Origin of the sequence: Streptomyces scabichelini, assembly GCF_011045015.1 — a bacterium.
In the GTDB taxonomy this organism is placed as follows: Bacteria; Actinomycetota; Actinomycetes; order Streptomycetales; family Streptomycetaceae; genus Streptomyces; species Streptomyces scabichelini.
Genome location: NZ_JAAKZY010000027.1, coordinates 1 through 56,556 on the forward strand (window position 1 = coordinate 1; position 56,556 = coordinate 56,556).

At 70.9% G+C, this 56,556-nt stretch carries 53 protein-coding genes and 1 riboswitch (1 of these 54 only partly in view); of the genes, 34 read left to right on the plus strand and 19 right to left on the minus strand.

Annotated elements, in window-relative coordinates; all coding sequences use genetic code 11:
- Together G5C60_RS11240 and G5C60_RS11245 are read left to right on the plus strand one after the other, a co-directional pair.
- Positions 1-1,429 (plus strand): amino acid permease (locus G5C60_RS11240; RefSeq protein WP_165257630.1); only part of this gene is annotated, 1,429 nt, incomplete at its 5' end.
- A 10-nt stretch (positions 1,430-1,439) separates the two neighbouring features.
- Positions 1,440-1,892: an AsnC family transcriptional regulator gene (locus tag G5C60_RS11245; protein WP_165257632.1), complete on the plus strand. Its 453-nt coding sequence runs from the start codon at positions 1,440-1,442 to the stop codon at positions 1,890-1,892.
- Positions 1,893-2,014: 122 nt separating this feature from the next.
- On the opposite strand, the gene G5C60_RS11250 is transcribed toward G5C60_RS11245, so the two are convergent.
- On the minus strand, positions 2,015-2,755 hold the full coding sequence (locus G5C60_RS11250; protein WP_165257634.1) for a GntR family transcriptional regulator: 741 nt from the start codon (positions 2,753-2,755) through the stop codon (positions 2,015-2,017).
- A gap of 217 nt (positions 2,756-2,972) precedes the next feature.
- Here G5C60_RS11250 and G5C60_RS11255 point away from each other — a divergent pair, with 217 nt between their 5' ends.
- From G5C60_RS11255 to G5C60_RS11280, 6 genes are all read left to right on the plus strand, one after another.
- Complete coding sequence (locus tag G5C60_RS11255) at positions 2,973-4,127, plus strand: extracellular solute-binding protein (RefSeq protein ID WP_165257636.1); 1,155 nt, start codon at positions 2,973-2,975, stop codon at positions 4,125-4,127.
- Entirely contained in the window at positions 4,124-5,032 is a 909-nt protein-coding gene (locus tag G5C60_RS11260; protein ID WP_165257638.1) for an ABC transporter permease subunit, read from the plus strand. Before G5C60_RS11255 ends, G5C60_RS11260 begins: the two co-directional genes overlap by 4 nt.
- Positions 5,017-5,865 (plus strand): ABC transporter permease, encoded by an 849-nt coding sequence (locus tag G5C60_RS11265; protein WP_206439360.1) that lies wholly within the window; start codon positions 5,017-5,019, stop codon positions 5,863-5,865. Before G5C60_RS11260 ends, G5C60_RS11265 begins: the two co-directional genes overlap by 16 nt.
- Positions 5,866-5,868: 3 nt before the next feature.
- Positions 5,869-6,942 (plus strand): ABC transporter ATP-binding protein, encoded by a 1,074-nt coding sequence (locus tag G5C60_RS11270; protein ID WP_165257640.1) that lies wholly within the window; start codon positions 5,869-5,871, stop codon positions 6,940-6,942.
- Between the two features lie 67 nt (positions 6,943-7,009).
- Complete coding sequence (locus G5C60_RS11275; protein ID WP_165257642.1) at positions 7,010-8,506, plus strand: HAD-IA family hydrolase; 1,497 nt, start codon at positions 7,010-7,012, stop codon at positions 8,504-8,506.
- 114 nt (positions 8,507-8,620) lie between these two features.
- A complete protein-coding gene (locus tag G5C60_RS11280; RefSeq protein WP_165257645.1) occupies positions 8,621-9,829 on the plus strand; it encodes an MFS transporter in 1,209 nt (402 codons plus the stop codon).
- On the opposite strand, the gene G5C60_RS11285 is transcribed toward G5C60_RS11280, so the two are convergent.
- Entirely contained in the window at positions 9,795-10,361 is a 567-nt protein-coding gene (locus G5C60_RS11285) for a Repetin (protein ID WP_165257647.1), read from the minus strand. The two genes, G5C60_RS11280 and G5C60_RS11285, sit on opposite strands and share 35 nt — an antisense overlap.
- Positions 10,362-10,781: 420 nt before the next feature.
- Here G5C60_RS11285 and G5C60_RS11290 point away from each other — a divergent pair, with 420 nt between their 5' ends.
- Both G5C60_RS11290 and G5C60_RS11295 read left to right on the plus strand, forming a co-directional pair.
- Entirely contained in the window at positions 10,782-11,579 is a 798-nt protein-coding gene (locus tag G5C60_RS11290; protein WP_165257649.1) for a carbon-nitrogen hydrolase family protein, read from the plus strand.
- 57 nt (positions 11,580-11,636) lie between these two features.
- The gene (locus G5C60_RS11295; protein ID WP_165257651.1) at positions 11,637-13,343 is read left to right on the plus strand and encodes a flavin monoamine oxidase family protein; all 1,707 of its coding nucleotides are present in this window, start codon (positions 11,637-11,639) and stop codon (positions 13,341-13,343) included.
- Between the two features lie 80 nt (positions 13,344-13,423).
- Here G5C60_RS11295 and G5C60_RS11300 read toward each other — a convergent pair whose 3' ends face one another.
- The gene (locus G5C60_RS11300; protein ID WP_165257654.1) at positions 13,424-14,356 is read right to left on the minus strand and encodes an LLM class F420-dependent oxidoreductase; all 933 of its coding nucleotides are present in this window, start codon (positions 14,354-14,356) and stop codon (positions 13,424-13,426) included.
- A 98-nt stretch (positions 14,357-14,454) separates the two neighbouring features.
- Positions 14,455-15,141 carry a DUF5995 family protein gene (locus G5C60_RS11305; RefSeq protein ID WP_165257657.1) on the minus strand — a complete coding sequence of 229 codons (687 nt, stop codon included), beginning with the start codon at positions 15,139-15,141 and terminating at the stop codon, positions 14,455-14,457.
- 172 nt (positions 15,142-15,313) lie between these two features.
- On the opposite strand from G5C60_RS11305, the gene G5C60_RS11310 reads away from it, so the two are divergent.
- Entirely contained in the window at positions 15,314-16,450 is a 1,137-nt protein-coding gene (locus G5C60_RS11310; RefSeq protein ID WP_165257779.1) for a glycoside hydrolase family 6 protein, read from the plus strand.
- Here the strand turns inward: G5C60_RS11310 and G5C60_RS11315 are convergent.
- Complete coding sequence (locus G5C60_RS11315) at positions 16,432-17,664, minus strand: erythromycin esterase family protein (protein WP_165257660.1); 1,233 nt, start codon at positions 17,662-17,664, stop codon at positions 16,432-16,434. The genes G5C60_RS11310 and G5C60_RS11315 overlap by 19 nt on opposite strands.
- A 58-nt stretch (positions 17,665-17,722) precedes the next feature.
- On the opposite strand from G5C60_RS11315, the gene G5C60_RS11320 reads away from it, so the two are divergent.
- Positions 17,723-18,472 carry a TioE family transcriptional regulator gene (locus tag G5C60_RS11320; RefSeq protein ID WP_165257664.1) on the plus strand — a complete coding sequence of 250 codons (750 nt, stop codon included), beginning with the start codon at positions 17,723-17,725 and terminating at the stop codon, positions 18,470-18,472.
- Positions 18,473-18,703: 231 nt separating this feature from the next.
- On the plus strand, positions 18,704-19,969 hold the full coding sequence (locus G5C60_RS11325) for an alginate lyase family protein (protein WP_165257667.1): 1,266 nt from the start codon (positions 18,704-18,706) through the stop codon (positions 19,967-19,969).
- 61 nt (positions 19,970-20,030) lie between these two features.
- On the opposite strand, the gene G5C60_RS11330 is transcribed toward G5C60_RS11325, so the two are convergent.
- The gene (locus G5C60_RS11330; protein WP_165257669.1) at positions 20,031-21,275 is read right to left on the minus strand and encodes an MFS transporter; all 1,245 of its coding nucleotides are present in this window, start codon (positions 21,273-21,275) and stop codon (positions 20,031-20,033) included.
- A gap of 92 nt (positions 21,276-21,367) precedes the next feature.
- Between G5C60_RS11330 and G5C60_RS11335 the strand changes: the two genes are divergently transcribed.
- A complete protein-coding gene (locus tag G5C60_RS11335) occupies positions 21,368-22,558 on the plus strand; it encodes an ROK family transcriptional regulator (protein WP_165257671.1) in 1,191 nt (396 codons plus the stop codon).
- A gap of 102 nt (positions 22,559-22,660) precedes the next feature.
- Here the strand turns inward: G5C60_RS11335 and G5C60_RS11340 are convergent, their stop codons facing one another.
- From G5C60_RS11340 to G5C60_RS11350, 3 genes are all read right to left on the minus strand, one after another.
- The gene (locus tag G5C60_RS11340) at positions 22,661-23,059 is read right to left on the minus strand and encodes a hypothetical protein (RefSeq protein WP_338145777.1); all 399 of its coding nucleotides are present in this window, start codon (positions 23,057-23,059) and stop codon (positions 22,661-22,663) included.
- A complete protein-coding gene (locus G5C60_RS11345; RefSeq protein ID WP_165257673.1) occupies positions 23,056-23,820 on the minus strand; it encodes an SDR family oxidoreductase in 765 nt (254 codons plus the stop codon). The genes G5C60_RS11340 and G5C60_RS11345 overlap by 4 nt, the downstream gene beginning before the upstream one ends.
- 112 nt (positions 23,821-23,932) lie before the next feature.
- A complete protein-coding gene (locus G5C60_RS11350; protein WP_338145779.1) occupies positions 23,933-24,823 on the minus strand; it encodes an RNA polymerase sigma-70 factor in 891 nt (296 codons plus the stop codon).
- A gap of 293 nt (positions 24,824-25,116) precedes the next feature.
- Positions 25,117-25,247: riboswitch (FMN riboswitch) on the plus strand.
- 151 nt (positions 25,248-25,398) lie between these two features.
- Between G5C60_RS11350 and G5C60_RS11355 the strand changes: the two genes are divergently transcribed.
- The 9 genes from G5C60_RS11355 (at position 25,399) to G5C60_RS11395 (ending at position 32,848) form a co-directional block, all read left to right on the plus strand.
- The gene (locus G5C60_RS11355) at positions 25,399-26,001 is read left to right on the plus strand and encodes a riboflavin synthase (protein WP_165257676.1); all 603 of its coding nucleotides are present in this window, start codon (positions 25,399-25,401) and stop codon (positions 25,999-26,001) included.
- Positions 25,998-26,642, plus strand: a complete 645-nt coding sequence (locus G5C60_RS11360) for a nicotinamide mononucleotide transporter (protein ID WP_165257678.1) — start codon at positions 25,998-26,000, stop codon at positions 26,640-26,642. The genes G5C60_RS11355 and G5C60_RS11360 overlap by 4 nt, the downstream gene beginning before the upstream one ends.
- Positions 26,639-27,928 carry a bifunctional 3,4-dihydroxy-2-butanone-4-phosphate synthase/GTP cyclohydrolase II gene (locus G5C60_RS11365; RefSeq protein WP_165257681.1) on the plus strand — a complete coding sequence of 430 codons (1,290 nt, stop codon included), beginning with the start codon at positions 26,639-26,641 and terminating at the stop codon, positions 27,926-27,928. The genes G5C60_RS11360 and G5C60_RS11365 overlap by 4 nt, the downstream gene beginning before the upstream one ends.
- A gap of 55 nt (positions 27,929-27,983) precedes the next feature.
- On the plus strand, positions 27,984-28,469 hold the full coding sequence (gene ribH, locus G5C60_RS11370; RefSeq protein WP_165257683.1) for a 6,7-dimethyl-8-ribityllumazine synthase: 486 nt from the start codon (positions 27,984-27,986) through the stop codon (positions 28,467-28,469).
- Positions 28,470-28,503: 34 nt separating this feature from the next.
- Positions 28,504-28,776 carry a phosphoribosyl-ATP diphosphatase gene (locus G5C60_RS11375; protein ID WP_165257686.1) on the plus strand — a complete coding sequence of 91 codons (273 nt, stop codon included), beginning with the start codon at positions 28,504-28,506 and terminating at the stop codon, positions 28,774-28,776.
- A gap of 59 nt (positions 28,777-28,835) precedes the next feature.
- Positions 28,836-29,684, plus strand: coding sequence for an ATP phosphoribosyltransferase (gene hisG / locus G5C60_RS11380; RefSeq protein WP_165257689.1), 849 nt, complete (start codon positions 28,836-28,838; stop codon positions 29,682-29,684).
- Positions 29,685-29,704: 20 nt separating this feature from the next.
- A complete protein-coding gene (locus G5C60_RS11385; RefSeq protein WP_165257691.1) occupies positions 29,705-30,193 on the plus strand; it encodes a PH domain-containing protein in 489 nt (162 codons plus the stop codon).
- A gap of 226 nt (positions 30,194-30,419) precedes the next feature.
- Positions 30,420-31,748, plus strand: coding sequence for a hemolysin family protein (locus G5C60_RS11390; protein ID WP_165257693.1), 1,329 nt, complete (start codon positions 30,420-30,422; stop codon positions 31,746-31,748).
- A complete protein-coding gene (locus tag G5C60_RS11395; RefSeq protein WP_165257696.1) occupies positions 31,745-32,848 on the plus strand; it encodes a hemolysin family protein in 1,104 nt (367 codons plus the stop codon). Before G5C60_RS11390 ends, G5C60_RS11395 begins: the two co-directional genes overlap by 4 nt.
- 28 nt (positions 32,849-32,876) lie before the next feature.
- On the opposite strand, the gene G5C60_RS11400 is transcribed toward G5C60_RS11395, so the two are convergent.
- Together G5C60_RS11400 and G5C60_RS11405 are read right to left on the minus strand one after the other, a co-directional pair.
- Entirely contained in the window at positions 32,877-34,745 is a 1,869-nt protein-coding gene (locus G5C60_RS11400; RefSeq protein WP_165257699.1) for an AAA family ATPase, read from the minus strand.
- A 436-nt stretch (positions 34,746-35,181) separates the two neighbouring features.
- Positions 35,182-35,814 (minus strand): hypothetical protein, encoded by a 633-nt coding sequence (locus G5C60_RS11405; protein ID WP_165257701.1) that lies wholly within the window; start codon positions 35,812-35,814, stop codon positions 35,182-35,184.
- Positions 35,815-35,996: 182 nt separating this feature from the next.
- On the opposite strand from G5C60_RS11405, the gene G5C60_RS11410 reads away from it, so the two are divergent.
- Positions 35,997-37,373, plus strand: coding sequence for a peptidase C39 family protein (locus G5C60_RS11410; RefSeq protein WP_165257704.1), 1,377 nt, complete (start codon positions 35,997-35,999; stop codon positions 37,371-37,373).
- A gap of 134 nt (positions 37,374-37,507) precedes the next feature.
- Positions 37,508-38,164 (plus strand): TetR/AcrR family transcriptional regulator, encoded by a 657-nt coding sequence (locus tag G5C60_RS11415; RefSeq protein WP_165257706.1) that lies wholly within the window; start codon positions 37,508-37,510, stop codon positions 38,162-38,164.
- A 59-nt stretch (positions 38,165-38,223) separates the two neighbouring features.
- Here the strand turns inward: G5C60_RS11415 and G5C60_RS11420 are convergent, their stop codons facing one another.
- A complete protein-coding gene (locus G5C60_RS11420; protein ID WP_165257708.1) occupies positions 38,224-39,492 on the minus strand; it encodes a glycoside hydrolase family 18 protein in 1,269 nt (422 codons plus the stop codon).
- Between the two features lie 328 nt (positions 39,493-39,820).
- Here G5C60_RS11420 and G5C60_RS11425 point away from each other — a divergent pair, with 328 nt between their 5' ends.
- The gene (locus tag G5C60_RS11425; protein WP_165257710.1) at positions 39,821-40,993 is read left to right on the plus strand and encodes an acyl-CoA dehydrogenase family protein; all 1,173 of its coding nucleotides are present in this window, start codon (positions 39,821-39,823) and stop codon (positions 40,991-40,993) included.
- A gap of 501 nt (positions 40,994-41,494) precedes the next feature.
- Here the strand turns inward: G5C60_RS11425 and G5C60_RS11435 are convergent.
- Positions 41,495-41,932, minus strand: coding sequence for a hypothetical protein (locus G5C60_RS11435; protein WP_165257714.1), 438 nt, complete (start codon positions 41,930-41,932; stop codon positions 41,495-41,497).
- Positions 41,933-42,198: 266 nt separating this feature from the next.
- Here G5C60_RS11435 and G5C60_RS11440 point away from each other — a divergent pair, with 266 nt between their 5' ends.
- The 4 genes from G5C60_RS11440 (at position 42,199) to fxsA (ending at position 46,306) form a co-directional block, all read left to right on the plus strand.
- Positions 42,199-42,639, plus strand: a complete 441-nt coding sequence (locus G5C60_RS11440) for an Lrp/AsnC family transcriptional regulator (protein WP_165257716.1) — start codon at positions 42,199-42,201, stop codon at positions 42,637-42,639.
- A gap of 114 nt (positions 42,640-42,753) precedes the next feature.
- Entirely contained in the window at positions 42,754-44,397 is a 1,644-nt protein-coding gene (locus tag G5C60_RS11445) for an amidohydrolase (RefSeq protein WP_165257718.1), read from the plus strand.
- 513 nt (positions 44,398-44,910) lie between these two features.
- Positions 44,911-45,678, plus strand: coding sequence for a glycosyltransferase (locus tag G5C60_RS11450; RefSeq protein ID WP_165257720.1), 768 nt, complete (start codon positions 44,911-44,913; stop codon positions 45,676-45,678).
- Positions 45,679-45,724: 46 nt separating this feature from the next.
- Entirely contained in the window at positions 45,725-46,306 is a 582-nt protein-coding gene (gene fxsA, locus G5C60_RS11455) for an FxsA family membrane protein (RefSeq protein WP_165257722.1), read from the plus strand.
- Positions 46,307-46,608: 302 nt separating this feature from the next.
- Here fxsA and G5C60_RS11460 read toward each other — a convergent pair whose 3' ends face one another.
- From G5C60_RS11460 to yczE, 4 genes are all read right to left on the minus strand, one after another.
- Positions 46,609-46,983 (minus strand): RNA polymerase-binding protein RbpA, encoded by a 375-nt coding sequence (locus G5C60_RS11460; RefSeq protein WP_030677841.1) that lies wholly within the window; start codon positions 46,981-46,983, stop codon positions 46,609-46,611.
- Between the two features lie 265 nt (positions 46,984-47,248).
- A complete protein-coding gene (locus G5C60_RS11465) occupies positions 47,249-48,598 on the minus strand; it encodes an MFS transporter (RefSeq protein WP_165257724.1) in 1,350 nt (449 codons plus the stop codon).
- Between the two features lie 80 nt (positions 48,599-48,678).
- A complete protein-coding gene (locus tag G5C60_RS11470) occupies positions 48,679-49,446 on the minus strand; it encodes a glycerophosphodiester phosphodiesterase family protein (protein ID WP_165257726.1) in 768 nt (255 codons plus the stop codon).
- Positions 49,443-50,093, minus strand: coding sequence for a membrane protein YczE (gene yczE, locus G5C60_RS11475; protein WP_165257729.1), 651 nt, complete (start codon positions 50,091-50,093; stop codon positions 49,443-49,445). Before yczE ends, G5C60_RS11470 begins: the two co-directional genes overlap by 4 nt.
- Before the next feature lie 102 nt (positions 50,094-50,195).
- Here yczE and G5C60_RS11480 point away from each other — a divergent pair, with 102 nt between their 5' ends.
- Positions 50,196-51,695, plus strand: a complete 1,500-nt coding sequence (locus G5C60_RS11480) for an SCO1417 family PLP biosynthesis transcription factor (RefSeq protein WP_165257732.1) — start codon at positions 50,196-50,198, stop codon at positions 51,693-51,695.
- A gap of 75 nt (positions 51,696-51,770) precedes the next feature.
- Here G5C60_RS11480 and G5C60_RS11485 read toward each other — a convergent pair whose 3' ends face one another.
- Both G5C60_RS11485 and G5C60_RS11490 read right to left on the minus strand, forming a co-directional pair.
- Positions 51,771-53,405, minus strand: a complete 1,635-nt coding sequence (locus G5C60_RS11485) for a P-loop NTPase family protein (RefSeq protein WP_165257735.1) — start codon at positions 53,403-53,405, stop codon at positions 51,771-51,773.
- A gap of 37 nt (positions 53,406-53,442) precedes the next feature.
- Complete coding sequence (locus G5C60_RS11490; protein ID WP_165257737.1) at positions 53,443-53,637, minus strand: hypothetical protein; 195 nt, start codon at positions 53,635-53,637, stop codon at positions 53,443-53,445.
- 301 nt (positions 53,638-53,938) lie between these two features.
- On the opposite strand from G5C60_RS11490, the gene G5C60_RS11495 reads away from it, so the two are divergent.
- The 3 genes from G5C60_RS11495 to G5C60_RS11505 form a co-directional block, all read left to right on the plus strand.
- Positions 53,939-54,331, plus strand: a complete 393-nt coding sequence (locus G5C60_RS11495) for an ankyrin repeat domain-containing protein (RefSeq protein ID WP_165257739.1) — start codon at positions 53,939-53,941, stop codon at positions 54,329-54,331.
- 301 nt (positions 54,332-54,632) lie between these two features.
- The gene (locus tag G5C60_RS11500; protein ID WP_165257741.1) at positions 54,633-56,051 is read left to right on the plus strand and encodes a HEAT repeat domain-containing protein; all 1,419 of its coding nucleotides are present in this window, start codon (positions 54,633-54,635) and stop codon (positions 56,049-56,051) included.
- A gap of 230 nt (positions 56,052-56,281) precedes the next feature.
- Positions 56,282-56,556: the start of a glycosyltransferase family 4 protein gene (locus tag G5C60_RS11505; protein ID WP_165257743.1), read on the plus strand. 850 nt of this gene lie beyond the right edge of the window; the window shows 275 of its 1,125 coding nt (coding positions 1-275); the start codon lies at positions 56,282-56,284; the stop codon falls past the right edge of the window.

A 56,556-nucleotide genomic window follows, 5' to 3' on the forward strand; every position in this document is an offset into this window, starting at 1 on the left:
CCCCACCCCTCCGCCCCCTGGGACCGGCGCGCGTCTGATGCGCCGCAAGCCCGTGGAACGGCTGGTCGCGGAGGGTGGCCAGGGCGAGGGAGGCTCACTCCGGCGCTCCCTCGGGCTGTGGCAGCTCACCATGATCAGCATCGGTGCCACCCTCGGCACCGGGATCTTCGTCGTCCTCGGCGAGGCCGTCCCCAAGGCCGGACCGGCCGTCACCGTCTCCTTCGTGATCGCCGGTCTCACCGCGCTCTTCTCGGCCCTCTCGTACGCCGAGCTTGCGGGCACGATCCCGGTTTCCGGGTCCTCGTACTCGTATGCGTACGCAACGATGGGCGAGCTGATCGCCTGGGTCTGCGGCTGGTGTCTGGTCCTGGAGTACGGCGTCTCGGTGGCCGCCGTGGCGGTCGGCTGGGGCGAGTACCTCAACGAGCTGCTCGACGGCACCCTCGGCGTCACCATCCCGGACGCGCTCTCCGCGCCGCCCGGCGACGGCGGTGTCTTCAACCTGCCCGCACTGATCGTGGTGCTGCTCGCGATGGCGTTCCTGCTCGGCGGCGCCCGGGAGTCCGCACGTGCGAACACGGTCATGGTCGTCGTGAAGATCGCCGCACTGCTGCTGTTCTGCGCGATCGGCATCCAGGGCTTCCGCTCCGGCAACTACGAGAACTTCATGCCGCTCGGCATGGCCGGCGTCAGCGCCGCCGGGGCGACCCTCTTCTTCTCGTACATCGGCTTCGACGCCGCCTCCACCGCGGGCGAAGAGGCCAAGAACGCCCAGCGTGACCTGCCGCGCGCGATCATGCTCTCGCTCGTCATCGTGACGGCGCTGTACGTCCTGGTCGCGGCGGTCGCCGTGGGCGCGAAGCCCTGGGAGGGGTTCACCGACTCGGAGGCGGCACTCGCCGGGATCATGAAGGACGTCACCGGGCAGACCGCCTGGGGCACACTCCTCGCGGCCGGTGCCGTGATCGCCATCGCCAGCGTCGTCCTGACCGTGCTCTACGGCCAGACCCGCATCCTGTTCGCCATGTCCCGCGACGGCCTCGTACCGAAGGTGTTCTCGCGCGTCCACCCGAAGACCGGGACGCCGCGCGCCAACACGCTCATCGTGTCCCTGTTCTGCGGCGTGCTCGCCGCCGCTGTCCCGCTCGGGCAGCTCGCCGACGCCACCAGCATCGGCACGCTCTTCGCCTTCGCGCTGGTCAACGTCGCGGTCGTGGTGCTGCGGCGTACGCGTCCGGAGATGCCGCGTACGTTCCGGGTGCCGCTGTCGCCGGTGCTGCCCGCGCTCGGCTTCGGCTTCTGTGTCTGGATGATGGGCAGCCTCGACTCCGTCACCTGGGTCGTCTTCGGGGTCTGGATGGCTGTCGGGCTCGTGTTCTACTTCCTGTACGGCTACCGCCGTTCCCGTCTCGCACCTTCAGAGAAGTGATCCACCCGCAGTGCTGAACGATCTCGACGAACGCATCGTGCACGCCCTCGCCGAGGACGCCCGCCGCTCCTACGCCGACATCGGCCAGGAGGTCGGCCTGTCCGCGCCCGCCGTGAAGCGGCGCGTGGACCGGCTGCGCGCCACCGGGGCCATCACCGGTTTCACGGTCCGGGTGGACCCGGCCGCGCTCGGCTGGGAGACCGAGGGGTTCGTCGAGATCTACTGCCGCCGCAACACCTCGCCCGAGACCATTCAGCGCGGTCTCGAGCGCTATCAGGAGATCGTGGCCGCGTCGACCGTCACCGGTGAGGCGGACGCGGTTGTCCAGGTCTTCGCCTCCGACATGCGGCACTTCGAGCGGGTGCTCGAGCGGATAGCGGGGGAGCCGTTCGTGGAGCGGACCAAGTCCGTGCTGGTGCTTTCGCCGTTGCTGCGGCGGTTCTCGTCGGGGGCGCCGACGTAGCGCTCCGCTTGTAGGGCCGGTTCGAAGCTGTGGGGTCGTTGTGGCTGGTCGCGCAGTTCCCCGCGCCCCTTCGGGGCGCGCCCCCTGCGGGGCTGCGCCCGCGCCGGTTTCGATGAGTACGCTCAGTTCGCTGGCTTTCTTGCCAGCGCGTTGTTGCCTATCGAGTTGTGCACGCTGAAGCTCACGGCATCCGAGCGGTAGCGGTCGTCGGACCACTCCACCGGGCGCCCTTCGCGTGTCGTGGTGACGCGCCGGACCCGCAGCAGCGGGCTGGTGCGGCGCACGTCGAGGAGTTCGGCGTCCCGGGCGCCCGCCGCCACCGCGTCGATCACGTGCTCGCCGTACGCGAAGACCAGGCCCCTGTCCTCGTACAGCCGCTGGGTGACGGACGGGCAGTCCGGCTCGACGGCCTCGACGGCGGGGGCGATCCAGTCCGCGTACACCGTCCGCTCCAGCAGCACCGGTTCGCCGTCCAGGCCGCGCACCCGCAGGACGTGCAGCACGCGGGTGCCCGCCTTGAGCTGGAGGCGGATGCAGTCCTTCGTCGTGGCCGGCCGGTGCTCCTGGGACACCACGCGGCCGGTCGCCTCACGCCCCATCGCCCGTGCCCACTGCGCGAAACTGCGCAGCTCGGCGAAGCTCTGGCTGCGGCGGCTGGTGAGGACCACACGGCGGGCGCCCTGCCGTGAGCCGATGAGTCCCTCGGCGGTCAGAGCCGCCACCGCCTGCCGTACGGTGCCGCGCGAGACGCCGTACCGGGCCGCGAGGTCAGTCTCGGCGGGCAGCAGACTCCCCACCGTGTAGTCCTCACGGTCGATCGCCCGTCTGAGCTCCTCGGCGATCTCCTCGTGTCGCGCCGCCATGTTCTCCCTCTGCTCGCTCGGCTCGGTTGCTGTGTACAGCTTGACCAGCCTAAACGAGATGCGGCAATGCCGGCGTGCGGTGTGAATGTCCAGGGAAACACGGGTGACGATTTCGCCAGTGTTTACGTGCGCGACATGAAGAGCGGTCCTACTGAGGCCAACTTGTTCAGACAAGTGCTCCGCCCTGACCGTCCCTGCGCGTATCCCTGGAGAACCCGTGACCGTGTTCCTGCCGAGAACGGCCGTCCTCACAGGCGGCCTCGCCGTGGCCGCCGCACTCACCCTCAGTGCCTGCGGCGCGGCCCCCGACGACTCCACCACCGCCGACGGCAAGAGCGCCGCCACCGCGACCTCCGCCGAGGCCTTCGGCGGCATGGACGCGCTCGTCAGGGCCGCCAAGAAGGAGGGCACGCTGCACGCGATCGCGCTGCCCCGCGACTGGGCCAACTACGGTGCGCTGATCGACGGGTTCAAGAAGAAGTACGGCATCAAGATCGAGGTCGAGAACCCCGACGGCAGCAGCCAGGACGAGATCAACGCCGTCACCTCCCGCAAGGGCCAGGACCGCGCACCCGACGTCCTCGACCTCGGCAGCTCCTTCGCGGTGAGCGCCGCCCAGCAGGGGCTGCTCGCGCCGTACAAGGTGGCCGACTTCGCCGGCATCCCCGAGGGCCAGAAGGACGCGCAGGGCCGCTGGTACAACGACTACGGCGGCTACATCTCCATCGGCTGCGACGCGGGCCGCGTCAAGGAGTGCCCCACCACGTTCAAGGATCTGCTGAAGCCGCAGTACAAGGGCCAGGTCGCGCTCAACGGCAACCCCACCAAGTCCGGTTCGGCCTTCGGCGGCGTGTGGGCGGCCTCGCTGGCGAACGGCGGTTCGTTCGACGACATCCAGCCCGGCCTCGACTTCTTCGCCGAGCTGAAGAAGAACGGCAACTACACGCCCGTCGAGTCGACTCCGGCCACCGTCGAGAAGGGCGAGACGCCGATCAGCATCGACTGGGACTACCTGAACGCCGGGTACGCCGACGAGTTCAAGTCCAAGGGCCTCGACTGGAAGGTCGCGGTCCCGGAGGACGGCAAGTTCTCGCAGTACTACTCGCAGGCCGTCAACAAGGACGCCCCGCACCCCGCGGCCGCCCGCCTGTGGCAGGAGTACCTCTACAGCGCCGAGGGCCAGAACCTGTGGCTCAAGGGGTACGCCCGCCCGGCCCTGATGACCGCCATGGAGAAGGCCGGCACGCTCGACGAGACCGCCGCCGGCAAGCTGCCCGAGGTCTCCGGCACACCCCGGTTCCCGACCGAGGACCAGCAGAGCAAGGCCAAGGAAGTGCTGGGCCAGGGCTGGGGCAAGGCGGTCTCCGGGTGACCGCCACACTGACCCGGGACGCCGCGGACGCACGGGTGCCCGCCGCTTCCGTGAAGCGGCGGGTCCGCCCGGCCGGCTGGCTCGCCGTGCTCCCGCTGCTCGCCTTCGTGGCGATCGCCTTCGGGATCCCGGCGCTGGCCATGCTGAACGGCGCGTTCACCGTCAAGGACCAGGCCACCGGCGCCACTTCGTACAGTGCGGAGAACATGACCGCCTCCGTGCAGGGCGCCTACCTCACCGCCATGCTCGGCAGCGTCAAGCTGTCAGCGGTCTCCGCGGGCATCGCGGCCGTCCTCGGACTGCCGCTCGCCCAGGCCGTGGTGACCTCCCGCTTCCCCGCGCTGCGCGAGGCCGTGCTCACCGCGTCCGGCGTCCTCGCCAACTTCGGCGGCGTCCCGCTGGCCTTCGCGTTCGTCGCCACGCTCGGCAACTCCGGCGTGCTGACACGCCAGTTCGGACTCACCGACAAGGGCTGGGACCTCTACAGCTTCTGGGGACTGGTGATCGTCTACCTGTACTTCCTGATCCCGCTGATGGTCCTCACCATCACGCCCGCCCTCGACGGACTGCGCACGCAGTGGCGTGAGGCCGCGCAGAACAACGGCGCCAGCACCGTCCAGTACTGGCTGCATGTCGCGCTGCCCGTGCTCGCGCCCTCGCTGCTCGGCGGGCTCGTGCTCCTCTTCGGCAGCGCCTTCGCCGCGTACGCCACCGCCGCGGCCATGGTGGGCAGTTCGGTCCCGCTGGTCACCCTGCAGATCGCCGACGCCATCTCCGGCAACGTGCTGGTCGGCCAGGAGAACGTGGCGCTGGCTCTCAGCCTCGACATGGTTCTGATCGCGGGCCTGGTCATGGCCGTGTACCTGCCCCTGCAACGACGGAGCGCGCGATGGCTCGAAGCCTGAACAAGTCCGTACGGCCCTGGCGCGGGATCGTTCTCGTCTTCGCCGCGCTCTACTTCCTGGTGCCGCTCGCCGCGTCCGTGATCTTCACGGTCGACGTGCCGGGCGAGGGGGTCACCTTCGACGCGTACAGCCAGATCCTCGGCACCGACGGCTTCGTGTCCAGTCTGCTGCTCTCGCTGGAGCTCGCACTCGCCACCATCGCCGTGGTCCTGCTGCTGATGGTGCCCGCGATGGTCGCGCTGCGGCTCGGCGCGCCCCGGCTGCGGCCCGTCGTCGAGGTGGTGTGCTCGCTGCCGCTGGTCGTCCCGCCGATCGCATTCGTCGCGGGGATGGGCACGGTGCTGAAGTGGGGGCCCGAACACCTCTCCCGCACCCCGCTGTTCCAGACGTTCGTGGCGATCCAGAACCCCGACTTCCCCTTCGTGCTCGTCCTCGCCTACGTCGTGATGGCGCTGCCGTTCGTGTACCGGGCGCTGGACTCGGGGCTGCGCGCCATGGACGTACGGACGCTCGTCGAGGCCGCGCGCAGCTGTGGGGCGGGCTGGCCGCAGGCGCTGGTGCGGGCCGTACTGCCCAATCTGCGCGGCGCACTGCTCAACGCCTCGTTCCTCACACTTGCGCTGGTGCTGGGCGAGTTCACCGTGGCGCAGCTGCTCGGCTTCCGGCCCTTCGCCGTGTGGATCGTCAACGTCAGCGGCTCGCAGGCCCAGCTGTCCGTCGCCGTCTCCGTGCTCAGCCTGCTCGTGACCTGGGCACTCCTTCTCGCCCTCGCCGGGTTCGGCGGGCGCCGGCCCGCCACCCGTACCGTCTCCGTGTCCGTCTCCCAGGGATGACTCATGACCACCACGCTCGAAAAGGCCGCCGCGACCGAGGCCGCCACCGTCGAATTCCGCGGACTGCGCCGGGAGTTCGGGCCGACCGTCGCCCTGGACGGCCTCGATCTGACGGTCAAGGCCGGTGAACTCCTTGCCCTGCTCGGGCCGTCCGGCTGTGGAAAGACCACCGCTCTGCGGATGCTCGCCGGATTTGAACACCCCGACTCAGGTGAGGTGCTCGTCGACGGCGAGGACGTCACGCGCGTCCCGGCCCACCGGCGCGACGCCGGGATGGTCTTCCAGTCGTACAGTCTCTTCCCGCATCTCAGCGCGCTCGACAACGTGGCCTTCGGACTGCGGATGCGGAAGATCCGTACGGCCGAACGGCGGGCACGTGCCGCCGAGTTGCTCGATCTCGTGGGGCTGGCCGACAAGGGCGAGAGCTTTCCGCACCAGCTCTCCGGCGGTCAGCAGCAGCGGATCGCGCTGGCCCGTGCCCTCGCCCTGCGCCCGCGCGTCCTGCTGCTCGACGAGCCGCTGTCGGCGCTCGACGCCAAGGTGCGGCTGACGCTCCGCGAGGAGATCCGGCGGCTCCAGCGGGAACTCGGTATCACCACGCTGTTCGTGACCCACGACCAGGAAGAGGCGCTGTCGATGGCGGACCGGGTCGCTGTGATGCACGCGGGACGGCTCGAACAGTGCGCGGCCCCCGCCGAGTTGTACGGGCGGCCGGCCACCGCCTTCGTCGCCGAGTTCGTGGGCACGATGAGCCGCATTCCGGGGCGGCTGGACGGCGGCACGGTCGAGGTGCTGGGGCGGCGGCTGCCGGTCGACGGCCAGGCGCCCGCGGTCGCCGAGGTCGACGTGCTGGTGCGGCCGGAGGCCGTGGGAGTGCTGGCCGACGACGGCGGTGACGCGCGGGTGGTCGCCACGGCGTTCCTGGGGGCCGCCACCCGTGTCACCGTACGGCTCGCCGACGGCACGGAGGTGAAGGCCGACCTGCCCACGCACGAGGCCGCGGCCCTCGGCGCGGGCGCCGCCGTGACGGTGAGCCTGCCCGAGCGACCGGTACTGGTCGCCGAGCGCGCCGCCTGAACACCGCCACTCACAGCAGCACGTCCCACCCCCACAGCTGCACAGCCCCCCCGCGAAAGAGAGAACCGTGACCCGACAGCCGCTCCAAGCCGTCCTGTTCGACATGGACGGCACGCTCGTCGACACCGAGCGGCTGTGGTGGGACGCGGTGGAACACGTGGCCGCCGGGGTCGGGCGATCCCTGAACGGCGCCGACCAGCCGGAGGTGCTCGGGCGGCCGGTCGAGCACACCGCGGACTGGCTGGCCGCGAGCACCGGCGCACCGGTGGGGCGGATCGCCGACGAGCTGCACCGGGAGTTCGCGGAGCGCGTCCGCGCCGGCATCGTGCCGCGCCCCGGCGCCCTGGAGCTGCTCGACGCGCTGGCCCGCGAGGGCGTACCGGCCGCCCTGGTGACCGCCTCGCCGCGCACGGTCGCCGACACCGTGCTCGACGCCCTCGGTGCCGCGCGCTTCGCGGTCTCCGTCACCGCCGACGACACCCGGCGCACCAAGCCCGCCCCCGACCCCTACCTCGCCGCCTGCCGTGCCCTCGGCGTCGACCCCGCCGCGTGCGTGGCCGTCGAGGACACCCGGACCGGGGTCGCCTCCGCCGAGGCGGCGGGCTGCGCGGTGCTCGCGGTGCCCTCGCTCGCACCGATCGCGGCGGCACCCGGGCGCACCGTGCTCGCGAGCCTCGCCGGGGTGACCCCTGAACGGCTGCGAGGCATGGTCGCCCGCGAAGCCCCCGCATACGAGCTGCGCGTCATGACCTGGAACCTCTGGCACGGTGGCAGGAAGGTCCACGACCACCGGGCCAAGCAGCTCAAGGCCGTCCTCGAGGCCGAGGCCGACGTCGTGGGTCTCCAGGAGACCGGCGGCACCGCGGCCCAGGAGCTGGCCGAATCCCTCGGCTGGTACCACCACCGGGCCGGCGAGAACCTCGGCATCATCAGCCGTCATCCGGTCACCGCCGGCCTCGGCGACCCCCACGTCGGTTTCTACGGCGCGGCCGGCGCCCGCATCCGGCTCGGCCCGGAGCGCGAGGTGGACGTCTGGACGGCGCACCTCGACCACACGCCGTACGGGCCCTACGAAGCCGCCTTCGACGGGCTCCCGGCAGCCGAGCTGATCGCCCACGAGAAGGTGCGACTCGCTCAGATGCGGGACACCCTCCGGCGCATCACCGAGTCCGCAGGACCCGCCACGCCCGTCGTGCTCGTCGGAGACCTGAACAGCCCCTCGCACCTGGACTGGCCGGACGTGGAGTGGCCGGTGACGAAGGCGGCTCATGAGGCGGGCCTGCGCGACTCGTACCGCGAGGCCCACCCGGACCCGCTCCGCGAACCCGGTCACACCTGGTCACCGATTCATGCCAGGCACGAGGACGGCAGCGGCCGCCCCGAGCCGCAGGACCGGATCGATTACGTCCTCCACAACGCAAGGGGCCTGCGGGTGCTCGACTCGCGGACCCTCGTCAGGGGCACCCCGCGCGCCTGGCCCGAGGTGGCGGACAACGAGTGGCCCTCCGACCACGCGGCGGTGATCACCACATTTTCCCTGGGCCGGACGGACGAGCCGGTCTAACATCGATGTCATGACCTGGCGACATTGATCCACCAGCCGTGCCTCCCGAGGGCCACCTCGGGCGCCGTGCGTTCCATGCGACCGGCGTCCGAACTGTCCCTGCGGGAAGGCCTCATGACTCTCTTACCTGCCGCACGTGTGCCCGCCACCGGTGTCCGGCGGCTGACGGCCACGCTGTACGGCTACGCGTTCCTCGACGACTTCGTCCTGCTCTACCCGGTGTACGCGCTGCTGTTCGCCGACACCGGTCTCTCGGTCTGGCAGATCTCCTCGCTCTTCGTGCTGTGGTCGCTGACCGGCGTCCTCGTCGAGATCCCGTCCGGTGCCTGGGCCGACGCCGTCTCCCGGCGGATGCTGCTGTGGCTCGGGCCGCTGCTCGGCGCCGTCGGCTTCGCCCTGTGGGTGTTCGCCCCGTCCTATTGGGCGTTCGCGGTCGGCTTCGTGCTCTGGGGTGTCAGGGGAGCTCTCGGCTCCGGCGCGCTGGAGGCGCTGGTGTACGAGGAACTCGACCGGCTCGGAGCCGCCGACCGGTACGCGCGGGTCATGGGCCGTGCCCAGGCGGCCGGGATGGTCGGGGTCATGGCGGCCATGGGGCTGGCCGGACCGGTGCTCGCCATCGGCGGGTACCCGGCCGTGGGACTGGCCAGTGTGCTGGCCTGCCTGCTGACCGCGGCGGTCGCGGCCGGCTTCCCGGAACACCGGGACCACGACCGGGCCGCCGACGGCGACGGCTGGGCCGCGACACTGCGTGCCGGACTCGCCGAGGCGCGCGGCGACCGGTCCGTACGCAGTGCGCTGCTGCTCGTTCCCGCCGTCACCGCCGTGTGGGGCGCACTCGATGAGTACACGCCGCTGCTGGCGCGTGACACCGGGGTGCCGGACGGCGCTGTTCCCTGGTTGCTGCTGCTGATCTGGGCCGGGGCCACGGTCGGCGGACTGCTGGCCGGAGCGGCAGAGCGCCTGAGTACCACCGGACTTGCCGGGCTGCTCGCGGGCTCCGCCCTGGCCCTGGCCGTGGGCGCGGCGGCGGGGACACCGGCCGCCATCGGCCTTGTGGCCCTCGCTTTCGGCGGCTTCCAGCTGGCGAGCGTCCTGGCCGACGCCCGACTACAGGAGCGCATCAACGGCACGGGCCGGGCCACGCTCACCTCGGTCGCCGGTGTGGGCACCGACCTGACCACCATCACCGTGTACGGCACGTACGCGTTGGCCGGCTCGACGGTCGGACACGGCTCCGCCTTCGCCCTGTTCGCGGTGCCGTACCTGGTGACGGCGCTGATCCTGACGGCTAGAAGACCGTCGGCCGCCACGGCACGACCGTGAAGTCGCCCGTGCCCTTCTTGACCTTCTCGAAGGGCGCGGAGCCGACGCACTTGGGCAGGTCCGGGGTCTCCACCGGGCTGCCGACCGCGGCCCAGCTGTAGCCGAGGCGGTCGTGGCGGCGCAGGTCGTGGACGGTGATGCCGACGCGCTTGCCCTTGGCGCCGGGCAGGTCGCTGTCGGTGATGACACCGGAGACGACCGCCACCTTGCCGCCCGTGAGAAGGCAGTCGACCTTGGCCTTCGCCCAGGCGCCCGTGCCGTCCTGCCCATAGTGGCTCCACCGGAAGGTTCCGGTGGCCTTCAGCGGATCGTCGTTGTCCTTCGCCGCCAGGTGCGCGTCGAACGCGAACGTGATGTCGTCCCCGGCGGACCGGTACAGCTTCGCGCTGCCGGTGAGCGCGGCGGCCTCCCGGGCCTTGTGCTCGTCGCCTCCGGACGCGGCGGCGGTGCCGGCGGCCCCGGCAGCCCCGGCGGCCAGAAGCAGGGCGGCGCCGAGTGCGATGATCTTCGTACGACGGGCGAGGCGGCTCATGTCGGTCCCTTCGGCAGGCGATTCGGACAGCTCTCACTGTCCTGGCGCCGGTACCCCGCACACATCGTGCCGCGGACGTCACCACCCCTCCGCCGCGCGGCGGGCCTCACACAACTGACCTGCGCCCACGGGAGGACGAGCCGTCGTGCCGGAGTAGCGAGGGACACGCGGCACCCTCTCGTCCTGCGCCGGCCCGGGCAGAGGTCCCGCCCGCCGGTTCCCGACGCGGCAACTCAGGGCCGCCGGCAGCCCACGCCGCCGGGCCGCGCAACGAATCGCCGCGCGGCTGCCGACGCGCGCAACGATTCCTCCTCCGATGCGCAACGGCTCCGTCTTGTCCGGCGGAAGCCGCCGACCGTACCGTCTAATTGGCCACCTGCCCGGCCCCCAGCCCCCCTTCGCTTCCGGTGAGGAACACGCATGCGCACCGCCCTGCTCCAGAGCTCCGGACGTCCCGGCTCTGTTGCCGCGAACCTCAAGGTTCTCGACGAGGCCGCGGGCCGTGCCGCCGCCGCGGGGGCCGGGCTGCTGGTGGTGCCGGAGATGTTCCTGACCGGGTACGCGATCGGGAACGACGTGCACCGGCTGGCCGAGACCGCGGACGGGGATTCCGCCGACGCGGTCGCGGAGATCGCCGGGCGGCACGGCCTCGCGGTCGTCTACGGCTACCCGGAGCGTGACGGCGAGACCGTTTTCAACTCCGCCCAGCTGATCGCCGCCGACGGCACCCGTCTCGCCAACTACCGCAAGACCCACCTCTTCGGCTGTTTCGAGCGCGACCACTTCACGCCGGGCGACGAGCCGGTGGTCCAGGCCCAGCTCGGCGGCTTCCGCGTCGGCCTCATGATCTGCTACGACGTGGAGTTCCCGGAGAACGTCCGCGCGCACGCCCTCGCCGGCACCGACCTGCTCGTGGTGCCCACGGCCCAGATGCACCCGTTCCAGTTCGTCGCCGAGTCCGTCGTACCGGTGCGCGCCTTCGAGAACCAGATGTACGTCGCGTACGTCAACCGGGCCGGCGAGGAAGGGGAGTTCGAGTTCATCGGGCTCTCCACGCTGGCCGGACCCGACGGGGTGGCCCGAGCCCGCGCAGGCCGGGGCGAGGAGCTGCTCCTCGCCGACGCCGACCCCACCTTCCTGGCGGCCTCGCGCGAGGCGAACCCGTATCTGAGGGACCGCCGCCCCGGCCTCTACGGGTCCCTGGTCCGAGCGATCTGAGAACGACCTCAACCCACAGCCCCACCCCGAGCTTCACCTGCAAGGAGTCCGTACCCCATGACGTCCACGGTGCCCCCCGCCGTCCCGCACACCGACGCCCAGCCGCCGATCACCATGTTCGGCCCGGACTTCCCGTACGCGTACGACGACTTCCTGGCGCACCCGGCGGGCCTCGGCCAGTTGCCGGCGACCGAACACGGCACCGAGATCGCGGTCATCGGCGGTGGCCTGTCCGGCATCGTGGCGGCGTACGAGCTGATGAAGATGGGACTCAGGCCCGTCGTGTACGAGGCCGACCGGATCGGCGGGCGGCTGCGGACCGTCGGCTTCGAGGGCTGCGACCCGTCCCTGACCGCCGAGATGGGCGCCATGCGCTTCCCGCCGTCCTCCACGGCGCTCCAGCACTACATCGACCTGGCCGGTCTGGAGACCCGTCCCTTCCCCAACCCCCTTGCCGAGGTGACACCTTCGACGGTCGTCGATCTCAAGGGCGAGTCGCACTACGCCGAGACCATCGAGGACCTGCCCGAGGTCTACCGCCAGGTGGCGGCGGCCTGGCACGCCTGCCTCGAAGACGGCGCCGACTTCTCCGACATGAACCAGGCCATGCGCGAGCGCGACGTCCCGCGCATCCGCGAGATCTGGGCGAGGCTCGTCGAGAAGCTCGACAACCAGACCTTCTACGGCTTCCTCTGCGACTCGGAGGCCTTCAAGTCCTTCCGGCACCGCGAGATCTTCGGCCAGGTCGGCTTCGGCACAGGCGGCTGGGACACGGACTTCCCCAACTCGATCCTCGAGATCCTGCGCGTTGTGTACACCGAGGCCGACGACCACCACCGCGGCATCGTCGGCGGCAGCCAGCAACTCCCGCTCCGGCTCTGGGAACGCGAGCCGGAGAAGATCGTGCACTGGCCGTACGGGACGTCACTCGCGAAGCTGCACGAGGGAACCCCGCGGCCCGCCGTGACGCGCCTCAACCGCACGGCCGGCAACCGGATCACCGTGACGGACGCGAACGGCGACATCCGTACGTACCAGGCGGCGATCTTCACCGCCCAGTCCTGGATGCTGCTCTCCAAGGTCGACTGCGACGACTCGCTCTTCCCGATCGACCACTGGACGGCGATCGAGCGCACCCACTACATGGAGTCGAGCAAGCTCTTCGTGCCGGTCGACCGGCCGTTCTGGCTGGACAAGGCCGTCGACGACAGGGGAAACCCGACCGGGCGCGACGTCATGTCGATGACCCTCACCGACCGTATGACGCGCGGGACCTACCTCCTCGACGACGGCCCGGACAGGCCCGCCGTCATCTGCCTCTCCTACACCTGGTGCGACGACAGCCTGAAGTGGCTGCCGCTGTCCGCGAACGAGCGGATGGAGGTCATGCTGAAGTCGCTCGGCGAGATCTACCCGAACGTCGACATCAGGAAGCACATCATCGGCAACCCGGTGACCGTGTCCTGGGAGAACGAGCCCTACTTCATGGGCGCGTTCAAGGCCAACCTGCCCGGCCACTACCGCTACCAGCGGCGCCTGTTCACGCACTTCATGCAGGACCGGCTCCCCGAGGACAAGCGCGGCATCTTCCTCGCGGGCGACGACATCTCCTGGACGGCCGGCTGGGCCGAGGGCGCCGTGCAGACCGCGCTGAACGCCGTGTGGGGTGTCATGCACTACCTCGGCGGGCGGACCGACCCGGCCAACCCCGGGCCCGGCGACGTCTACGACGAGATCGCGCCGGTGGAACTGCCCGAGGACTGAGGCCGGGCCGGTCGGCCACCTCAGAGAGCCGGCCGGCCGCATCGGAGAGCCGGTCGGCCGCCTCAGAGAAACGCAGAACGTCAGATGCCGGCCGCCCGTGCCGCCGTGAACACCTCGGCGGCCACGTCCTTGAGCTCCTGGGCGTCCCGCGTCGAGGCCTGGATGTCGAGGAAGAACTCGTCGAGGCCGACCTCGGCGTGGGCCTTGAGGTCCGTCACGATCTGGTCGACGTTGCCCTGGAACGGGGCGCGGTCGGCGCCGTCGTATGCCTTCGCGGTGTACTGCACGTTGTTCACCCGTACCACCGTCTCGATCGGCCTGGTACGGCCGCGCTCGGCCGCCAGGTCCTGCACCTGCCGCCACTGTGCGGCCAGCTGCTCGGCGCCCATGGCGATCGGCAGCCAGCCGTCGGCGCGGTCGACGAGCCGGGTCAGTGCCTTCTTGCTGTTGGCGGGCAGCAGGATCGGGATCGTTCGGGCGGGCTTGGGTCCGACCACGGCGGACGCGATCTTGGTGAGGCGGCCCTCGTACACCACCGGGTCGGGGCCCCACGCCGCCTGGCACACGTCGAGAACCTCGTCCAGGACCTTGCCGCGCTCCTCGAACGGCGCGACGCCCGCGGCCGCGTACTCGTCCAGCGACCAGCCCGTGCCCAAGCCCGCCACCACCCGGCCGCCGCTGGCCGCGTCCAGCGTCCCGAGCGCCTTGGCCAGCTGGAGCGGGCCGTGCAGCGGGGCGACGAGGACACCCGTGCCGAGCCGGACCCGCTCGGTGGCCGTGACCGCCAGCGTCAGCGTGACCAGCGGCTCGGGGACGCCGCGGTAGTGCTCGGGCCAGGGCAGGCCCGGGACGCCGTACAGGCCCTGCGTCGTCGGCTCCGGGAACAGGGCGCGCTCGTACACCCACAAGCTCTCGTAGCCGATCTGCTCGGCGGTGCGTGCCACATCGGGCACGTCCTTCCCGATGTCGTACTGCCGCCCCTGAGGAAGGCTCAGACCCAACCGAGTGGCCATGCGTACGCTCCTTTGCGTCGGTTCGCTTCAGGCTGTTCAACGGTCAACCTAACGCGCGCGTACCCTGATTCGGCGGTGCATCAGCCGGTGTGGCCGGATCAATCCGGCAGCGGCGTGAGCAGCATCCGGCCCGCAAGACCGACCGCCGCGTCCAGGCGGCGGGCGCACTCGTCGGCGAGGTCGGGCAGCGCACGCAGGGCCCACAGTGCGCGGGCGGCCGACCACGCTCCGTCCCGGGCCCGCTCCAGGCTCCACGCGCCGACCAGATGGGTGAGCGGGTCGGCGATCTGGAGGACGTCGGGGCCCGGCATCAGATCTTCGCGGATGCGCTCCTCCAGCGTGGTGAGGATGTCACCCACGCGGTCGAACTCGTCCTCCAGGTCGACGGGATCGCAGCCGAGCGTACGACAGGTGTCCAGTACCGCGAGCGCCAAGTCGTACCCGATGTGCGCATTGATGCCCGCCAGCGCGAACTGCAGCGGTCGTACACCGGGATGGCGCCGGAACTGGAACAGCGGCTGCCAGCAGGCGGGTGGACGGCGCTCCTGCGCGACCGCGTCGACGGCCGCGAGGTAGCGCTCCGCGAACCGTACGTCCAGCGTGATCGCGGCGTACGCGTCGGTGAAGTGACCTGCGTCCACGTGCCGGTCGACCTCCTCGGTCACCGCGAGGTAGACGCGGTTGAAGACCGCGACGCCGTCCCGTTCCGGCCAGTCGGCGCTCAGCGCGCGCATACGGGAGACGACCACGTCCACGGGAGTCATGACATATTCCAACTGCACCATGCGGGCAGGGTCCCAGTCTTACGCTGGCCCGAGGGCCGCCGGGCCGAACGTTTCCCCAGAACGGGGGAAGAGGCTCGACCTGGAGGAGGGGGAGCACCACGTGTCAGGCAAACGTGCCCAGCGCCTGGCTGAACGCAGGGCCGAGCGCAGGCGTGCCGCCGGGCGCGGCACCATGCTGACCGTGGCATCCGCCGTGGTCGCGGTCGGCACCGCGACGGGGATGATCTCCGCACTCGACGGCGGACGCGGCAGCGACGAGGCCCGCCCCGAGGTGACGAACTCGCCGCTCCTGGAGCCGGGTCCGGCCGTGCCGACCTCCTCGCCCTCGAAGACGTCCGCCGCGCCGTCTCCTTCCCCGTCCTCGTCCCCGTCTTCGGCCAAGCCGAGCCCCAAGCCCGCCAAGTCCTCGAAGCCCGAGACGCAGCAGCCGAAGACCGCCGCCGTGTCCACTCAGCTCTACCGCTACCCCGAGTCCCAGGTGCTCGACTGGGTCAGCGCCAACCGCGACGACCCGCGCCGCGCGCTCATAGAGTCCCGGATAGCGGACCGTCCGGCGGCGGTGTGGTTCGCGGACTACACCCCGTCGACCATCATCGAGCGGGTCAGGGCGGTCACGTCCGGTGCCGCGGCCAAGGGGAGCGTCCCGGTCGTCGTGCCGTACGCGATACCGCAGCGCGACTGCGGCGGCTACTCCGAAGGCGGGGCGCCGGATCTCGACGCGTACGACGCCTGGATCGACAAGTTCGCGGCGGGCCTCGGCTCCGGCGAGGTCGTCGTGATCCTGGAACCCGACGCCCTGGCCCAGTCCGACTGCCTCTCGGCGGGTGACCGGGCCGACCGCTTCGCCTCGCTGGCCCGCGCGGGCCGGGTCCTCAAGGCCGCGAACCCGGAGGCCCGGGTCTATTACGACGCGGGCCACTCCGACTGGAACTCCCCCTCGAAACAGGCCTCGTTGCTGCGCCAGGCCGGCGCCGCCTCGGCCGCCGGCTCCGACGGCATCTTCAGCAACGTCTCCAACTTCAACAGTACGAACAACGAGATCGCGTACGTCCGGCAGACCCTCGACGCGCTCGGCGGACCCGCGGGCCTCGGTGCCGTGATCGACACGAGCCGTAACGGTAACGGCGCCCCACCCAACGGCGAGTGGTGCGACCCGGCCGGCCGGAAACTGGGGCAGGCGCCGACCCTGCGCACCGGTCAGGCACGGATCGACGCCTACCTGTGGGTGAAGCTGCCGGGCGAGTCCGACGGCTGCAAGGGCGCACCGGGAACGTTCACGCCCGACTACGCCTACGACTTGGCGCGCTGACCCGCCTTCGACCGGACGTCCTTGACGAACACGATCCCGTCGCTGTCCGCCAGGTGGGCCGGGTCGAGCGGGGCGTAGCCGAACCAGGGGGACACGCGGTGCGCGGGCCGCCTGTCGCCGAGGGTGGTGGCCAGCCGCCGGGCGTCGACGACGCAGCGGTCCTCCGGGAGCGCGTACAGGAGTCCTTCGACGGTGTCCGGCGGCGGTGTGTCCACTCCCTGGTGCCGGATCGTGCCGAGGGCCGTGGCCACGAAGGCGTACCCCTCGCCGAGCCGGGCGCTCACCAGCGCACCGGCGCTCCACCACTCCACCGGCCCTTGCCACATCTGCATCGAGCTCTTCTCCCGCTGGAGATGGGAGTTGTTGGCGTGGACCAGTACTGGGCCCCGTTCGGCGAGGGCGAGGAGGTTGTCGGCCATCATCAAATCCCGCAGCGCGCACAACCGGGTCATGCGGGCCGGTGAGGTATCGGCCATCCGGAAGTGGTAGCGCAGCAGGCCGGTGGCGGTACGCCCGTACAGGCGTGCCCGGTCCCAGGCGTCCCGCGAGGTCGCCGCGATCAGATGCGGCGTCTGCTCATCGAGCAGCGCCACCAGATCGTCGGCGAGCAGCCGCAGTTCCCTGGCCTCGGCCGACTGTCCCACGGACCGGGCCGGATCCATCATCGCGGCGGGTTCGGTCCACCGGTCGTCGGCGCCGAGCAGGCGGTCGAGCGTTTCCGCGGTGCAGGGGAGCAGATCGGCGTCGACCCCGGCCGAGAGGTAGCCGTGGAGTGCGGTGAGGGCCTGCCGGGGGCTCGCGGCGTGGGTGATCTCCAGCGGGCCGTCGAAACCGGCGAAGTGGAGCCGCTCGGACGCGGGCCGGCCGTCGTTGTGGGCGCGCATCCAGCGCACGAGCTCGCGGTTGGCCGCGGACGCGCCGAGTCCGAGGTCCGGGTGGCTGAATCCGTGCTCCATGACCTCGTCGAGAGTGCCCGTGCCCGAGGTGACGTAGTCGTCCACGACCAGGCCCATCAGGCAGTCGCTCTCGATCGCGATCGTCCGGTGGCCCTCCTGCTCGACGAGCTGTCGGAAGAGCTCGTTGCGCAGCTCGAGCAGAGTGTCCTCGCGGTGGGTGGGCTCGCCCAGAGCGAGTATCCGCGGCCGGGCCGGGAGCAGCCTCATGACGGCGGCCGCCTCGACGGCATGGACGGTGTCCTTGATGTCGGTAGCCATGCCCTCAACGGTATCGTTGAACCTTCGATTGAAACTTTCCCGTGATATCGGCAGGACCATGGGGCAAAACCTTCAAAATGGTGAGCGGCTCAGGCCGGTCGATCTGGCGCGCGGGCACGGTCTGTCCACGCAGGCGGTCAGGAACTACGAAGAGGCCGGCATCCTTCCGGTCGCCGGTCGCACACCCCACGGCTACCGCACCTATACCTCGCTGCACGCGGGGGCCCTGACCGCGTTTCTCGCCCTGGTGCCCGGCCACGGCCACCGGACGGCGGCGTCGATCATGCGGGCGGTGAACGAGGGCGCGGCCGAAGAAGCGTTCCGCCTCATCGACGAGAGCCACGCCCAGCTCCTCGACGACCGCAGGACCCTCCGGGCCGTGGAGAGCGCCCTCCGTGACCTGGAGCCCACCACCGCGTCCGAGCCCGGTGCGGGCTCCGAGCCGGCCACGGTGCCGGGGCCCGGCGGCACGTTCATCGGGCCGCTGGCAGAAGACCTCGGCATCCGGCCCGCGACGCTGCGCAAATGGGAGCGCGCCGGGCTGGTGAGCCCGCGCCGCGACCCGCTGACCGGGTACCGCGTCTACGACGAGGCCGACGTACGGGACGCCCGGCTGGCCCACCAACTGAGGCGGGGCGGCTACCTGCTGGAGCAGATCGCCCCGCTGATCGCCCAGGTGCGGGCGGCAGGCGGCCTCAAGCCGCTGGAGGCCGCACTGCGCGACTGGCACGGGCGGCTGTCCGCCCGCGGGCGCGCGATGCTGACCGGGGCCGCCGAGCTGGAGGCGTATCTCCGCAAGCGCGGATGAGACTTCGGTCGTCGGCCGAAGAGAACGCCGAAGGTAACGCCGAAGAGAACAAGCGGCACAGGCGGTTCCGTATCCGTGTACCCGATCCGTGCACCCGAGGCGGTTGTGCGCACGCCACTTCGCGACGCATCCATGAATCATTGCGCGATCCATTGTCTCTTTCACCTGCACGCTCTACGCTCCCCCGGTCTCGCTCATGAACAGAGTTCACATATCTGATGGGAGTGTCCGATGAGCGCAAGACTTCGATTAGCCGTCCTGCTGACGGCTCTGGCCACGTTCGCAGCCCTTGCCGTCCCCTCCGTCTCGGCCCGCCCGGCGCCGAAGGCCCCGCAGACCGCGGTCCTCGACGGCGAACGGCTCCAGCGCACCAAGCTCCGCCTGGAACACGGCGACCGCCAACTCAAGAGCAGACTCAGGGACTTGACCGCACGGGCCGACAAATGGCTCGACCAGGGCCCCTGGACGGTCGTCGACAAACCGAAGCCCGCACCCGGCGGCGACGTCCACGACTATCTGAGCCAGGCCCCCTACTGGTGGCCGTCCAAGGAGCCGACCGCCGACAACCCCTGGGGCTGCCCGTACGTCCAGCGCGACGGTGAGCGCAATCCCGAGGTCGACACCGGCACGGACCGCCAGGACGTCGGAAAGGTCTTCGCGGCGTCGTACGACCTGACCCTGGCCTGGTACTACACCGGGAAGCGGGCGTACGCCGAGAAGGCCGCCTCTGTTCTGCGCACCTGGTTCCTCGACCCGGCCACGAGGATGAACCCGAACCTCGACCACGCGCAGTTCATTCCGTGCAAGTACGACGGCCGGGCCATCGGCATCATCGACTTCTCGCAGGCCTACACCAGCGTCGTGGACGCGATCGCGATCCTCGACACGGGCGCCCCCGGCTGGACCAGGGCGGACCGCTCCGAAATGCGGGAGTGGAACGAGGACTTCCGTGACTGGCTGATCCACAGCGACTTCGGCAAGGAGGAGGCTGCCGCGGACAACAACCACGGCACGTTCTACGACATGCAGCTCGCCGCCCTCGCGTACGCGACCGGCGACAAGGACCTGGCCCGGCGGACCGTCCTGGACGCACGCGCCAAGCGGATCGATCCGCAGATCGCCGCGGACGGCAGCCAGCCGCAGGAACTCAGGCGGACCAGGAGCTGGCACTACGCGACGTTCAGCCTCGTGGCGTACACGCGGCTCGCCGCCATCGGCAGGCATGTCGGTGTGGACCTGTGGGCGTACGAAGGGCCGGACGGGCAGAGCCTGTTCAAGGCGGTCGACTACCTGCTGCCCGCGGCGACCGGCAAAGCCGAGTGGCCACACCCGGAGCTGCAGTTCCAGCGGTTCGCGGCGAGTGACATCGTCCACGCGGCCGCCGACGCGGGAGACCCGGCGGCGAAGGCAGCGGTGCCGAAGCTGGAGACGCCGCCCGGCGGTGACCTGTGGGCCCTGCGGCCCGCGGCGGAGCAGCTCGACTCGATCGCGGGCTGAGCGCCCGGCACGAAGAGCGTCCTGGTGGAGTGGACGGGCGGGCCCTGGTGGAGTGAGTGGTTCAGGGTCGCGGATCGGCGATCGCCGCGTCCGGAGCGCTCACCTTTCCGCCCGTCTGCCGGCCGCTCGTACGCAGGACGCCCGCGAACGCGACGAGCCCGAAGGCCAGTACCGTCACAAGGCCGAAGGACACCATCAGGCTCGTCGCGTCCGCGATCGTCCCGATCGCGGACGGGGCGATCAGGCCCGAGGTGTACGTGATGGTCGCGACACCCGCGATGGCCTGGGCGGGGTTGGGCCCGCTGCGTCCGGCCGCCGCGAAGCAGAGCGGTACGACGACCGCGATGCCGAGGCCCATCAGCGCGAAGCCGCTCATCGCCACCGCCGCGTTCCCGGCCACCACGACGAGCAGTCCGCCGAGGGTCGCCAGGACGCCGCCGATGCGTACGGTGCGGACCGGGCCGAAGCGGTCCACCACCGCGTCGCCCGCGATCCGTGCGAGCGCCATGGTGAGCGTGAAGCCCGTCGTGGACGCGGCGGCGACCCCGGCCGAGCTGTCGAGGACGTCCCGCAGATAGACCGCCGACCAGTCCAGGCTCGCGCCCTCCGCGAACACCGCGCAGAACCCGACCGCGCCGATGAGCAGCGCCGACCTCGGTGGCAGCGCGAACCGCGGTGGCGCCTCCTCGTCCTCGGTGGGCCGCAGATCCAGTACGCCCTGGCAGGCGGCCACACCGATGAGCGTGAGCGCGGCTGCCGCGAGCGCATGGTGCAGGCGGGCGTCCGAGCCCAGATGCGCGGCGAGCGTGCCGGCCGCCGAGCCGATCAGGGCGCCCGCGCTCCACATGCCGTGCAGGCCGGACATGATCGACTTGGTGAGACGGTTCTCGATCTCTACGCCCAGCGCGTTCATCACCACGTCGGACATGCCCGCCGTCGCGCCGTAGACGAACAGGGCCGCGCAGAGGGTGAGCAGGTTCGGCGCGAGGGCCGGGAGGACGAGGGCGAGCGTCCACAGCGCGATGAGGCCGCGCAGGGCCGCGCGGGCGCCGAAACGGTGGCTGATGCCGCTGGCCAGCGGCATCGCCACGGAAGCGCCGACGGCGGGGAACGCGAGCGCCAGGCCGAGCTGGCCCGCGCTCACCGAGGCGTGGTCCTGGATCCACGGGACGCGGGTCGCGAACGAGCCCGTGACGGCGCCGTGCACGGCGAAGACCGTCGCTACGGCGTACCGGGCGCGCCTCAACTCGCTTTTGTCGTAGACCACTTCACCCCTGCCTCTCAGCTCTTCCGCACGCTGTCCCATTCCGCCGACGTAAACTATCAGGGACCCTGCCTGATAGATAGCCGTTATCGTGCCCTTGCCGCCCTGACCCTCCAATCTGGAAGGATCCCGGCATGCCCGCATCTCCGAGTACCGCCCGGGCCATCAACGACCGGCTCGCCCTGCGGCTGCTGCAGCAGGAAGGTCCTTTGACGGCAGGGCAGTTGAAGCAGCTCACCGGACTGTCCCGGCCCACGGTCGCCGACCTGGTGGAACGCCTGACGGCCGCCGGACTGATCGCGGTCGTGGGGGAGTCGGGCGAGCAGCGCCGCGGCCCGAACGCCCGCCTGTACGGGATAGTCGCCGACCTCGCGCATCTGGCCGCCCTTGACGTACGCACCGAGGGCGTGTCCGTGGTCGTCACGGATCTGGTCGGCTCGGTGCTGGCCGAGGCGTCGGTGCCGATCGGGGACGAGGCGGGCACCGGGTCCGCCGTCGAGCAGGCGGTCACGCTGGTCGAGCGTACGGCCAAGGAGGCCGGGGCGGACCGGCTGCACACGGTGGGGATCGGCGCGCCGGGCCTCATCGACCCCGCCACGGGCGAACTCCGTGATTCCTCCGGCCTGCCCGAATGGCACCGCCGCCTCGTCGCCGCTCTCGACGACCGGCTCGTGGCCCGCGTCCTCGTCGAGAACGAGACGAACCTCGCGGCCCTGGCGGAACAGCGCGCCGGCGCCGCCCGCGACCGGGACACCTTCGTCCTCCTCTGGCTCGGCCACGGTATCGGCGCCGCCGTCGTCCTCGACGGGACCCTGCGCCGGGGCGCCTCCGGCGGCACCGGTGAGATCGGCTTCCTTCCGGTCCCGGGCACCTCCGGCCTGCCCTCGGCGACGGACTGCGACGGAGGCTTCCACTCGCTCGCGGGCGCCGCGGCGATCGTGGAACTCGCCGGGCGGTACGGGGTCGTGGCGTCCCCGGAGCCCCATGAACCGCATGCGGCGTCCCTCGTCCGAACGGCGGTGAACGCACGTGGTCGGGCGACCCGTTGCCTCGACTTCCTCGACGCGCTCGCCGATCGCGTGGCCATCGGGGCCGCGTCCGTGATCGCTGTGCTGGACCCCGGATGTGTGGTGCTCGCCGGCGAGATCGGGCAGGCCGGCGGAGAGGCGCTTGCCGGCCGGGTTCAGGAGCGGCTAGCCCGGATGTCGCCGCTGCCCACCGAGGTGCGGGCCAGTTCGCTGGGGGGTGGGGCGGTGCTCCGGGGGGCGTTGCTGATGGCACGGGAGCGGGCTCAGGACGAGCTGTTCGGTCCTCCGGAGCGGTAGCGCTCCGCTGGGGGCTGGATTGAGGCTGCGGGTTCGTTGTGGCTGGTCGCGCAGTTCCCCGCGCCCCTGACAGGGCGTGCCCCCTGGCGGGGGCACGCCCTGTCAGACCGTCCCGTCCGACGCCAGCCACAGCAGTGCCGAAGGCAGTAGCACCGCCGTGCCCAGCAGTGTCATGAAGCCGGCGCCGCTCGCCGGCGACAGCGGCTCCAGGTGGGCCGCGTGGAAGACGAGATGGGGGACCGTGGCCGCCAGGTAGGCGGCCAGTGCCGTGAACACCAGCCGTCGTTCCATGGTGGCCACGGCCGCGCAGAGCACCACTGCGAGCGAGAGGTTCAAGGAGCCCAGGTCACGCAGCAGGTGCTCGTTGTACGGCGGGAGCAGTGACACCCAGCGCCAGTCCCAGAACACCTCCGGCAGCAGCAGGATCCACAGGCCCAGCACCACCTGCGTACCGGCGAGCAGCCCGAGCCCGGCCCGCAGTACGGCGGCTCGGCGGCTCACCGGCCCCGCTCCGCACCGAGGCGAGCCGCCAGGTACTCCTCGAACGTGACCTTCCCCACGGCCCGTTCCGGAGTGAGATGCCCGCCCGCACGGAAGCCGCGGTACGCCTTGCCGGCCAGGGGGACGTTCACGATCGGCCGACGGCGACCGGTGGCCGCCAGGTAGGCGCGGGCCAGCTCAGGGAACGTACGGACCTCGGGACCGCCCATGTCCTCCACGCGCCCGGCGGGTCCGACCGCGGCCAGCCGGGCCATGCGGTCGGCGACCTCGGCCACGTCGACGGGCTGGTCGCCGACGCCGGCCGGCAGGAACACGACCGGCAGCCTGGAGAGGGCCTGGAGCACCCTCGCCACAAGGTCGTGGAACTGGGTCGTGCGCAGGATCGTCCAGCCGAGCCCCGACGCCTCGATCCGCTTCTCCACAGCGAGCTTGGTCTTGTAGTAGCCGAACGGCACCCGGTCGATGCCGACGATCGAGATGTAGAGCAGATGGCCCACGCCCGCCCGGCGCGCGGCCTCGATCAGGTGGCGGGCCGCCTCCTCGTCGCCCCCGCGCGGTGTGGTCGCGCAGTGCACGATCGTGTCCACGCCCTGGACAGCCGCGTCCAGGCCGCTGCCGCCCTCGCGCAGATCGACGGCGTACGGCTGGGAGTGCCGGCTGAGTACCCGCACCTCGGGGCCGTCCGCGCCGTCCGTGCGCAGCCGCTCGGTGACGAGCCGGCCGAGCGTTCCCGTACCGCCGGTCACCAGGATGGTGGTCATGGTGTCGAGCTCCTTGTGACATACGATGCCGGGCGCTCCCGAGTGGAACGCCCCTCATCAGCCACGACTGCACAGCCGCCGCGAATGTGACAGCGCGGGTGGGCCGCCCGGACTACGGACGTGCGAGCTGGCGGCCCGCGAACCCCAGCTTGTCCGGGTTCACCACGGCCTGTACCTGGGCGATCAGTCCGTCTTGCAGCTCGAACGTGATAACGCCGGCGAGCGCGCCGTCCTGCCACGCGAGGAGGGCGGGCGCACCGTTGACCTCCGCCACCGTGACGTCCACGCCCGCAGCGACTCGCTCGGCGAGGCCCACGAGGAACCGCACGACCTTCTCGCGCCCCACGACCGGCCGCCGCGCCGCGGAGACCTTGCCGCCGCCGTCGCTCCACCAGGTCACGTCCGACGCGAGCAGCTTCTCCAGGCCGGCCAGGTCACCCTCGCGGGCCGCCGTGAGGAAGGAGACGATCAGTTCCTCCCGCTGCTCGGGTGCGGCCTCGAACCGGGCCTTGGGAGCGGCCAGCCGCTGGACCGCCCGCCGGTAGAGCTGACGGCAGTTGGCCTCGCTCAGGGCGAGCACGCCGGCGATCTCGCGGTGGCCGTACGCGAAGGCCTCCCGCAGCACGTACACGGCCCGTTCGGTCGGCGTCAGCCGCTCCAGCAGCATCAGCAGCGCCATGGACACGGCATCGCGCCGCTCGGCCGACTCCAGGGGCCCGAGCGTGCCGTCCGAGGTGACCACGGGCTCCGGCAGCCACGGACCGACGTACTGCTCGCGCTGCGCCCGGGCCGAGGTGAGCCGGGTGAGACAGAGGTTCGTGACGACTTTGGCCAGCCAGGCCGCGGGCTGCTCGACGACCGCCCGATCGGCCCTGCTCCAGCGCAGATACGCGTCCTGCACCGCGTCCTCCGCCTCCTCGGCGGACCCGAGCATCCGATAGGCCAGACCGAACAGGCGCGGGCGGTGGCTCTCGAACTCGTCGGCGATCCAGCTTGTCGTCACCGCTCCAGCCTGTCAGAAGCCGGGCAGGAGACCCGGCGGCGGGGCAAGGGCCATCCGTCACCGCCGCCGGGTCGCTCTTGGGGCGGGTCGGTGAACGCAGACCCTAAGAGGACTAGACCAGCACGTCAATAAGTATGGACCAATAACAAGATGCCGTCCCCGTACGGCAGTTGGGTGTTCATGGATGTTCATGAGTGTCCCGTGAAGTCCATCGGTGTGCCCTGTGAGCCACCCCACAGTAATTGGTTGCATGAGCATCGATCGGGCGTGGCACACTGGCTCTGTACCAGAAGCAGCGCACTCCGGGGTCGGTGAAACTCCGAACCGGCGGTTACAGTCCGCGACCCGGTCGCTTCCAGCGGCCGGTTGACCAGGTGAAATTCCTGGACCGACGGTTAAAGTCCGGATGGGAGGCAGTGCGCGGCGGGCGGGCATGCGTGCGCGCCGCCGTTTGTTTCGACGTGTCCCAGGGACATGTCCCATTCGGCGTCGTTCCCGGTGTCGTCGTCCGTTCATATCTGTCGTCATCGACAGGCCCCGGAGTCCGTGCCCGAAGAGGCAGGAGGACCCGGGAAGTGTTCACCGGAATCGTCGAAGAGCTGGGCGAGGTCACGGCCGTCGAGAACCTCGACGACGCCTCCCGCTTCCGGCTGCGTGGGCCAGTTGTCACCGAAGGCGCGCGCCACGGCGACTCCATCGCCGTCAACGGCGTGTGTCTCACGGTCGTCGACCTCGAAGGCGACGAGTTCACCGCCGACGTGATGGCCGAGACCCTGAACCGCTCCAGCCTCGGCGTCCTGGCCGTCGGCTCCCGCGTCAACCTCGAACGGCCCGTGGCCGTCGGCGAACGCCTCGGCGGGCACATCGTGCAGGGCCATGTGGACGGCACGGGCGAGATCATCGAGCGCAAGCCGTCCGACAACTGGGAGATCGTGAAGATCTCACTCCCCGCGGACCTCACGCGCTACGTCGTCGAGAAGGGCTCCGTCACCGTCGACGGCATCAGCCTGACCGTCGTCGACGCGGGCCCCGACTACTTCACGATCAGCCTCATCCCCACGACCCTCGCCCTGACCACGCTCGGCCTCAAGCAGCCCGGCGACCCGGTCAACCTCGAGGTCGACGTCATCGCCAAGTACGTCGAGCGGCTGCTCGGCAGCCAGGGGGCCGCGCGGTGAACTGGCTGAACTCCGAGGCGTTCACGCTCTTCGGACAGCACATCAAGTGGGCCGACATGATGGGCAACACCATCGGTCTGATCGGTCTCGCCCTCGGCTGGCGGCGCTCCATCTGGACCTGGCCCGCCCAGTTCCTGGCCGGCCTCATCCTCCTGACGGCCTTCGCGACCGCCCACCTCTCGGGCAGCGCCGGCAAACAGGTGGTCGTCATGGCCGTCGCCGCCTGGGGCTTCTGGCAGTGGAACAGCGGCAGGCAGCAGACGCGGGACGGCTCCGTCGGCGTACGTTTTGCCACCTGGCGCGAGCGGGCCTGCCTGGTCGGCGCCGCCGCGCTCGGCACTCTCGCGGTCGGCGGCCTGTTCACCGCGTACCCCACGCTGTCGTGGGACCCCTGGCCGGACGCGTACATCTTCGTCGGCACGATCGTCGCCATGTACGCCCAGGCGCGCGGCATGGTCGAGTTCTGGTTCGCCTGGCTGCTGGTCGACCTCGTGGGCGTACCGCTCAACTTCGCCAACGGGTTCGCCTTCTCCGGCTTCGTCTACATCATCTACGGCGCACTCGTCCTGTGGGGCATGCGCGACTGGTGGCTGCGCTCCCGCGGGGCAGCGCAGCCCGTCCTGGAAGGAGCCCCGGCATGACAGCGGCGCCCGTCTGGTACAGCACAGACAACATCGAAGACTTCGCGCTCGACCCGGTCGAGCAGGCCATCGCCGACATCGCGGCCGGCCGCCCGGTCGTGGTCGTCGACGACGAGGACCGCGAGAACGAGGGCGACCTCGTCATCGCCGCCGAGAAGGCGACCCCCGAGATCATCGCGTTCATGATGAGCGAGTGCCGGGGCATGATCTGTGCGCCCATGGAAGGCGACGAGCTGGACCGGCTCGAACTGCCGCAGATGGTGCAGCACAACACCGAGTCCATGCGCACGGCCTTCACGGTCACCGTCGACGCCACGGCCGCGCACGGCGTGACCACGGGCATCTCCGCGGCCGACCGTGCCACCACGCTGCGGTTGCTCGCCGGGGGCGAGGCGGAGCCCGGTGACTTCGTCCGTCCCGGCCATGTCTTCCCGCTGCGCGCAAAGCCCGGCGGTGTCCTGGTCCGCAACGGTCACACCGAGGCCGCCGTCGACCTCGCGCGTCTCGCGGGCCTGCGCCCGGCCGGCGCGATCGTCGAGATCGCCGGCGAGGACGGCCGCATGCTGCGCCTGCCCGAACTGGTCCCGTTCGCCCGCAAGCACGGCCTGTCGATCATCTCCATCGAGGACCTGATCGCCTACCGCCGCACATCCGAGCCCACCGTCCGCCGCGAGGCCACGACCCAGCTGCCCACCGCCTTCGGCGAGTTCACGGCGTACGGCTACCGCTCCACCGTCGACGGCGTCGAGCATGTCGCCCTCGTGCACGGCGAGATCGGCGACGGCGAGGACGTCCTCGTGCGCGTCCACTCCGAGTGCCTCACCGGCGACATCTTCCACTCCCTGCGCTGCGACTGCGGCCCCCAGCTGGAGGCCTCCCTGGAGCGCATTCATGCCGAGGGCAGGGGAGTGGTGGTGTACCTGCGCGGCCACGAAGGCCGTGGCATCGGTCTCCTTTCCAAGCTGCGCGCGTACGAGCTCCAGGAGCGCGGCCGCGACACCCTCGACGCCAACCTCGAGCTGGGCCTGCCCGCCGACGCCCGGGACTACGGCGCGGGCGCGCAGATCCTCGAGGACCTCGGCGTACGCAGCGTGCGGCTGATGACCAACAACCCCGACAAGACCGACGCGCTCGTCCGCCACGGCCTCAAGGTCACCGACCGCGAGCCGATGCCCGTGAAGGCGGGCGAGCACAACCTCCGCTACCTGCGCACCAAGCGGGACCGGATGGGGCACGACCTGCCCTGGCTGGACACGACCACCGTGTCCCCCTGCGGCAACCAGTAAGAGCACGACAAGCACGAGAAGCACGAACAGCACGAAGAGAACGCTGAGGAGACACGTGAGCGGCAAGGGTGCACCTGAACTGTCCGTACGCAACTGCGGCGACCTGCGCGTCGCGGTCATCGCGGCACAGTGGCACGAAAAGGTGATGGAAGGCCTCGTCGACGGCGCCCTGCGCGCCCTGCGCGAGCTGGGGATCGACGAGCCGACCGTGCTGCGGGTCCCCGGCAGCTTCGAACTCCCGGTCGTCGCCAAGGTCCTCGCGGGCCGTGGCTATGACGCGATCGTCGCCCTCGGCGTCGTCATCCGCGGCGGCACCCCCCACTTCGAGTACGTGTGCCAGGGCGTCACCCAGGGCCTCACCCAGGTCTCCGTGGACACCGGCGTGCCCGTCGGCTTCGGCGTGCTGACCTGCGACACCGAGGAGCAGGCCCTCGACCGCGCGGGCATCGCGGGCTCCAGCGAGGACAAGGGGCATGAGGCGGTGACGGCCGCCGTCGCGACCGCGGCCACACTGCGCTCAGTATCCGAACCCTGGCGCTGAGGCATGGGCGCCTGCGCGTAAAGTGGGCGCCACCATGTCCAAGAAGACGTTCGAGGAGCTCTTCACCGAGCTCCAGCACAAGGCCGCCAACGGCGACCCCGCCTCCTCCCGCACCGCAGAGCTGGTCGGCAAGGGGGTCCATGCCATCGGCAAGAAAGTCGTCGAAGAGGCCGCCGAGGTCTGGATGGCCGCAGAGTACGAGGGCAAGGAAGCAGCCGCCGAGGAGATCTCGCAGCTGCTCTACCACGTCCAGGTGATGATGGTCGCCCGCGGCATCTCCCTGGACGACGTGTACGCCCACCTCTGAGCCGTAATGCCGTAACGCCAACTCCCGCACCGTACGTACGAACAAAGGAAGCCGACCTCATGCTGCGCATCGCCGTCCCCAACAAGGGTTCCCTGTCAGGCCCTGCGGCGGAGATGCTGCATGAGGCCGGCTACCAGCAGCGCCGGGAGTCCAAGGAACTGCGCATCGTCGACCCGGAGAACGACGTCGAGTTCTTCTACCTCCGCCCCCGGGACATCGCGATCTACGTCTCCTCAGGGCAGCTCGACATCGGCATCACCGGCCGTGATCTGCTCATCGACTCGGGCGCCAACGCGGAGGAGATCCTGCCGCTCGGCTTCGCCCGCTCGACGTTCCGCTACGCCACCAAGGCCGGCACGGCGAACGGCGTCGCGGACCTGAACGGCATGACGGTCGCCACCTCGTACGAGGGCATCGTCGCCAAGCACCTCGCCGACAACGGCATCGACGCCTCCGTCGTCCACCTCGACGGCGCCGTCGAGACGGCGATCGAGCTGGGCGTCGCCGAGGTCATCGCGGACGTCGTCGAGACCGGCACCTCGCTGCGCAACGCGGGTCTCGCGGTCATCGGCGAGCCGATCATGAAGTCCGAGGCCGTCGTCATCCGCCGTACCGGAGCGGACGGCGAGGAGCCCAAGGTGCAGCAGTTCCTGCGCCGTCTCCAGGGCGTCCTGGTGGCGCGGACGTACGTGATGATGGACTACGACTGCCGCGCCGAGCACCTGGAGAAGGCCGTCGCGCTGACCCCGGGCCTGGAGTCGCCGACCGTGTCGCCGCTGCACAACGAGGGCTGGGTGGCCGTGCGCGCCATGGTCCCCGCCAAGGAGGCGCAGCGGATCATGGACGACCTGTACGACCTGGGCGCGCGGGCCATCCTGACCACCGCCATCCACGCCTGCCGGCTCTGACCGGGATCCGGAGCAACGTCATGGCGGATCTCCCCGCTCTCCCCGCTCTTCCCGTCACCTTCAGGCCAGGACGTACCCGTGCCGTCCTGCTGACCGCCGGTGCCGCCATCCTCGTGGTCATCACCACCGTGGCGATACTGCTGGAAAACCTCAGCCCGGGGGAGCGCCTCAGCTTCGTCTTCACCGGGGCGCTGCTCTTCGGGGTGCTCGTGCTGCTCTCGCGGCCGAAAGTCGTCGCTGACGAGTCCGGGGTCACCGTCGTCAACATCGCCAGTCGACGGCACCTTGCCTGGGAGGAGATCGTGCGGGTCAACCTGCGCCCGGGTGACCCGTGGGTGTTCCTCGACCTGAGTGACGGCACCAGCCTGCCGGCGCTCGGCATCCAGCCGGGCATCGCCAAGCAGCGGGCGATCAGGGACGCCCGTACGCTGCGGGCGCTGGCCGAGGCCCGCACGATCGACAACCCCGACGGACATCACAACGGACAGCACGACGAACATCACGGCTGACTCTCAGCCTTCCACCCTGCCGAATCGGCCGGTGTCTTGATTAATCTGGTGGCGGAGGCGTTTTCGTTGCGCCTCCGCCCCTGATGTTCCGCCCCGGAAGTCAGGGGCTCCTGCTACTCGAGGAGTGACTCCCTCCAGCGATGGACGGATCGTCCTGTAGTACCTGCGCCGCCCCCTCCAGAGACAGCGCGGACCGCCCGGTCCGCGCCGGCATCGAGGCGGCGGCATGACCATCCCCCTGCTGCTCCTCGGGGCGGCGTTCCTGCTGATCCTCGCCAACGGCTTCTTCGTGGCGGCCGAGTTCGGCCTTGTCACGGTGGAGCGCCCCGACGCCGAGAAGGCCGCGGCCGAGGGCGACCGGCGGGCCCGCACGGTCGTGAACTCGCTCAAAGAGCTGTCCTTCCAGCTCTCCGGCACCCAGCTCGGCATCACCATCACCTCCCTCGTCGTCGGCATGCTCGCCGAACCGGCGCTCGCCGAGCTGCTGCACGGCCCCTTCACCTCGATCGGCATCCCCGAAGGCGCCGTACCCGGTGTCTCCGTGATCGTCGGCATGCTGCTGGCCTCGGCCGTGCAGATGGTGATCGGCGAGCTCGTGCCCAAGAACTGGGCGGTGTCCAAGCCCCTGCAGGTCGCGCGCTTCGTCGCGGGACCGCAGCACATGTTCTCGCGTCTGTTCAGGCCGGTGATCGCCGGCCTGAACGCCGTCGCCAACCGGCTCGTCCGCGCCCTGGGCGTCGAGCCCGCCGTGGAGCTGGCCTCCGCCCGCACCCCCGGCGAACTCGTCTCCCTGGCCCGGCACTCCGCCCAGGCCGGCACCCTCGAACAGGACACCGCCGACCTCTTCGTACGCACCATCTCGCTGGCCGACCTCACCGCGCAGCACGTCATGACGCCGCGCGTGAAGGTCAGCGCCCTCCAGTCGTCCGCGACCGCCGAGGACGTCGTCAACCTCACCCGTGCCACCGGCCTGTCCCGCTTCCCCGTCTACCGGGAGCGCATCGACGAGATCGTCGGCATGGTGCACCTCAAGGACGCCCTCGCGGTGCCCTCGAACGAACGGCTGCGCACCCCCGTGGGCCGGATCGCCCAGGTCCCGCTGCTCGTTCCCGAAACGCTGCCGGTGAAGCCGCTCCTGGAGCAGCTGCGCAGCGATCAGCCCATCGCCGTCGTCGTCGACGAGTACGGCGGCACGGCGGGCGTCGTCACCCTGGAGGACATCGTCGAGGAACTCGTCGGCGAGGTCCGCGACGAGCACGACGGACACGACGTGCCCGAACTCGCCGCGGCTCCGTCCGAGGACGGGCGCCCCGCCTGGGACGCCGACGGCAGCTGCCGCGTCGACGTCCTCCAGCGCATCGGTCTCGACGTTCCCGAGGGTCCGTACGAGACCGTCGCGGGCCTCGTCGCCGATCTGCTCGGCCGTATCCCCGCAGCCGGGGACAGGGCCGAGCTGCCGGGCTGGCGCCTTTCGGTGCGCCAGGTCGGGCACTACCGGGCCGAGCGGGTACGTCTGGTCAGGACCGCGGACGCCGTGGTGGAGGCCGTCCGATGAGCCTGCTCCAACTTCTGTTCGCCGTCCTGCTCGTGCTCGCCAACGGGTTCTTCGTCGGTGCCGAGTTCGCGCTCGTCTCCGTACGCCGCAGCCAGATCGAACCGCTCGGCACCACCCGCGCCCGGCAGGTCATGTACGGCCTTGAGCACCTGCCGCAGATGATGGCCGCCGCCCAGTTCGGCATCACCGTCTGCTCGTTGACGCTCGGCGCCGTCGCCGAGCCGACCGTGGCGCACCTCCTGGAGCCCGTCTTCCACGCGGTGCACCTGCCCGAGGGCATGATCCATCCGCTCGGGTACGTCATCGCCCTCGCCGTGGTCGTCTTCCTCCACCTCGTCGTCGGCGAGATGCTGCCGAAGAACCTGGCGATGGCCGCTCCGGAGAAGACCGCGCTGTGGCTCAGCCCCGGCCTGGTCGCCTTCGCCCGGCTGTGCAAGCCGGTCACCGTGGGCCTCGGTGCCTGCGCCAGGCTGATCCTCAAGCTCTTCCGCGTCGAGCCCAAGGACGAGGTCGAGGCGGTCTTCACCAGCGAGCAGCTCAACCGGCTCGTCGAGGACGCGGGCCAGGCGGGCTTCCTCGACCCCGAGGAGCAGGAGCGCCTCGAGGACGCCCTGGAACTGGGCTCCCGCCCGGTCACGGACGTGCTCCTGGACCGCGAGTCACTGGTGACGGTCGGCCCGTCGGTCACCCCCGGCCAGGTCGTCGCGCTCACCGCCCGCACCGGATACTCGCGTTTCCCGGTGTGCGCGGAGAACGGCGCCTTCATGGGCTATCTGCACGTGAAGGACGTACTCGACCTGGAGGAGTCCGAGCGGGCCGTGCCGCAGCAGATCTGGCGCCCCATGACGACCCTGCGGTCCGAGCTCCCGCTGGACGACGCCCTGACCGTGATGCGCCGCGCCGCGACGCACCTCGCCCAGGTCGCCGACGCCTCGGGCCGCGTCCTTGGCCTGGTCGCCCTGGAGGACGTACTGGAACTCCTGGTCGGCGAGGTACGCGACCCGGCACACCGGGCTGCTCCGCAGGCTCAGCAGATTCCGCAGGTGGCGCCGGCGGACCCCCGCCCGAGCGGGACGCCGGAGGAGGTCCTGGCCGGCTGAGGACGGACGAGGGCTCCGGGACGCGCCGTCACAACGCCGACGGATCCTGGGGCCCGCGGCCCGACAGGACCTCGCCGTACGCCTGCATCAGGTCCGGCAGGCGCAGGGTGGACAGGTCGTCGCGGGTCAGCTCGCCCGCGTAGCCGGACAGCCGCAGATCGCGGTAGGCGCAGCTCTTCTCGTACAGGGTGCGCAGAAAGCGGCCGTTGCCGAGCTCGTCGATCCAGCCCTGGTCGACGACGTGCCCGCTGATGGAGCGCAGCTCGTCGAGGGCCTCCTCGTCCCACACGTCACCGTTCTCGGCGGCCAGCACCTCGCCGATCGAGGTGAGCTCGAGGGGACGGTACGAGGGGAAGTCGACGCGGGTCGTGAAGCGGGACGAAAGCCCTGGGTTGGCGGCCAGCAGGCGGTCCATGCCTTCGGGGTAGCCGGCGAGGATCACCACCAGATGGTCGCGGTTGTCCTCGGCGCGCTTGAGCAGCACCTGAAGCGCCTCGTCGCCGTATGCGTCGCCCTTGCCGTAGCCCGAGTTGGACAGCGAGTAGGCCTCGTCGACGAAGAGGACGCCGCCGATCGCGGAGTCGATCAGCTCGTTGGCCTTCACGGCGGTCTGGCCGAGGTACTCGCCCACCAGGTCCGCGCGCTGGGCCTCCACGAGGTGGTCGCCGCCGAGCAGCCCGAGCGCGTAGAAGACGCGCCCCAGGATGCGGGCCACCGTCGTCTTGCCGGTGCCCGAGGGCCCGGAGAAGACGAAGTGCCGCTTCGGCGGCTGCACCGGGAGACCCTGCCCGGCGCGCAGCCGCGCCATGTTCAACTGCGCGGACAGCGCCTTCACCTGGCGCTTCACCGGCTCCAGGCCGACCATCCGCTCCAGTTCGGCGAGCGCCTCCTCGAGCAACGCGGGGTCGGTGGGTCCGGTCGGCAGCTGCGGAGGCCGTACCGGCACGATGGCCTTCTCGCGGACCGTGTCGGTCTCCGAGGGCAGCCCGCCCGACGGCGGCAGATCGGGCTCCGAGAGCTTCAGGTCCCGGCCCTCCGTGCCGAACAGCGGGTCGGCGCCGTCCGGGCCGTCGATCATGTCCTGGCCGACACCGGTGAGCGTGATCGCCGCGAGGTCCGTCGCGTCGTCGTACCCGTCGCCCTCGGCGATCGCGGCGAGCCGCGCCGAGGTGTCCATGAAGGCGGGGTCGACCCGGTGCACCGCCCGGTACAGGGGCAGTGCCGCCGCCGACCGTCCCGTGCCCTCGTGCGCCCGCGCCAGCCAGTACCGCAGCTCCTTGCGCTGCGGCTGCTCGCTGCGGCAGCGCATCAACGCGGCCGAAAGCAGTGGCTCGGCCTGTCCGTACATCTCCAGGCGTACGCGCGCCATGCCGCCGAAGAGACCGGCCTCGATGCCCAGCATCGGATCGTCGATCAGCGGATCGGTGTGCCGGACGAGCTGCTCCCAGTCCTTGACCAGATAGGCCCGGCAGGCGTGCAGAAACCGCACCTGCGGATCGGCGTCCACCGGCGGCAGTCCCGCGAGTGCCCGGTCGAGCTCCGGGACATGGCGTCCGTCGAGCCAGTGCGAGGCGTGCGCGAGCAGCAGATCGCGCGGGCTCTCCAGGACGGGCTGCACCCACCAGCCCAGCCAGTACCAGGAGTTGAGGGTGCGCCGGTGCCGGGCGCGCTGTTCCCCGAAGCGGTCCCGGTGCCGGAACATCCGCAGCAGCGCGGTCGTCGTGTCGATGCGCAGCGCGTGCAGCCCGAGCCAGCCGTCGGCCATCCCCGGATCCATCCGGACCGCGGTGCGGAACTCCTCCTCCGCCTGCGGATAGGCCCCCATCGTGTAGGCGTCCACACCTCGCAGCCAGGCGAGGTCGGCCGGGGCCTCGGTGCCCTGCGTGCCGAAGTCCATCACGTCCCCCACATACCGTGCCCCCGTTGAGTGCCGGGCGGGCCGGTGCCCGTCGGCAGCCTTCGTCGAACCGCTGTGCCGTGGACGGGAGTTGCGCGTTCAGTGCGGAGAGCAGCCGTCCGAAGGTCGCACCGAGAGGCATCGTACCTGCGGGGCAGTACCGGGCCGAAGAGTGCCCGCACGACGGGTTCTTCGAGGTGGGAGCACATGGGGCGCACTCGGTTCGGTGACCGAGGGTGAGCGAATCATGGCGCCCGGCGTCCGGAATCCGGACGAGGGCAGAACGAAGCCCCCGATCACGGGGGAACAACCGGGGGCTTCGCGTCTGCGGGCGACCTCGAAAGGCCGCACATTGAGAACGTAAGACCTGTACGGTCCCTCGGTCAAGCCGAGTTGGAGCACTTGGGGAAGTTCTCGGACACGGGTCTTCACAGGTTCAGCACACAGGAGACGGTCCGTCACCCTGCGTGACAACAAGGTCCGGTCCTGAGGTCGCAGCAGGTCCCGGCAGCACCTCATATCCCTCTGAACACTGCATTACCAAGAGATTCGCAGAAGATCGGGAGGGGTCCTCGGCGAAGTGCCGGCGCTCGGCGGCGACCCAGCCTGCCCAGAAGTCGCTCTGTTCCGAGCCGTCCCGCCGCTGACCTCGCGCCCAGGCTTCCTCGTGCGTCAACTCCATCCACAGCAGGCACGCCAGGTACGGCCGCAACGCGTGGCGTCCCGCGCCGACGCCCTCGACGAGCACCACGGGCGCGGGCGGCAGGGCGCGGGCCGGCCCGAAACGGCGCGCGGTCCAGTCGTACGGCCGGTAGTGCGCCTGCTCACCGCGGCTCAGCGGTTCGAGCACGTCCTGGAGCAGCCGTCCGGTCCACGCGAACAGTTCCTCGTGCGTGGCGATGTCGTCCAAGTGCAGTACGGGCGCGCTGCCCAGCGCCTCGGCCAGCCGTCCCGCGAACGTCGTCTTTCCGGAACCCGCGTGCCCGTCGACGCCGACGAGGCGGACGGGGCCGCAGGAGGGCGGCAGGCGGTGGAGACGGGAGGCGAGGGTGTGGAGCGACGCATGCACCTTTCCAGGGTATTTCCCGGATCCCGGACCAGGATGCCCACGCCTTGCGCCAGTGGTCATGACCAATATTGGTCGGCGCCGCGAACTCCGAAGTGCTGGCAGGAGACGGAACGGGCATCCATAGTTGGCGCACACCCGTGCTTCGAACCCGCCCGTTCCGGACACCTGGGGGTCACCCACCCATGACGAGAGCCCAACAGCCCTCCCGTAGAACCCTCTTGGCCGCAGCGGTGGCCGTGGCCGCGGCGAGTGCCGCGAGTTCGGCGGCCGCCGCGAGCAGCGGAGCCGCCGACTCGTCACCCGGTTCGCCCGGTGCCGCGAAGGCTCCGCCCGGGGTAGACAACCGCGCCTGGACCTCGTACACGGACTGGCGCGGCGGCACCGCGGAGGGCACCCGTGCCGTCTCCGGGGCGCGCCCGGGCCTGGTGATCGCGACCCCCGAGGGCCGCACCGACTACACGGACCCGCACACCGGCAAGAAGGCCACCTGGGAGTACGCGCGCTGGACCTCGCCCGTCCACCGCCTCGCCGTGCCCTCGACCGAGGTCATCGCCTCCTGGAACGCGCACACGCCGGCGGGGAGCTGGCTCCAGGTCGAGCTGGCGGGCACGTACTCCGACGGCACGGACACTCCCTGGTACGTGATGGGCCGCTGGGCGGCCGGCGACCAGGACATCAGGCGCACCTCGGTGGACGACCAGAGCGACGGCAAGAGCAGCATCTGGACGGACACCTTCTCCATCGACGACGCGGCCTCGGGGCTGCGCCTGGTCTCGTACCGGCTGCGGCTGACCCTGTACCGCAAGCCCGGCGCGAAGATCACGCCCACCGTGTGGCGGCTCGGCGCGATGGGCTCCGACATCCCGGACCGCTTCACCGTCCCGGCCTCGAAGCCCTCACTCGCCAAGGAGCTGACGGTCCCGCGGTACTCGCAGGAGACCCACATCGGCCAGTACCCGGAGTACGACAACGGCGGCGAGGCCTGGTGCAGCCCCACCTCCTCGCAGATGATCATCGAGTACTGGGGACGCAAGCCCACGGCCGAGGACCTGGCCTGGGTCAATCCGGACTTCGCGGATCCGCAGGTGTGCCACGCGGCCAGGTTCACCTTTGACTACCAGTACGAAGGCTGCGGCAACTGGCCCTTCAACGCCGCCTATGCGGCCACGTACAAGGATCTCCAGGGCGTGGTGACGCGGCTCGGTTCGCTCGCCGACCTGGAGACGCTGATCGCGGCGGGCATCCCGGCCATAACGTCCCAGTCGTTCCTCGCGTCCGAGCTGACGGGGGCGGGTTACGGCACCGCGGGCCATCTGATGACCGTCATCGGATTCACCGCCGACGGTGACGTGATCGCCAACGACCCGAACTCGCCGAGCAACAAGGCGGTGCGGCGCGTCTATCAGCGGCGCGAGTGGGAGAACATCTGGCTCCGTACCAAGAGGTACAACGCCTCCGGGAACGTGACCTCCGGTACCGGCGGGGTCTGTTACCTGTACTTCCCGGCACAGCCCACGGCGCGCCAGCGGAAGGCGCTGGCGGCGGTGGGCATCCGCTGACCGCGGCCGCCGGCCCGGCGGGGCGACGGCCGTGGTCGACGAGACGCGGTCGAAGAGAGTCGAACGGGCCGGTGGCAGAGGTCTGCCATACTGCGAGCGAAAGTTTCGCCGGCAGTTGAAGACCAGGGTTGAAATTGAACCAAAGTCAACGGCGCGTCGACCGCCCGAAGGTCCGCGGCACCGACCGCTCTCTGGCGCGTCGTGCCGAACTCATCGCCATCGGGCGGAAGTTATTCGCCGACACGTCCTACGACGCGCTGTCGATGGACGACATCGCAAAGCAGGCGCACGTCGCCAAGGGCTTGATCTACTACTACTTCAAGTCCAAGCGCGGCTACTACCTGGCCATCATCGAGGACTCGGTGGCCGACCTGGTGTCCCGCGCGGCCGGCGGCCTCGAACTGCCGCCCGAGGAACGGGTGCACCGCACCATCGACGGCTATCTGCGCTACGCCGAGCACCATCAGGCCGCGTACCGCGCGATCATCACCGGCGGCGTCGGCTTCGACGCCGAGGTGCTGTCCATACGGGACGGCGTGCGCGAAGCCATCGTCGAGACGATCGCCGAGGGGGCGTACGGGCGACGCAAGGTCGCCCCCCTGCCGCGCATGGCGCTGCTCGGCTGGCTGTGCAGCGTCGAGGGCGCCACCCTCGACTGGATCGGCCACCAGGCACTTCCGCGCGAAGTGATGCGCGAACTGCTGGTGAAGATGCTCGGCGGCGCCCTGCGGGCGATCGAGGACCTCGAACCCTCGTACCCGGCGCCGGAGGCCGCCCGCCGGAGCGCCTGAGTGAAGAGCGGGGGCCCGCCGGCCCCCGCCCCGAGTGACGAACGAGACGTACGAAACGGCTAGTTGATCGCCTTGATCAGCTCGCCGTTCGACGTGTCACCGCTCAGTTCCCAGAAGAAGGTGCCTCCCAGGCCCTGCTGGTTCTTGTAGGTCATCTTCCCGGCGATGGTCGACGGGGTGTCGTAACTCCACCAGTTGCTGCCGCACTTGGCGTACGCCGTGCCGCCGACCGTGCCGGTCGCCGGGCACTTCGTCTTGAGCACCTTGTAGTCGTCGATGCCCTGCTCGTACGTCCCCGCCGCCGGGCCGGTGGCGGTGCCGCCGGGCGCCGCCTGGGTGACACCGGTCCAGCCGCGCCCGTAGAAGCCGATGCCGAGCAGCAGCTTCGAGGCCGGGATGCCCAGGCCCTTGAGCTTCGAGATCGTCGCGGAGGTGTGGTAACTCGCCTTCGGGATACCGGAGTACGAGGTCAGCGGGGAGTGCGGAGCCGTCGGACCGGCCGCGTCCCAGGCGCCGAAGAAGTCGTACGTCATCGGGTTGTACCAGTTGACGTACTGAGCTGCGCCCGCGTAGTCGGCCGCGTCGATCTTGCCGCCGCTCGTGGCGTCGGCCGGGATCGCCGAGGTGACCAGCGCGGAGCCGCCGAACTTCGCCCGCACCGCCGACATCAGGTTCTTGTACGCCGCCCTGCCGCTGGTGTCGCAGGTCAGACCGCAGGTGTTGGGGTACTCCCAGTCGATGTCGATCCCGTCGAAGACGTCCGCCCACTTGGAGTTCTCGACCAGGTCGTAGCAGGACTGGGCGAAGGTGGCCGGGTTCCTGGCGGCCTCGGTGAAGCCGCCGGACCAGGTCCAGCCCCCGAAGGACCAGAGGACCTTGAGGTTCGGGTGTTTCTTCTTCAGCTCGCGCAGCTGGTTGAAGGTGCCGCGCAGGGGCTGGTCCCAGGTGTCGGCGACTCCGTCGACGGACTCGGCCGCGGTGTACGTCCGTTCCGTCGCCGCGTAGGAGTCACCCATGGCGCACTTGCCGCCGGTGACGTTGCCGAAGGCGTAGTTGATGTGGGTGAGCTTGGCCGCCGAGCCGGACGTCTCGACGTTCTTGACGAGGTACTGCCGGCCGTAGGTGCCCCATTCGGTGAAGTAGCCGACGACCTTCGAGCCGGCCGCGGCGGCCTCCTGCGCCGAGCCGGCCGCGGCGGCGTCTTCTCGTGCTGAACCGGCCGCGGTCGCGGAGCCCGCGCCGGCGAGCAGCCCGGCGCCGAGGACGGCACAACACGCGGCGGAGATGAGCGCCCGGAAGCGGGCGCGGGGAAGGTGCGGTCTGAGCATCGGGTCTCCTCGTGGGGAGGGGAGCGTGGGGAAGTGGTGCCTTGACCTGTTGCGCCGTTTGGCATGAACGCGTACGGCGCTGGGGGAACAGTAGGAGGACTAGACCAGTGCGTCAATGGTTCGTACCAATCCGAATGTGTTCTAATTAACGGTCGTTAACCGGTGACGCGCTGCCGCGGACCGGGCATACTCACAGCGCACAGCCGCTGGTCAGCTCCTTCCGCGACCCGGAGGGGCGGCATCGGCTGGGCACTGTGAGACCCGGTGGAGTCCGCTACAACCAAGGCGGGCGTTCGCCCAAGTGCCCGACAGGGAGGAGAGCGCCGCCATGCCCGACCGCGCCCCACAGCCGGTGGACCGTCAGCTGCCCACGGACGAGGCCCGGGACCTGATCTCGCTCGTCCGCGACATCGCGCAGCACGAGATCGCCCCGAAGGCGGCCGAGGAGGAGGACTCCGGACACTTCCCGCGCGACGTTTTCGCGCTGCTCTCCGAGTCGGGGCTGCTCGGCCTTCCGTACGACTCCGAGTACGGCGGCGGTGACCAGCCGTACGAGGTCTATCTCCAGGTCCTCGAAGAGCTGGCCACGGCCCGCATGACCGTCGGCCTCGGCGTCAGCGTGCACTCACTGTCCTGCCACGCCCTCGCCCACTACGGCACCAAGGAGCAGCAGGTCGAGCATCTGCCGGCCATGCTCGGCGGCGGCCTCCTCGGTGCGTACTGCCTCTCCGAGCCGTCGTCCGGATCCGATGCCGCCAGCATGCGTACGAAGGCTGTGCGGGACGGGGACGACTGGGTGCTCACCGGCACCAAGGCCTGGATCACCCACGGCGGTGTCGCCGACTTCTACACCGTGTTCGCGCGCAGCGGCGGCGAGGGGACGCGCGGCATCACGGCGTTCCTGGTGCCCGGCGACGCCGAGGGGCTGAGTGCGGCGGTGCCGGAGAAGAAGATGGGGCTGAAGGGCTCGCCCACGGCTCAGATCCACCTCGACGGGGTGCGGATCTCCGACGACCGGCGCCTCGGCGACGAGGGCCAGGGTTTCGCGATCGCCCTGTCGGCGCTCGACTCCGGACGGCTCGGGATCGCGGCCTGCGCGATCGGCGTGGCCCAGGCGGCGCTCGACGAGGCGGTCGCGTACGCCACCGGGCGCGAGCAGTTCGGCCGGCGGATCGCGGACTTCCAGGGCCTGCGCTTCATGCTCGCGGACATGGCGACGCAGATCGAGGCGGGAAGGGCGCTCTATCTCGCGGCCGCCCGGCTGCGCGACGCGGGGCGGCCGTTCTCCAAGCAGGCGGCCATGGCGAAGTTGCTGTGCACCGACGCAGCGATGAAGGTCACGACGGACGCCGTCCAGGTGCTCGGCGGGTACGGCTACACCGCGGACTTCCCCGTCGAGCGCTACATGCGCGAGGCCAAGGTGCTGCAGATCGTCGAGGGCACCAATCAGATCCAGCGGATGGTCATCGCCCGTCACCTCGCGGGTCCCGACTCGCGGTGAACCGTCCGTACCCGTATCCGTACATGGCCGAGGGCGCGACAAGCCGGACCCACTCGGGATCGTGGCGGCCCGGCAGGGTCCGGCCCCGGTCGGCCCAAGTGCGGAGCAGGGCACGGTAGATGGGCGGATCCTGGGGCTGCCGCGGCGCGGGTGGTGCTTGTGGCGTCTGAGGCTGCGGTGAGCTCTGGGAAACCGATTCTGTGGGTGCCGGAACGATGATCCGGCGGCGACGGCTCATCTCTGCGTAGGTGGAGGTCATACCGGGGCCAACGCGTCGCGGCCGGACAAGTCACCGGCCGCGGATTCGCCCGTGAGTTCACGACGGAGCCCGTATGGGGTTCGGAACCCAGCCGGTCAGGCTTGATCAGGCTTGACGAAGTCCGCTGCGGCACCGCGCCCCTAGGGAGGCCGCAGGCCCCTTAGGGGCGCGGGGCTGTATCGATTTGCGGCTCCGCCGCGTGGGCGCGACCAGCCACGACGAACCCGCAGCTTTCGAACCGCCTAACCCAGCGAAGCGCCTACGCGGCGCATCACCGGCACCCGCATGGGGCGTGAGCCGGGGCCGCCGACGTGGGAGAAGGGCTGCGTGCGCCAGTCGAGTCCCTGAGGGAGTGTCAACAGCAGCGCGGTGTCCTGCTCCTGAGCCTCCATCGACTCGTCGGCGGGGCGGGCCTCGCTCGCCGCTCGACCCGTACCGGCACAGACCGTGAGTCCGAACGGGTCCCACGGCGTCGCGCACAGCGCGTGCTCGGGCAGGACGTCCTCGTCCGCGAGCAGCGCGATGGGCTGCGCGCAGTCCGGGCAGATCACCCGGTACATCTCGAAGGTGTCATACGCGTCGAGCTCGTCATCAGCCGGTTCGACACCCTCCGGCTCGGGCTCGACGACCGGCTGCTGCCGCTTGGGTGCGGTACGACCGGGGCGCTTCAGACTCTGCATAGATTTTCTCCCCCTCGGGTGGGCCGACAAGGCGCTGCGGCCTCGACCACAGCAAGCACTTCCCGTCCCGTCTCGGCGGTAATCACGAGAACATCACGGAACCTGTGACCACACTGTGGCGTTCGTCACATGCCATTCGCAGGTGACGGAGGCAGCGGATTTGTCCCCGCGCGGCTCACCGGGTTCTCCCGCCCACATCACAAACCGGGTATGACCTGCGCCGCCGAGGTACCCGTGAGGATCAAGGGCCCTGTAGGTTCTCGGCCATGGAGGAGCTCGACCGACAGATCGTGCAGCTGCTCGTCGAAGACGGGCGGATGAGCTACACCGACCTGGGCAAGGCCACGGGCCTGTCCACGTCGGCCGTGCACCAGCGGGTGCGGCGCCTTGAGCAGCGCGGCGTCATCCGCGGCTATGCGGCGGTCGTCGACCCGGAGGCCGTCGGGCTACCGCTGACGGCCTTCATTTCGGTGAAACCGTTCGACCCGAGCGCCCCGGACGACATCGCGGAGCGCCTGGCCGACGTCCCCGAGATCGAGGCCTGCCACAGTGTCGCGGGCGACGAGAACTACATCCTCAAGGTCCGCGTCTCGACCCCCCACGAGCTGGAGGAGCTGCTCGCGCGCCTTCGCTCGCTGGCCGGCGTGTCGACGCGTACGACGGTGGTCCTTTCGACGCCGTACGAGGCCCGGCCGCCCAAGATCTGAGCGCCGGCCCCGGAAGTCCTGGCCCCCGTCAGTCCTGGCTCCCGGCGGTCCTGACCCTCCGAAGTCCTGGCCCCGGAAGAGGGCCGAGTGTGCCGAGGGGCGAGACTGTTCTCCATGAGTGAGAGCACCGCCACCCCACGTACCGTGCTGCTGCGCGGCGGGGAAGTCCACAGCCCTGCCGACCCGTTCGCCACCGCGATGGTCGTGGAACGCGGGCAGGTCGCCTGGGTCGGCTCCGAGGGCGCGGCCGACGCCTTCGCGGACGGGGTCGACGAGGTGGTGGATCTCGAGGGCGCCCTGGTCACCCCGGCGTTCACCGACGCGCACGTACACACCACGGCCACCGGGCTCGCCCTCACCGGCCTCGACCTGTCCGAAGCGCCCTCCTTGGCCGTGGCCCTCGGCCTCGTACGGGACTTCGCGGCCGCCCGCCCCGGCGACCGGGTCCTGCTCGGCCACGGCTGGGACGCCGCCCGCTGGCCCGAGCGGCGGCCGCCCCGGCGGGACGAACTCGACGAGGCCACCGGCGGCCGCCCGCTCTACCTCAGCCGGATCGACGTCCACTCGGCCGTTGTGACCACGGCCATGCTGGATCTGGTGCCGGGCGCACGGCAGCTGGCGGGCTTCGAAGACGGCGCCGACAGTGCTGACAGCGCTCCGCTCACCCGGGACGCCCACCACGCCGTCCGCGCCGCGGCTCTGGGGGCCGTCACCCCGGCCCAGCGCGCCGAGGCCCAGCGCGCCGCGCTCGCGCACGCCGTCTCGCTCGGCATCGGCTCCGTCCACGAGTGCGCGGGCCCGGAGATCTCCTCAGAGGACGACTTCACCGGGCTGCTGCGGCTCGCCGCGGAGGAGGCCGGGCCGAGGGTCGTCGGTTACTGGGCCGAGCAGGCCGAAGAGGGCATCGCGAAGGCCCGCTCCCTGGGCGCGATCGGCGCCGCGGGAGACCTCTTCGTCGACGGCGCGCTCGGCTCGCACACGGCCTGCCTGCACCGGCCGTACGCGGACGCCGACCACACCGGCACCTCCTACCTGGACGCCGCCGCCGTCGCCGCCCATGTGGTGGCCTGCACCGAGGCGGGTCTGCAGGCCGGCTTCCACGCCATCGGGGACGCCGCCGTGACCGCCGTGGTCGAGGGTGTGCGCGCGGCCGCCGAGAAGGTCGGCCTGGCCCGTGTGCGCGGCGCCCGGCACCGCGTCGAGCACGCCGAGATGCTCACCCCCGAGACCATCGCCGGCTTCGCCGAACTGGGCCTCACCGCCTCCGTCCAGCCCGCCTTCGACGCGCTCTGGGGCGGCGAGGACGGCATGTACGCACAGCGCCTGGGCGCCGAACGGGCCCGTACGCTCAACCCGTTCGCGGCCCTGCTGCGTACCGGCGTGCCGCTCGCCTTCGGGTCCGACAGCCCCGTCACCCCGCTCGACCCGTGGGGCACCGTTCGCGCCGCTGCCTTCCACCGGACACCGGAACACCGGATCTCCGTACGCGCGGCCTTCACGGCCCATACGCGGGGCGGCTGGCGGGCGATCGGCCGGGACGAGGCGGGCGTCCTGGTGCCGGGCGCGCCCGCCGACTACGCCGTGTGGCGCACCGACGAACTGGTCGTACAGGCTCCGGACGACCGGGTGGCCCGCTGGTCGACCGACCCCCGGTCCGGCACCCCGGGACTGCCCGACCTGACGCCCGGGGCACGGCTGCCCGTGTGTCTGCGGACCGTGGTGGGCGGTCGCACCGTCTTCGTACGGCCGGAGGGGTGATGTGCCGGGGCGGCGCGGCGCAGGTCATCGCCCGCCGCTCTGTCGTGCGACCTGCGTATCCTCGGCACTGACCAGGGGATTGAGCGAAAAGGCCCAGCTCAAACGGCTGTTGACAGCAAGCGGCAGGTGGCGGGTAGGTTCGGCCGGGTCCACCACCGGACGTCCGGCCGCGGAAGTTCCGAGAAGTCCTCGAAGCGCCGCTGTGTCAGGGGTGGTGTGCCGCACCGGCGCACCACCACTGGGAGCCAGGCCCAGCGATCGCGCCACGGGGGCGGTGGAACGTTCCGCCGGTCGGCAGGTGCGACCCGGGTGGGGTCCGGCGCTCAGTAGACAACGGCTCTAGGCCGACCCGCAGCCAGCGGGTCCCAGGCCGGCCCGAAGGGCGCCGGGCTCCGATCCGCAGTATCTTTCCCCTTCTCAGGTCTCCGGTCTCTCAGGCAGCCGCCCTACCTGCGCGAAGAACAGCGCTCGCTATGGTGGAGCCCCTGTGCACGGAAGTTCGAAGGGGAAGCTGTGAACGACGGCGGTGGGCGACAGTTCGGTCCGCTCGGCACGACCTTGGTGATCATCCCGACCTACAACGAGGCGGAGAACGTCAAGGCGATCGTCGACCGGGTGCGGGCCGCCGTGCCCGCGGCACACGTCCTGATCGCCGACGACAACAGCCCCGACGGCACCGGCAAGCTCGCCGACGAGCTGACGGTCGACGACGACCACGTCCATGTGCTGCACCGCAAGGGCAAGGAGGGCCTCGGCGCCGCCTACCTCGCGGGCTTCCGGTGGGGTCTTGAGCATGGTTACGGCGTACTGGTCGAGATGGATGCCGACGGTTCGCACCAGCCCGAGGAGCTGCCCCGGCTGCTCACCGCGCTCAAGGGTGCCGACCTGGTCCTCGGCTCCCGCTGGGTGCCGGGCGGACGGGTCGTGAACTGGCCCAAGTCCCGCGAGTTCATCTCGCGTGGCGGCAGCCTGTACTCGCGCGTCCTGCTCGACGTACCGATCCGCGACGTCACCGGCGGTTACCGCGCGTTCCGCCGGGAGACCCTCGAAGGCCTCGGCCTCGGCGACGTCGCCTCCCAGGGCTACTGCTTCCAGGTCGACCTGGCGAGACGTGCCGTCAAGGCGGGCTACCACGTCGTCGAGGTGCCCATCACGTTCGTAGAGCGCGAGCTCGGAGACTCCAAGATGAGCCGTGACATCCTCGTGGAAGCGCTCTGGCGGGTCACGAGGTGGGGTGTGGGGGAGCGGGCGGGACGGATCCTGGGGCGCAAGTCGTCCTGATCACCCCCTTATCCCGTACTGAGCCGGGGCCAGGCACACTGGAGGCATGACGACTGGTGCTCCGACTCCGGCCTACCCCGCGCGACCGCGGCGCTCCCGGCTGCGTACGTTCCTGCCGCTCGGCATCGCCGCATGGCTGGTCCTGGAGATCTGGCTGCTGACCGTGGTGGCGGGCGCGGCGGGTGGCTTCACCCTGTTTCTGCTGCTCGTCGCCGGGCTCGTGCTCGGTTCCGTGGTCATCAAGCGGGCCGGACGCCGGGCCTTCCGCGCCCTGAGCGAGGCGCTGCAACAGCAGCAGAGCGGGGTGCTGCCGCAGGGCGAGCGGGGCAGCGAGGGCAACGGTCTGATGATGCTGGGCGGCCTGCTCCTGATGCTGCCGGGCCTGATCTCCGACGCGCTCGGCCTGGTCCTGCTGATCCCACCGGTCCAGAAGGGCCTGAGCCGCTACGCCGAGCGCACCTTCGAACGCAAGATGCGCGAGGCCACCCCTGGCACCCTCGGCGACGCCTTCCAGCAGGCCCGCATGCACCGTCCCGACGGCAAGGTCGTACCGGGCGAGGTCATCCGCGATGACGAGCGCCGAGACCCGGAGGGCGAGCCGGGCCCGCGCCCGCCGCTGACGGGCTGAGGCCCGGGGTCTTCGCCCCCGCGCCCGACCCTCATCATCCTTCTGGGGCTCCGCCCCAGGCCCCGCCAGGGGCTCCGGCCTGGACCCCGGTCCTCAAATGCCGGAGGGGGCTGATTTTCAGCCCGTCCGGCGTTTGAGGACGAGCCCGCCAGGGCGATGGGGGGTCTGGGGCGCAGCCCCAGGGACAGCGACCCACCTCAAAGCTGCGCCTGAACGCAAACGGAACCGCGGTGTGCCGTACACCTAAGTACGGCACACCGCGGTCCCGGTGCGCTCTCTATGCCGCCCAACCCCCGGAGGGGCTACGCGGACTTGCGGCTGTCCCGCGGATGTACCGCGATGTTCATGGCGCCGGATCGGAGAACGGCCAAGCGCTCCGCGAGAACCTCTTCGAGCTCCTCGCGCGTGCGCCGCTCCATCAGCATGTCCCAATGCGTGCGCGCGGGCTTGGCCTTCTTCTCCTCGGGGCCGTCGCCATCCACGAGGAGTGCCTGGGCCCCGCAGACCTTGCACTCCCACTCCGGCGGGATCTCCGCCTCCACCGAGAAGGGCATCTCGAAACGATGGCCCTTCTCGCATGCGTACTCCACGGCCTGGCGCGGGGCCAGGTCGATGCCGCGGTCCGTCTCGTAGCTGGTCACCACGAGGCGCGTGCCGCGAAGAGCTCGCTCACTCATGAATCGTGCCTCCCGGGCTTGTCGCCCACAGGACAGGTGTCGCTGTCGTCGTCATCCGGTCAACGTCCGGTCGGCGGTAAAGATTCCCGTTCCGGGTCATGCGTCGCCGTCGTAGCCGCCCCTTGTTGTACCCACCAGCGCCCGGTTTGTCACATCTGAGAGCAGATGTCACCCAGCGTTTCAGTATCTTTGACGCGCAGTAACGGTACGCCTGGCAGGCCAAACGCGTACACTACCGGCCTTTGGCCTCAGGTGCTAAATCGGCCTAGATCCGGTCCGGAACGGGATTGCCCGCGTCGTGCACCGCCTGCCGTACCGGAACCCGCGCGAGCAGCACGAATCCGATGACGAAGAAGGCCACGAGCGAGACGATCGCGTCCCGATAACTTCCGGTCAGCTGGTATGTCAGACCGAACAGAAGCGGGCCCAGCCAGCTCATGCCGCGGTCGCTCATCTCGTACGCCGAGAAGTACTCGGCCTCCTTGCCCGGCGGCACCAGATGTGAGAACAGGGACCGGGACAGCGCCTGGCTCCCGCCGAGCACGAGTCCGATCCCGGCGGCGAGGACGAAGAACCACACGGACGAGCCCGCGGGCAGGAAGTAGCCCGCCCCGATCGTCACCGTCCACGCGACCAGTGAGCCGAGAATGGTGCGCTTCGCGCCGTATGCGCGCGCGAGCCGCCCCATGCCGAGCGCCCCGGCCACGGCCAGCAGCTGGACGAGCAGCACCGCGACGATGAGTGTCGACTGGCCGAGGCCCAGCTCTTCGGAGCCGTACACGGAGGCCTGCGAGATGACCGTCTGGATGCCGTCGTTGTAGACGAGATAGGCCAGCAGGAAGGCGAGCGTCAGAGGCTGGCGGCGCATGTCCCGGACGGTGGCGGCCAGCTGACGCCAGCCGTGTGCGGACGTCCCCGAAGGGGACGTCGTACGGCGGTCGCGCAGCCGCTTGAGCGGTACGAGCGTGAAGGCCCCCCACCAGATGCCCGCCGAGGCCAGACAGATGCGGACCGCCGTCGCCTCCGAGACGCCGAAGCTGTCATGCGCCGTGAAAAGCACCAGGTTCGCCACCAGAACCAGCGCGCCCGCCGCGTAACCGAAGGCCCAGCCCCTGGACGAGACGGCGTCGCGTTCCTCGGGTGGGGCGATCTGCGGCAGATAGGAGTTGTAGAGCACCATCGAGACGGCAACTGAGGCGTTGGCCACAATCAGCAGGAAACCGCCGAGCAGATAGCGCTCGCCGTCCAGGAAGAACATGCCCGTGGTGGCCGCGGCCCCCACGTAGGCGGCGACCGCGAGCAGCGGCTTCTTGCGGCCGGTGCGGTCGGCCGCCGCTCCCGCCAGGGGCATCACGAAGATCGACAGGATCACGGACGCGGACACGGAGTACGCGAAGAAGGAGCCCGCGCGGACCGGGATCCCCAGAGGGTGCACGAAGCCGTCCGCGTCCGCCGCCGACTCGGCGACCGACGTCAGGTAGGGCCCGAGGAACACGGTGAGGACACTCGTCGAATAGACGGAGCAGGCCCAGTCGTAGAAGTACCAGCCGTGTTGTTCGCGGCGCCGCTCGGCCGCCGCGTCGGCCGCCCCCGTCCGCACGGTGTCGGTGCCCACCCGTGCCCTCGCTTCCCCGTCCCGGTGCCCGCAGGCAGTCCCCGTACGCGGACGCCGCGCGGTCGGTGCGCCGGGGCCGGTCAGACCCAGGTGCCGCGGTCCTTGAGAACCCCGCGCAGCGTCTCGATGTGATCGGTCATGATGCCATCGACTCCCAGGTCCAGGAGACGGTGCATCCGCCCGGGCTCGTTGACGGTCCACACGTGGACGTGCAGCCCGCGCGCGTGGGCGGCGCGCACGAAGCGGTGGTCGACCACCGGGACGCCCGACTGCGCCTCGGGCACCTGGGCGCAGACCGCCGAGCGGCGCAGCGCGGCGGGGACGCCCCACGACCGCAGGCGCAGCCCCAGAACGCCTCGGGTGCCGTACGAGGTCGCCAGGCGCGGCCCGGCCAGGCGCTGGGCGCGGGACACGCGCGCCTCGGAGAAGGAGCCGGCGCAGACGCGGTCCCAGGAGTTGGTGCGGCCGATCAGGTCGAGCAGCGGGTGCAGCGCGGGCTCCGCCTTGATGTCGACGTTCCAGCGGACGTCGGGGAACGTCTCCAGAAGCTCCTCGAAGAGGGGCACCGGTTCGGCGCCGGCCACGCGCGCGTGCCGCACGTCGTTCCACGGGAGGTCCGCTATCCGGCCCGCCCCGTCGGTCACCCGGTCGAGCGTCGCGTCGTGGAAGGCGACGAGCCGGCCGTCGGCAGTGGCGTGTACATCGGTCTCGATGTACCGGTAGCCCGCCTCGACCGCCCGCCGGAACTGGGCCACGGTGTTCTCCAGACCGTCCGCCGCCCCGCCCCGGTGGGCGAAGGCGATCGGGCCGGGATGGTCGAGATAGGGATGACGTATCCGCGTGGTCACCCGCGCAGTATCGCCCGCTTCGGTTGACCGGCGGCAACGACGGTGCTGCCGGTTTCCGTGGGGACGGCGAACAGACGCAGGAACAGCTGGGCCAGCGGGCCGATGGACAGCGCGTAGAGGATCGTGCCGATGCCGATGGTGCCACCGAGCACGAACCCGGTCGTCACGACCGTGATCTCGATGGCCGTGCGCATCAGGCGGATCGAGAGTCCCGTGCGCTCGTGCAGCCCTGTCATCAGGCCGTCGCGGGGGCCGGGCCCGAAGCGCGCGGCGATGTACATGCCCGTCGCCACGCCGTTCAGGACGATCCCCGCGACCATCAGTGCGACGCGGACCGCCAGGGTGCGGGCGTCCGGTACGAGGGCCAGCGTCGCGTCCAGCGCGACACCGATCACCAGGACGTTGGAGATCGTTCCGAGGCCGGGCCGCTGACGCAGCGGAATCCACAGCAACAGCACCGAGGCACCCAGGATGGTCAGCACCAGACCGATCGACAGTCCCGTCCGCTCGGCGATCCCCTCATGCAGCACGTTCCAAGGCTCGAGGCCGAGGCCCGACCTGACGAGGAGTGCCGAGCTCGCGCCGTACAGCGTGAGACCGCCGTAGAGCTGCAGCAGCCGCCGTGTGAGATGCCCCTGCGTGGACAAGAGGTGCCCCCTGAGATGGTGGTAGTGGCCTGATGCATGACACCCTGTGGCTTGGTAGGTCATGCCAACCATGGCCAATCCGGGGAAGGTGGACTGAGAATCATGGCCCAGTGGACTTCGGCGGTGGGTGCCGCGCAGCTGGCCCGGCTGCTCAACTCCCAGCAGGAGCGCCCCGCAGGCCCCGGCACGCGCCGCCCGCCCGCCTACCGCGCCCTCGCTGACGGCATCCGGCTGCTCGTGCTCGAAGGGCGCGTCCCCGTCGCCGCGCGGCTGCCCGCCGAGCGCGAGTTGGCCCTCTCCCTGTCCGTCAGCCGCACCACCGTGGCCGCCGCCTATGAGGCGCTGCGCAGCGAGGGCTTCCTGGAGTCCCGCCGGGGAGCGGGCAGCTGGACCGCCGTACCGGCCGGCAACCCGCTGCCCGCGCGCGGCCTCGAACCGCTGCCGCCCGAGGCGCTCGGCTCCATGATCGACCTGGGCTGCGCGGCCCTGCCCGCGCCCGAGCCCTGGCTCACCCGTGCCGTCCAGGGCGCGCTGGAAGAACTGCCGCCGTACGCCCACACGCACGGCGACTATCCCGCCGGGCTGCCCGCGCTGCGCGCGATGCTCGCCGAGCGGTACACCGCACGCGGAATTCCGACGATGCCCGAGCAGATCATGGTGACCACCGGCGCCATGGGGGCCATCGACGCCATCTGCCATCTCTTCGCCGGGCGCGGCGAGCGCATCGCCGTCGAGTCGCCCTCGTACGCCAACATCCTCCAGTTGATGCGGGAGGCGGGAGCCCGGCTCGTACCCGTGGCCATGGCCGAAGGGCTCGCGGGCTGGGACATGGACCGCTGGCGGCAGGTGCTGCGCGATGCCGCGCCCCGGCTCGCGTACGTCGTCGCGGACTTCCACAACCCGACCGGCGCGCTCGCCGACGAGGACCGGCGGCGGCGGCTCGTCGACGCGGCGCGGTCCGCGGGCACCGTGCTGATCGTGGACGAGACCATGAGCGAGCTGCATCTGGACGAAGGGCTCGAACTGCCGCGTCCCGTCTGCGGTTTCGACCCGGCCGGGTCGACGGTCATCACGGTCGGCTCGGCCAGCAAGGCGTTCTGGGCGGGCATGCGGATCGGCTGGGTGCGGGCGGCGCCCGACGTGATCCGCAGCCTGGTCGCGGCACGGGCGTACGCCGACCTGGGCACCCCCGTCCTGGAGCAGCTGGCCGTGAACTGGCTGCTGAGCACCGGGGGCTGGGAGCAGGCCGTGGACATTCGCCGGGACCAGGCCCGCGAGAACCGCGACGCGCTCGTGGCCGCCGTACGCCGTGAGCTGCCCAGCTGGGAGTTCGACGTACCGCACGGCGGGCTCACGCTGTGGGTGCGTACCGGAGGGCTGTCCGGTTCGCGCATCGCCGAGGCCGGCGAGCGCGTGGGCGTACGGGTGCCGTCCGGGCCCCGCTTCGGCGTGGACGGGGCCTTCGAGGGCTATGTGCGGCTGCCGTTCACCGTCGGCGGCGCGGTGGCCGAGGAGGCCGCGGTGCGTCTGGCCGCTGCGGCCCGGCTGGTGGAGACGGGAGCGAACGGAGCGACGGAGTCGCCGCGCACCTTCGTGGCGTGACCCCGCGCGTTGAGACCTCCACCGGACCGTTCAGCCCTCTACCGCGACCGTTCAGACCTCCTCCACGGCGATCGTTCAGCCTTCAGCCGTCACGGTGGCGCCCTCAGCGGTGACCGCGCCGCCTTGCGCGGTGACGCCGACGGGATCCGCCGTTGCTCCGACGGATTTCGCCGTGATGCCGAGGGTTTTCTCGTCCGCCGGAGCCGCGCGCTCCGGAAGGAGGCTCAGGACGGCCTGACGGTGGGTCTCGCTCGTCGCCTCGTCGTACGGGTCCGGGGTTGCCGGGACCTGGAGGCGGAGCACCGGGCCCGCGCCCAGCCGTGCATAGCCGCGGCCGGCGGGCACGCCGGCGGTCGGCGTGGTGTGCGGCCGCGTCCCGAGCACCGCTTCGAGCTGCGTGACCGAGGCCGGGCCGAGCACGACACGCGCGCGCGTGTGCTGCCGTACCGCGTCGGTGAGGGACTCCATGCCGTCGAACTGCTCGGCCACCGCCACCGTCACATTGGCCGCGCGGCCGTGCCGCAGCGGCACCTGGAGGAGGGACTGCGGATCCCGTCGGCCGTCGGCCGCCGCCAGCTGCCCGAGCACGGAGGGCCGGTCCAGGATGAGCCAGAGCGGACGCTGCGTGTCGTCGGGCGGGGGCTGGCCCGCCTGGCGGGCCCTGTTCACGGCGATGAGGCGTCGCTCCGTCTCGTGCGCCGCCCACTCCAGGCCGGCCAGGGCGCCCGTCAGCTCGCACTCGACGGCCATGACGCCGGGACGGCCCGTGAGGCAGGCGTACTCACCCGTGCCGCCGCCCTCGACGATCAGCACGTCGCCGTGCTGGAGGGCCTGCAGAGCCATCGACCGGAGCAGGGTGGTCGTGCCGCTGCCGGGAGCGCCGACCGCGAGGAGATGCGGCTCGGTGGAGCGCACGCCGGTGCGCCAGACGACCGGAGGAACGTCGCGTCGTTCCTCACCGAAGGTGAGGGGAAGCGTGCGCAGCACGCCCGTCGGGTCTGTGAAGCCGAGGACCGTCTCGCCCGGAGCCGTGACGAAGCGCTGGACGGCGACGTCGGTGGGAAGCGGCGGCAGAACCGTGAGGGTGAGCTGGTTGCCCTCCTCGTCCCATTCGAAGCGGTACTCGCGGCCACGGCCCGACTTCGCGTGCAGCAACTGCTCGATACGCGCGCGGGATTCCGGATCACCGTCCGTGAAGTACGCCGGGTAGCGGATCGTCAGCTGTGAGACGCGGCCGGTGTCGTCGAACGCGTACGAGCTGAAGGCCTTCGTCCAGTCCCCGCCGTGCGTGAACAGCGGGGCAGGGTCCTCGGGGACCGAGAAGTACGGGACCAGCGCCTTGTAGAGCGACTCCAGCCGCTTGCTCTGCGCCTCTTCGGGAAGCGTCGGCCGCGACAGCGCGTGGTCCCGGCCGTGCCACGCGGCAGCCGCCATCAGGGCGATGACGGTGAGCAGCGGCCCGTACGGCAGCAGGACGACGACCAGGACGACCGAGCCCAGCATGAACAGCAGCGGCCCGCGCCGGTCCTTGGGGGTGTCGGCCCACTTCCGCCGCCCGACGGCCGCCAGTCCTCGCAGTCCACGGGTGATCGTGATCAGCGGCTGGAGGACGTCGGTGGCGCTGTCGGCGGCCGTCCGTGTCAGCTCCCGGCCGCGGGCGATCCGGTCGCTGCCGTTGCTCAGAATGCGGGGGAGAGGGCGCCGGGCCACTGCTGTCTCCTGAGGGTGCGCGTGGAGGGGACGGGCGTCAGAACTTGATCCCGCCGAGCATGTTGGCCAGGCTCTCGCCGCCGGCCTTGATGCTCGGGGCGATGGCCGTGCTCGCGAGGTAGAACCCGAAGAGCGCGCAGACCAGCATGTGCGAGGCCTTGAGACCGTCCTTCCGGAAGAAGAGGAAGACGATGACGCCGAGCAGGACCACGCCTGAGATGGACAGGATCATGAGGGTTCTCCTGGTAGGGGACAGTCACCACGAGTACTTCCAGGCTCACAGCATGTATCCATAGGACAAAAGGCGCAACTGCGTGAATTCCACAGCATTTCGTCCGGGTGGCTCCGTCGTCCTGGGACACCTTGACAGCCACGCGGGGCTTGTCGGCTTCGTGGTGGTCTTTGCCTCGGACGGGCCCGGTCATGTGCCTGCTCCGGCCAGTACTCTGGCGATTCACTCGTACGGCCGTACCGCTCGTGGCCGTACGCACCCGCAGTCCCCGAGTTCTTCGCAGTGAGAGGTGGTCCGGCCGATGAGTGAAGCCCCCGACCCAGAGGTCGTGGAGCTGGCGACCAAGATCTTCGATCTTGCGCGCCGGGGCGAGACCGAGGCGCTCGTCGCGTATGTCGACGCGGGCGTTCCGGCCAACCTCACCAACGACCGCGGCGACTCGCTCGTGATGCTCGCCGCCTACCACGGCCATGCGGAGGCGGTGCGCGCTCTCCTGGAGCGCGGCGCCGAGGCCGACCGTGTCAACGACCGGGGCCAGACTCCACTCGCCGGAGCGGTCTTCAAGGGCGAGGACGCGGTGGTCCGGGTCCTCCTGGACGCCGGCGCCGACCCCTCCGCGGGCACGCCGTCCGCCGTGGACACGGCCCGGATGTTCGGCAAGGCCGAGTTGCTCGGCCTCTTCGGAGCGAACTGAACCACCCGCCCTGACCAGGCGTGACAACGATTTTGGGGGAGGCGGTACCGAGCCGCCGGAAATGCGGTCGCGGCAGCGAGAACCGCTGGGTCATCATGACGTCGTGATTCACGGACGCGATGGCTGGGCAGGTGTTGCCGCACCGCGCGGGCCGTGATGCGGCCCGCATGGGCCACCGACGAGAGGCAGAGGAAGATGGTCTACAGCAAGCAGGAAACGGCGGGCGCCCCGACGTGTTGTCACGCGGCCAGGTAAAGCACGATCCCCGGTTGCGCCGACGCTTGATGTGAGGCTGTTTCCCATGTTCGATCCGGTCATAGCGCCCAGCGGTACGCTGCTCGGCCTGCTCCAGCGGGGCCGCGGCGACGGCACGTTGCACGCGCTCACCGCACCGCGGGCCGAAGCGCTCGCGGCGCTCAACGCGTGCGTGCTGCACGACCCCCGCCACGACTGGCAGGTGGAGAACCGCTCCCTGTACTACGCCCGTCTCTACCTCGATCTGAACGGTGAACTCGACGAGATCGAGGGGCATCTCTTCGACGCCGAAGACGTCCTCGACACGGACGAGTCACGCACGGGCCTCGCACTCGCCGTCCTCGGGCATCTCGCCTCGTACGGCAGGCGCGACGCGCTCGAACTGCTGCGGCGGTACGCCGCCTCCGGCACCAACTGGGCCTGGGCCCTGGACGAGCTGGCGCTGCGCGACGACGACGCGGGCCTGCGCGCTCTCGCGGTGCCGGTCCTCTCCCGGTTCCCCGCCGATCCCGAGGGCGAGGCCGAACTCGCCACCGCCGTGCGCGACGCCTTCGAACCCCGGCCCTGGCGGCTGTGGGCCGAGGACCCCCGCGCATCCATCGGCACACGCGTGCGTGCCGCTCAGGAAGCCGGCTCCTTCGACCGCTGGCAGCGGCAGATGCGACCGTCCGGGCCCCGTCCGGGCTGGAGCGTGCGGGCCGTCTTCGAATGGGCCCAGCAGGGCATCGAACGCGGAGCCGCACTCCACGTGCCGGCCGCCCGCTGCCTCACGGCCGTCGCCGGTCCCGACGACCGCCCCGAGATCATCGAGGCGGCGCGGCACGGCGACGACGGTGCGCGCTGCACGGCCCTGCGCTATCTCGCCGACAGCCACGATCCCGACGTACTGGACCTGATCGAGGCCGCCCAGGCCGCCGGCTCGCGACTCGTCGTGGACGCCGCCGTGGACGCCTTCGAGCGGTTGCGCAGCGTCGCCGCCGTGGAGCGGGCGCGACGGTGGGCGCACCGGCCCGACGCGCTCGGAGAGGCCGCGGGACGGGTGCTCGCCTGTCGCGGCGGCGCACAGGACAGCGAGCTCGTGCTCAGCGCCCTGCGCGAGGCCGTACGCGGGGACGGGCCCGACGCGCCGACCCTGTGGACCCTCGTCGACGGGACCGGACGGCTCGGTATCGCCTGCGCCGCTCCCGTTCTGCGCCACGTCTACCGCGAGACGGCCTCATCACATCTGCGCCAGCGCACGGCCCGTGCGCTGGCCGCCACCGATCCCTCCTTTCCCGCCGGGTTCGCCGTCGAGTGCCTCTGGGACTGCGAGGAGACGACCAGAGAGGTCGCCGCCCGTCACGCCGAGACCGGTGACGCCCGTGTGGTCGACCAGCTTCGGCGGCTCGCCGCCGATCCGGCCGAGGAGGCCGAAGTACAGACGGCGGTCCGCAGCAGAATCGGCCCGGACACGACTGCCGCGTGAGGCTGGAGTGTCCACGGTGTGAGCTCACACACGCCCGCGGCACGGGGCGGGATGCGACCGCCGTGTGAGCGTGTCTGTTGCCCGCCCGTAGTGCGTTGGTACGAGCCTGGATGCCGGGGCGTGACCGGGTCGTGATCCGGGGGCGCACGCAGCGCAACGCTCATGGGACGTTCCCTCTCCGGAAAGATCCACGTTGACGCGGCCACGTCCAGCACGACGACAACACGGGTATGCGTGTCGTCATCGTGACCGAGTCCTTTCCCCCCGACGTGAACGGCGTGGCCCACTGCGCGCTCCAGACCGCCCGACACCTCGTCGACCGCGGTCACGCTCCCCTCGTCGTAGCCCCGGCCACTGCCGCCGGCAACGGGCCCGACGCTCTCGCGCCGTGCCCCGTCGTCCGAATCCCCTCCCTACCGCTCCCCGGCTACCCCCAGGTCCGCGTCGCCCTCCCCAGCCGACGCGTCGCCGCCGCGATCACCGAACACCGCGCCGACATCGTCCA

Coding starts and splice junctions, on each gene's coding strand:
- G5C60_RS11410 (WP_165257704.1), top strand. CDS start 35,997: ATGACGAGAGCCCAACAGCCCTCCCGTAGAACCCTCTTGGCCGCAGCG.
- G5C60_RS11445 (WP_165257718.1), top strand. CDS start 42,754: ATGAGTGAGAGCACCGCCACCCCACGTACCGTGCTGCTGCGCGGCGGG.
- G5C60_RS11300 (WP_165257654.1), bottom strand. CDS start 14,356: ATGGCCACTCGGTTGGGTCTGAGCCTTCCTCAGGGGCGGCAGTACGAC.
- G5C60_RS11425 (WP_165257710.1), top strand. CDS start 39,821: ATGCCCGACCGCGCCCCACAGCCGGTGGACCGTCAGCTGCCCACGGAC.
- G5C60_RS11375 (WP_165257686.1), top strand. CDS start 28,504: ATGTCCAAGAAGACGTTCGAGGAGCTCTTCACCGAGCTCCAGCACAAG.
- fxsA (WP_165257722.1), top strand. CDS start 45,725: ATGACGACTGGTGCTCCGACTCCGGCCTACCCCGCGCGACCGCGGCGC.
- G5C60_RS11395 (WP_165257696.1), top strand. CDS start 31,745: ATGAGCCTGCTCCAACTTCTGTTCGCCGTCCTGCTCGTGCTCGCCAAC.
- G5C60_RS11345 (WP_165257673.1), bottom strand. CDS start 23,820: ATGACCACCATCCTGGTGACCGGCGGTACGGGAACGCTCGGCCGGCTC.
- G5C60_RS11365 (WP_165257681.1), top strand. CDS start 26,639: ATGACAGCGGCGCCCGTCTGGTACAGCACAGACAACATCGAAGACTTC.
- G5C60_RS11440 (WP_165257716.1), top strand. CDS start 42,199: ATGGAGGAGCTCGACCGACAGATCGTGCAGCTGCTCGTCGAAGACGGG.
- G5C60_RS11400 (WP_165257699.1), bottom strand. CDS start 34,745: ATGGACTTCGGCACGCAGGGCACCGAGGCCCCGGCCGACCTCGCCTGG.
- G5C60_RS11435 (WP_165257714.1), bottom strand. CDS start 41,932: ATGCAGAGTCTGAAGCGCCCCGGTCGTACCGCACCCAAGCGGCAGCAG.
- G5C60_RS11335 (WP_165257671.1), top strand. CDS start 21,368: ATGCCCGCATCTCCGAGTACCGCCCGGGCCATCAACGACCGGCTCGCC.
- G5C60_RS11330 (WP_165257669.1), bottom strand. CDS start 21,275: ATGGGACAGCGTGCGGAAGAGCTGAGAGGCAGGGGTGAAGTGGTCTAC.
- G5C60_RS11265 (WP_206439360.1), top strand. CDS start 5,017: ATGGCTCGAAGCCTGAACAAGTCCGTACGGCCCTGGCGCGGGATCGTT.
- G5C60_RS11385 (WP_165257691.1), top strand. CDS start 29,705: ATGGCGGATCTCCCCGCTCTCCCCGCTCTTCCCGTCACCTTCAGGCCA.
- G5C60_RS11305 (WP_165257657.1), bottom strand. CDS start 15,141: ATGGTGCAGTTGGAATATGTCATGACTCCCGTGGACGTGGTCGTCTCC.
- G5C60_RS11250 (WP_165257634.1), bottom strand. CDS start 2,755: ATGGCGGCGCGACACGAGGAGATCGCCGAGGAGCTCAGACGGGCGATC.
- G5C60_RS11420 (WP_165257708.1), bottom strand. CDS start 39,492: ATGCTCAGACCGCACCTTCCCCGCGCCCGCTTCCGGGCGCTCATCTCC.
- G5C60_RS11290 (WP_165257649.1), top strand. CDS start 10,782: ATGCGCACCGCCCTGCTCCAGAGCTCCGGACGTCCCGGCTCTGTTGCC.
- G5C60_RS11295 (WP_165257651.1), top strand. CDS start 11,637: ATGACGTCCACGGTGCCCCCCGCCGTCCCGCACACCGACGCCCAGCCG.
- G5C60_RS11270 (WP_165257640.1), top strand. CDS start 5,869: ATGACCACCACGCTCGAAAAGGCCGCCGCGACCGAGGCCGCCACCGTC.
- hisG (WP_165257689.1), top strand. CDS start 28,836: ATGCTGCGCATCGCCGTCCCCAACAAGGGTTCCCTGTCAGGCCCTGCG.
- G5C60_RS11460 (WP_030677841.1), bottom strand. CDS start 46,983: ATGAGTGAGCGAGCTCTTCGCGGCACGCGCCTCGTGGTGACCAGCTAC.
- G5C60_RS11325 (WP_165257667.1), top strand. CDS start 18,704: ATGAGCGCAAGACTTCGATTAGCCGTCCTGCTGACGGCTCTGGCCACG.
- G5C60_RS11495 (WP_165257739.1), top strand. CDS start 53,939: ATGAGTGAAGCCCCCGACCCAGAGGTCGTGGAGCTGGCGACCAAGATC.
- G5C60_RS11320 (WP_165257664.1), top strand. CDS start 17,723: ATGGGGCAAAACCTTCAAAATGGTGAGCGGCTCAGGCCGGTCGATCTG.
- G5C60_RS11500 (WP_165257741.1), top strand. CDS start 54,633: ATGTTCGATCCGGTCATAGCGCCCAGCGGTACGCTGCTCGGCCTGCTC.
- G5C60_RS11310 (WP_165257779.1), top strand. CDS start 15,314: ATGCTGACCGTGGCATCCGCCGTGGTCGCGGTCGGCACCGCGACGGGG.
- G5C60_RS11390 (WP_165257693.1), top strand. CDS start 30,420: ATGACCATCCCCCTGCTGCTCCTCGGGGCGGCGTTCCTGCTGATCCTC.
- G5C60_RS11315 (WP_165257660.1), bottom strand. CDS start 17,664: ATGGCTACCGACATCAAGGACACCGTCCATGCCGTCGAGGCGGCCGCC.
- G5C60_RS11280 (WP_165257645.1), top strand. CDS start 8,621: ATGACTCTCTTACCTGCCGCACGTGTGCCCGCCACCGGTGTCCGGCGG.
- G5C60_RS11285 (WP_165257647.1), bottom strand. CDS start 10,361: ATGAGCCGCCTCGCCCGTCGTACGAAGATCATCGCACTCGGCGCCGCC.
- G5C60_RS11490 (WP_165257737.1), bottom strand. CDS start 53,637: ATGATCCTGTCCATCTCAGGCGTGGTCCTGCTCGGCGTCATCGTCTTC.
- G5C60_RS11480 (WP_165257732.1), top strand. CDS start 50,196: ATGGCCCAGTGGACTTCGGCGGTGGGTGCCGCGCAGCTGGCCCGGCTG.